A 54,510-nucleotide genomic window follows, 5' to 3' on the forward strand; every position below is an offset into this window, starting at 1 on the left:
CGGACGGCCGACGAAGCACACCCGCTGACGGCCGACGGCCGACGAAGCACACCCGCTGACGGCCGACGGCCGACGAAGCACACCCGCTGACGGCCGACGGCCGACGAAGCACACCCGCTGACGGCCGACGGCGGTCGACCAGGGCGACGGACGGCTCCGCCTACGGCGGCGGACACCGGCCCACCGCCGGCCCGGTGACCTGGGCCACGTGACCCACCGCACCCCAAGCCGCCCTCAAACCCTCTCCGGACGTGACCTTCGTCATTCCAGCCCCGACCCGTCCTGTCCAACTCCGGTACGGAACGCGGCATATGACAGTGGCCGGAGGTCGAGCGACGGGCCTCACACCATTCCGTTGCGGCGCCGACTACCGCTATGGTCCCGGTCGGTGGGGCGAGGTCCCTCGTGCCCGCCATGCCCTCGGGGGGAGGGAAGGAACCCAGGACAATGCCCGTGCCCGTACCGCGGCAGAGAGCGATCCCGGCCGCGGAGAGTGGTCAGGCGCAGCCCGTGTCCCACGGCGGCGGCCCCTCCGCAGCACAGGCCCCGCACAAGGAAGCCACGGTCGAGAAGGACAACCGCAACACCACCCACACCAACAGCGCCAATCTCACCCTGCTGCTGATCGAGGACGACCCCGGCGGTTCGCCGATCGTGCCCGAGCTGCTCGACTCGGCCGACAAGCCGATCCGCATCCGCACGGCCCGCAACCTCACCGAGGCCGAGCGGCTGCTCACCGACGACGTCCACTGCATCCTGCTGGACCTCGCGCTGCCGGCGCCCGGCCGGTCCGGTGCCGGTGGTGACGACGAGCTGGCCGTGCTCAAGCACGTGCTCGAGCTCGCGCCCCGGCACGCCGTCCTCGCGCTCACCGCGTCCGGCGACGCCGAGCGCGGCGCGGAGGCGGTGCGGGTCGGCGCCCAGGACTACCTGTTCCGCGACGAGCTGGACGGGCGGCTGCTGAGCCGCGCGATCCGGTACGCGGTGGAGCGCAAGCGGTCCGACACGGCCGAGCGGAGGCTCGCCGAGGGCAAGCTGCGCGCCCAGGAGAACGCCCGCCTGGAGCGCGGCCTGCTGCCGACCCCCCTCCTGGAGGGGTCCTCGCTGCGCTTCGCCGCCCGCTACCGCCCCGGCCGCTCGCGCGCGCTGCTCGGCGGCGACTTCTACGACACCGTCCGCACGCCCGACGGCACCGTGCACGCCATGATCGGCGACGTCTGCGGCCACGGCCCCGACGAGGCGGCGCTCGGCGTGGAGCTGCGCATCGCCTGGCGGGCGCTGACGCTGGCGGGGCTGTGCGGCGACGAACTGCTGAAAACCCTGCAGCAGGTGCTCGAGCACGAGCGCGCCGACGACGAGATCTTCGCGACGCTGTGCACGGTGGACATCGCGCCCGACGGGCGCCGCGCGGGCCTGTGCCTGGCCGGCCACCCGTCCCCGCTGCTCGCCCGCCCCGGCCGCCCGGCCCAGCTGCTGCCGTACGACAACAACGGCCCCGCCCTCGGCCTGCTGCCCGGCGCCCGCTGGCCCCGGATGCAGGTGGAGCTGGGCGCCGAGTGGAGTCTGATGCTCTACACCGACGGCCTGATCGAGGGCCGGGTCGGCGAGGCCGGCGAGCGGCTCGGCCAGGACGGCATGGTGGAGATGGTCCGCCGCCAGCTGGCCCAGGGCCTGCGCGGCGAGGAGCTGCTCCGTGCGGCGGTGAACGAGGTGCGCGAGCTCAACGGCGGCGAGCTTACCGACGACGTGGCGGTGGTCCTGCTGGACCGGGAGCCGTAGGCGTCCCGGCCCAGGTGGCGGCTGACCGTCCGCCCGTGACGACTGACCGTCCGCCCCTGACGGCTCACCATCCGCCCGTGCCGGCTCACCGTCCCGGTTGGCGGCTCACCGTCCCGGATGGTGGCTACCGCCCGCCGTTGTAAGGGCCGTACGGGCCGTCGCTGCTGCTTCCGCGGCGGCGGCCCCAGCCGCTGCCGCCCGACACCTGCTTGAGCGCGGGCCGTACGTCCACGATGTAGACGATGCTCGCGATCACGCCGATGACCGGCAGGAACGACAAGATCGAGAACAGGTAGCTCACCACGAGCGCGAGGCCGAGGACGATCAGCCAGAACACCTTGTTCTGCTTGTCGGCGGCGCGGAACGCGTCCTCGCGCCGGAACGCGGCATCGAACAGGCCGAACGCGGCCAGGGCCATGAGGAGGATCTTCAAGAGCCCCAGGAACCCCGCGAAGCCCAACATCAGCATGCTGCCCACCGCCCGTTCTCTCCGTCTCTTATGCGGCCACCGTACCCGTAGAACGGGCCGGGCACCCCAAGGGTGCCCGGCCCACGTGCCTGCCGTCCGCACGGGGCGGACGTACCGCTCCTACTTGGCGGGCGGCGTGGTCTTCTTGGCCGTGGTCGTGATCCGGCGCGGCGGAGCCTTCTTCACCGCCGTCTTCTTCGCCGTGGCGGGCTCGGCGTTGGCCTCGGCGGGCCTGTCCTCCTTGACCTCGACCGGCTCGGCCTTGGGCTCGACGGCGACGGCGAGCTCCTCGACCTCCTCGGCGATGTCCTCGATGCCCTCAGCGGCCTGGCCGCGCCAGGTCCGCACGGCCTGCTCGCCGTGCTCGGCGACCTTCTCGTAGGTCTCGCGGGCCTTCACGGCGTACTCGGCGGCGACACCGACGCTGCGCAGGGCGAGGTCCTGGGCGGTCTCGCCGAGCTTCTTCAGGTCGGTGTCGAGGGTGCTGCCGAACTTCTTCAGGTCGGAGTCGAGGGAGTTCAGAAACTCGGTGACCTTGGTCTGGATGGTCTCCTGCGTCTCCTTGACGCGGGCACCGGCCTCCTTGACGCGGGCACCGGCCTCCTTGGCGCGGGCGGCGGCCTCCTTGGCGCGGGCGGCGGCCTTCTCCTGGACGGCCTTCGGGTCGGTGTTGCGCACCGCGTCGATACGGGCCGGGGCCTCGGCGCGCAGCTGCTCCACCAGGGCGGGCACCTTCTTGGCCTGCTGCAGGGCCAGATCCGCGGTGCCTGCGGCGAAGTAGAGCGGCGTCGGGTCGCTGAGGGTCTTGCGCAGGTCGTCGGTGATGGCCATGGTGATGGTCCTCCCGGGTCGCTTTCGGCTGAGGGTTTTGGTTTTCCGCGGTCGGTCGGCGAGCTGCCCGGCCCCTGCGGGCGTGGGATCAACTGGCCGTCTGCCGCGGATCGGCGTCACTACCGCCGGACGTGCGGGTACGGCGTGGGGCGCGGCGGCCGCCGTTCGCCTCCGGAGAGGGGCGTATGCCGCTGTCGCCGTCGGCCGTGCGGGAGCCGCGGTCGGTGGTGTCGCCGGTGTCGCCGTCCTGAGCGCTCGCGGCGTCGGCCGCGTCTCCGCTGCGCTCACGGACCTGGACCGGTTCATGGGCCTCGTCGTCCGCCTGGCCGTCCGCCTTGGCGATCCCGAACCCGTTCTCCTTGCGGAAGGACTCGTAGATCTGGAGCAGCACCTGCTTCTGCCGCTCGTTCAGCGAGGGATCGGCAAGGATGACGGCGCGCGTCTCCACCTCGTCCCGGTCCCGCTCGGCATCGAGGATTCCGGCCCGCACGTACAGCGTCTCGGCGGAGATGCGCAGCGCCTTGGCGACCTGCTGCAGCACCTCCGCGCTCGGCTTGCGCAGCCCGCGCTCGATCTGGCTCAGATACGGATTGGACACCCCGGCGGCATCGGCGAGCTGCCGCAGCGACAGCTGCGCGTTGCGCCGCTGCTCGCGCAGGTACTCACCGAGATTGCCGACGTTGAGCGATGCCATGTCTCCACCTTGCACCACCCCCGCTAACAATTGCAAGCACCCCGCTTGCAAGAGTGCGCCGCGCCATCCCCGAGCGCCTGTGAGCCTGAGCACGATAGGTGTCGTATTTGCAGGACATCTGTCGCCAGTTACGCCTGCCCCCTGCCACAGGAGCGCTCTCGGGACCCTATCCACGCACCGCCGGACGCGACGATGCCCGGCCCGGCACCACCAGCCTTTTCGCCGAGCCGGGTGTGTTCAACGGCACGGTGATAGCCGCGCCTCATCAGCGGCACCGCCGCCAGCAAATCCTGAATCCTTTCTCCACGATCGGCAAGGCCGCCACGGCGAACGTGAACCCGCACATGACCCGTGACAGCTCACCACCCCCAAGACCCCGGCGGTACACGAGTGGCAGCGCCACCCACGCGTCCACCTGCCCTTCATCCCGTGCCCACCGCAGCGTCGCCGCACTGGAGCAGGACTCCAGCGTCTGAATAAGCAGCGGCACGCGGACCCGGAGCCCCTCACGTGACCCCAGGAGGACCGCCGACGAGATCCTCGACAACCTCCCGCATACTGCCCATAACCTTAGGAACCCACCGGTTCCCCCTCCCGTTCCAGCAAGCGGCGCTGGGAGATGAGGTAGCCGAGTTCGGCGCGGCTGCGGCTGCCCAGGACTTCGGCGACCTTTTTGATGTGCGTGGAGACCGTGCGGGAGCTCACACCCAGGCGGGCGGCGATCATTTCGTCGGTGTGGCCAGTGACGACCATGCGGAGCATGGCGGCACGGATCGAGTCGGTCATCAGGTTCGGGCGGTGCTGTTCGGAGACGATGGAAACCTGCTGGGCCCGTTCCCACATGTGCTCGAAGACCTTGACGAGGAAGGCGACGGCGCCGGGGTGCCGGATGGCGAGCGCGGCAGTGCTACGTTCCGGAATGCCGGAGTCGGTCGTGCGCATCACGCTCACCGTGCTGTTCGGGGTGCTCTTCTTCTGGTGGGGGCAGCACTTCCTGCTCAGCGAGCGGTTGCCATGGCGCGCGCTGTTGCCGGGCGCGGTCGCCACCATGCTGGGGCTGGTCGGCCTGCGCTGGTTCTCGTACCGGGTCTTCTCCCCGCTCATCGTGAACAACGCGATCACCTACGGCTCGGTCGGCACCGTGCTCGTCGTGCAGTCGTGGCTCATCGGCGTCGGCTTCGTCGTTTTCGGCGGGGCGCTGCTGGGCCGCCATGTCCACGATGCCCTGAAGCGCAGGGCGGGGAGGCGCGGGGCGGGGCTGCTCTGAAGCGCAGGGCGGGGAGGCGCGGGCGGTCCGCGCGGCCGGGCGGCTGACGGCGTTCTCCGCGGGCGGGCCGCCGTTCACCGCTGGGCGAGCCCCGCGCGGACGCGGCCGACCACCGCCGGCAGGAACAACGCGCTCGCCGTGGCCGCCGCCGCGGCCGACAGGGCGATGGTCCAGGCGAGGGGGCCGAGCGGCGTGCAGCCGAAGAACTGGCTGAGGCCGGGCGTCTGGACGACGGCGGCCAGGGTGGCCAGGGAGCCCAGCGACGAGAGGACGACCGCCTGGCTCCGGCCGCCGACCAGCAGCGTCTGCCCGAGCTGAGCCCCCACCAGTGCCACGAGGGCGACGGTGCGGGCGCGGGCCGCACGCCCCGTGAAGCGGGCGGCCAGCCACCCCAGCGTGGCGCCGAACGCGGTGGCCACCGCACGCGAGACGGTCTCCTCGGTGAGGGCCGTGCCGAGCGAGACCTCGGGCCCTTCGAGGAGCATGCGCCCGGCCGCCTCGGGGTGGGGCGGGCGGAGGGCGAGGGCCATGGCCGGGGCGAGGTCGGTGAAGAGGTTCACCAATAGGAGTTGACGAGCCGTCAGCGGAGAGGTGCCGGTCGCGGCGGCTCCGAGGAGGGTGAAGGCGATCTCGCCGAGGTTGCCGCCGACGAGAATGGCCAGGGCCTTCCGTACCGAGGCCCACATGGCGCGGCCCTCCACGAGTGCGGCGAGGACCGTCTCCAGCCGGTCGTCGGTCACGACGAGGTCGGCGGCGGCGCGCGCGGCCGGCGTGGCGCGCGTACCGAACGCGATGCCGACGTCGGCGAGCCGGATGGCGGGGGCGTCGTTGGCGCCGTCACCCGTCATCGCGACCGTCCGCCCCAGACGCTGGAAGGCCTGTACGACACGGACCTTGTGGACGGGGGTGCCGCGCGCGACGACACCGACCTCCGGCAGAAGCGCGTCGAGAGCACGGTCGTCGAGGCCGTCGAGTTCGGCTCCCGTCACGACCCGGCGTCCGTCCAGGACGTTGAGTTCGCGGGCCATGGCCTCGGCGGTCCCCGGATGGTCTCCGGTGATCATGACGATGTGCACTCCGGCGTCCGCCAGGCGGCGTACGGCGTCGGCGGCGGTGCCGCGCACCCGGTCGGCGAACGCGAGGAACCCGAGGAAGTCCAGTCCGGTGACGGCCTCGTCGGTGAGCCTGCCTGCTGCGGTCGTGTCGCGGAGTTCGGCGACCGCGAGGATCCGGTGGCCCTGGGCGGCCAGTTTCTCGCCGTCCGCCAGGATGCTCTGCCTGCCCGCCCGGTCCAGGGGACGGCCGCCGCGCGTGGCGCAGCGCTGGACGACCTCTTCGGGCGCTCCCTTCACCGACAGGATCCAGCTGTCCCCGCTGCGGGCGCGGACGGCGTGGAAGCCGCGGCTCGGTTCGAACGGCAGGCCGGAGACGCGCCGCCAGCCCGGTGCGCCCGTCGCCCGGCCCACGCCCGCCTCCTCCGCACCGGCGGCGACCGCCCCGTCGGTGGCGTGTTCGAGGCGCCGGCCGCCGTGCGGGCGCGGTGTGGCGCGCAGAGCGGCGGCGAGTACGGCCCGCTGCCGGTCCCCCAGCGAGTCGACGGGCCGGCTGTCGCCGTCCGCCGCGACGGCGACGAGCGAGATCCGCCCGTAGGTGAGGGTTCCGGTCTTGTCGAAGCACAGGACGTCGGTGCGGCCGGCCGCCTCGATGATCCGGGGGTCCCGCACCAGGGCCCCTCGTGCGGACAGCCGTCGTGCGGAAGCGAGTTGGGCCGCCGAGACCAGGAAGGGCAGGCCCTCCGGAACGCTGGCCACCGCCAGGCCCACACCGGCGCCGATCGTGTCCCGCGCGGGGCGCCCGCGCAGCATTCCGGCGGCCATCACCGCCACTGCGGATCCGAGCGCCACCGGCAGGGTGGTGCGCGTGATCTGCGCCAGCCGCCGTTCGACGCCGACCGCCGGTGCGGCGCCCCGTCCCCCGGCCGCGGCACGGCCCGCCTCGGTGGCGGTGCCCGTGGCGACGACCACGGCGCGGCCGCGTCCGGCGGCCACGGTCGTGCCCTCGTAGACCATGGACGAGCGGTCCGCCAGGTCGGAGGCGAGGACGGGCGTGACGTCCTTGGCGACGGGCAGCGACTCGCCGGTCAGTGCGGACTCGTCGGCCTCGAAGTGATGTGCCTCCAGCAGCCGGCAGTCGGCCGGTACGACATCGCCGGCGCCGAGGTTCACCACGTCGCCCACCGCGAGTTCCTCGGCGGGCATACCGGTCTCCGCGCCGTCCCGCAGCACCCTGGCCATGACCGCCGACTCGCGTCGCAGCCGGGCCACCGCCTGGTCGGTCGAGTGGCGTTGGAAGCCCCCGATGAGTCCCGAGAGCGCGGTGACCGCGATGATGACGCCGGAGTCGAGGACGGCGCCCACCGCCGCCGACATGGCCGCGCCGGCGGCGAGGACGGGGGTGAGCGGGTTGGCCATCTCCGCGAGGTAGGCCTTGGCCAGCGACGTGGTCGGGGCCCGGTCGACGGGTGTGGTGACACGGGCCCGCGCCTCCTCGGTCGTCAGGCCGCTCTCGGTGCCGCCGGTCCGGGCGAGCACGGTGGCCGGGTCCATCGCGTGCCAGGGGTGACGGGGTGCGGTCTGCGGCAGGGGGCGTTGCAGCAGCCGTACGGCGGACCAGATGCCGGTGGCGGTTCCGAGTACGGCCGCGGTGTTGACCGCTTCCATGCCGCGGGCCGCGGGGCGCCGGGTCCGTCCGGCCAGGACCACGGTCGTGCCGATGGCCGCCGCCGCCTGCGCGAGCCGGACTCCGCGCTGCGCCGCGTCACGTGCGGTGCGGCATGCCTCCACGACCACGACGGCCGCGGCCGGATCGGTGCCCGCGTACACGTCCGCGCCCCAGGGCGGGGAACCATCAGGGCCGGTGATGCCGACGCCGACGTCGGCGGCCTGGAGCGCGGCCCGGTTACGTGACACCAGCAGCACTCCGGTCCCGTCCCGTTGCAGGGCGCGCAGCGAGTCGAGCAACCGGTCGCCTCCGACCGTCACGCCGTCGGCCTCGCGCACGGCGGGGTCGGTGGTGTGCTCGCCGGCGGTGACCACGGTGAGTCCGGCGGTGTGCGCGGCCGGGACGAAGACGCTCGCGGCGTCGTGCATCTCGGGCGCCACGCTCACCACCGCCAGCAGGCAGTGGTCGCGTGCGAGTCCCAGGACCAGTCGGGCACCGCCCTGGTGCAGCAGCTCCCGGGCGTGTATGCCGGTACGTCCCCGCAGGGACAGGCGCTCGACGGGGCCCAGTGCCCACTCGCCGTCCCGGCACACCCGGTCCGGGGCGGAGCCGTCGAAGAGCCGGTGCGCCATCGCGGCTAGTTCCCCCGACGGTGCTCCCTCGTCGAGGGCGATGAGATCGGCGAGGAGATACGCCCCGGTGGCGAGGGTGTCCGTGTCGAGGAGCACGGTGCCGATCCGGTCCAGTTTGCGCAGCGCCTCGGGCTCCGCCACGACGGTGCCGCGGCGGGCAAGGCCCCGGCCCAGGATGCAGGCGAAGGCGTCGCGCGCCAGGAGCGGTGCCTTGGGGACGGCCGACAGCGCTCCGCCGGCCGCCCGCCCGGCACGCCGGGTCACGAGGAGCGATCCGGCGAAGGAGACGGCGGCCACGCCCAGCGCCCGGTCCGCGTAGCGCTCGACCGGGCCGTCCTTCAGGGGGACTTCGCGCGGAGTCGGCCGGGGCGTCGCGCCCTCGGCACGCGCCGCGTGCGAAGTCCCCGTCAGATCCGGTTCCGCCGCCGACCAGGCGGCGCACTCGGCGTGCGCCTCGACGACACGCAGGGCATGGCGGACGGTGTCCGCACCGATGCCGAAGAGTCCGCCGGAGCCGACCTGGCCCACGACCGTCAAAGCGGTCATGAGCATGTCCGTGTTCCGGGGGCCGATCGCGTTCTCGAACACGCGCCGGAGCCGGGGCTGGGTGTCGATGACGGGCGCGAGTGCCGCGAGGCCGGCCGGTACGGGGGTGCGGTGCGTCACGGCCGCCGCGGCGGCCGCGGGGGCGGCGGCCACCTGCAGGGCGACCGCCAGCGCCGCCCGCCCGATTCGGCCGCCGGACAGAGGGTGCTCCGGGAGCGGCCCCTCGATGCCGTACTTCTCCTCCACCTCCTCGACCGCGTCGGTCAGCGCCGTCACGGTCGCCTCGGCGTCGGGCGGCCCCTCGGTGGCGACGACGGCGTGCGCCAGGACGGTGTTCACCACGGCCCAGTCCACACCGGGCAGGGCGGCGAGCCGCTGCTGCACGTCCCCGGCCAGATTCGCCGCCTCGGCGTCAGAGAGACCGCCGTCGCGCAGGCCCCGTACGGCGACGTGGGCGCGGCCGTCGAAGGCCCGAACGCGTCTTTTGGCGGAGCCCTCCAGCGCACCCGCGGCGGACGACACGACGGCCCGCAGCAGCCCGCCTCCCGGCAACCGCACAACGCATCTCCCTCTCCGGCCACGGCATGTATCCGACCCCACGGGATCACGGGTAGCCACCGGCGACAACTTGAACCAAGTCGCCTTCACCGGGCACACCCGGCCAAAAGCGCGTCAGAATTGAAAGAGGAGCAAAACGCTCAAACTGCAAAAATCACCCGGACCAGTAGAAAGGAGGCGGCGGGATGGCCAGGACAGCAGGGGCCGCGCGGCAGACGGCCGCGCAGCGCCAGACACAGCAGGAAGAGGCCGAGGAAGCCCAGACCCATGAGGGCGCGGGCCTGAGCGTGCACATGCGCACGCTCCGCCCTTCCGTGCCGATTCCGTACCTCACCCTGGGAGACATGGCGGCCGACGCCCGAGCGGTGGCCTCACGGCTGCCCCGCAGGCCGGCAGGCAAGGACCTCGCCTTCTACGGCGGCCTCGGAGCGCTCGCCGTGGCCGGGGCCCTCGAATGGCCGGTCGCCCTGGCCGTCGGAGGAGCCACCTGGCTGCTGCGCAGCAAACGAAGGGAGCACAACGGAAGCGCGGGGGCGCCGGCGGAGACGGGCTCCCGCGCTGCTGACGTCGGGAAGAGCGCCTGACGGAACGACGAAACGGCGCCCGGCGGCGACAGCGCCGCCGGGCGTCTGTGCGTCGGGCGCCTGTGCGTCGGGCGTCTGTGCGTCGGGCGGCGCGCTGCGCCGAAGCACCCGTGGCGCCGACGTGGACGCCCATGGCGCGCACCCGCCACTGTAAGCATGGGCGCATCCCCCAGGGAGTCCCGCTGCACCGGTGGGGTGATGGGGACTCCATCTGGTCGAACGAAGTTGGGACTGAGGGGTGTCGGATGAACCCTGGGGACACCTCCCCGGGAGCACCCCAAGGACACCCCCAGCGTTGGCCGGGGAAGTCGACGGGGGAAGCGTCCCGCGGCGCCGGGCTCGTCGCCCCGCCCGGCTGGCCCTGGTCCGGTTGCCTTGGTCAGGGGCGGAAAACGTGAGCCGCTCGCGCCCCGGGCGTCTGTCCGTGCGTGTCACAGGGCGGCGGTCCGATGTGTGCCGCAGGACGACGGTTCGTGCGCGTCGTCGGGCGACGGCGGGCCTGCGCGTCAGGCAGCAGCCGGCGCCGCTGCCGAGGCCGCGCGCAGGGACCGCGAGACGGCGGCCCACAGCTCCCACGCGAGGCGGAGGATGACCGCCTCGGCGACCGCGACGCCGATCTTCGCTGCCACCGCTACAAGGAACTCGCTCATGGTCCGGTGTCTTTCTGTGCTCGGATGTACGGGTATCCGATGTCCGACTTTGCCCTTCTTCCTTCTACTATGGGTGCCACTTTGGCGTACTTCTGACGTCGCCCGGGTAAACGATTGGGGTGCCCGAGGCCGGCCGGGACCCGCTGGTGGCGGGCGGTTGCGGCACGCGAGATTCCGGCGGAGGGCGGTTGCGGCACGCGAGGTTCCGGCGGAGCCTCACGGCGCCGACAGGCCCCATGTTCGAGGGACAGGTGACTCCGACACAGGCCGCCGCCGGTACCCGCCCGGCGGCAGGGAGCCGAATCCGTCCGGCCCGGACAGGCCCGAGGAGATCACGGAAGGCGCAGATGCTCGGGGCCGTCGCCCGCCCCGCGGCCACGCCGATGGACGCCTACCGCGCGGGTGACGACTTCGTGATCCACTTCGACCTCCCCGGCATCGACCCCGAGTCCATCGACCTCGATGTGGAGCGGAACGTCCTCACCGTGCGCGCCGAGCGTCGCTCCCCCGCTCCCTCGGAGTCCGAGATGATCGTCGCGGAGCGCCCGACGGGCTCGTTCAGCCGCCAGCTGTTCCTCGGCGAGAGCCTCGACACCGAGCGGATCGAGGCGTCGTACGACGCCGGTGTCCTCACCGTCCGCATCCCGGTCGCCGAGCAGGCCAAGCCGCGCAAGATCCAGATCACCGGTGGCGGCGGCGCGCCGAAGGAGATCAGCAGCTGATCACTGGTGTCCCGACACACCAGACAGGGAGGGAAAGACAGTAGTCATGCGGTGGAGTGAACTCGTTGACGAGGTACGCGAGCGCGGGCAGTACACGACCACCAAGGAGGCCGAACGGGTCACCCGTATCGTGCTGTCCGCTCTCGGCGGCCACGTGAGCGGGCCGGAGCGGGTGGAACTGGCCCGCCGCCTGCCGCCGGAGGCGGCCAAGGTGCTGGTCGACCAGATCCCCGCCGTCGAGCCGCTCACCGCGTCCCAGTTCGTCGACAGCGTGGCGGCCCGGATCGAGGGTGCCACCCCGGCGACCGCCCGCTGGGACACGAGTTCGGTGCTGAGCGTGGTGGCGGACCTGGCCGGCGAGGAGCTCCTGGACAACATCCTCAGGATCCTGTCGATGCGCGCCCGGTGCGCCTCCTCCCACTCCTCCAACGTCTCCGCCGCCTCCTTCGCGAGCTCGGCACGGGCCGCCGTGAGGATTTCGTCGCGGCGGGCGGCGGGGACGGTGACGACGCCCTCCTCGTCGGCCACCACGATGTCGCCCGCGTCGACGTGGACGCCGCCGCAGCGCACCCGCTCGTTGAGCGGCTGCACCAGAGGAGGCGGTTGGTCAGCGCGACGACCTCCTGCGGCACCGGAACCCGGTCGTGAGCGGCACCACGACCGCGTCCGGCTTGCCCAGGTGCCCGAGCAGTTCGGACCACGACCGCGCAGCCCACGGCGTGGTCCCCTGCGCCAGGTGCCCGAGCAGCTCGGGCCACGACCGGGCGGCCCACGGGTGGTCCCCTGCGCCAGGTCGCCGAGCACCGTCAGCGAACCGAAGGACGCCCGCCGTGCGATCGCCCGGCACTCCATCGGCGACAGGTCCTGTGCCTCGTCGACGACCACGTGGCCGTAGCCCTCCGGGTGCTCGATCAGCCCGGCCATCTCGTCGAGGAGGACCAGGTCGGCGGCCGACCAGCGCGCGGACTTGTACGAGCGCGGCGGCTTCGCCCACAGCAGCGCCTTCTGCTCGTCGGCGTCGAGCAGCCCGTCCGCGGCCCGCGCCAGCACGTCCGGGTCAGTGAGGAGTGCGGCGACGACCTCCTCGGGCCCGCCCCCTAAGCCACACGGCGTCGACGTACGCACTGATCGCCCGCGCCCGCTCGATCTTCCGCACCCACGCGTTCGGGCGCGGCCCGGACCGCCGCTCCGCCTGCTGCTGCACCAGGCGGACGGCTCGCGCCCGCACCCGTTCGCGCCCGATGCCGTACGGCGGCTCCTCGGCGCGCACGTCCGCCACGATCCGCCCGAGTTCCCCCGCCTCGATGCGCCGGGGTACGAGCCGTCGGGGACGACGAGGGAGGCGGCGCGCTCGGCGGACACCCGTACAGCCCCCGGCGCAGCACCTCGGCCATGCGGGCGTCGTGCTTGACGCGGGCGGCCGGCTCGTCGTCCGTACCGGTCACCGGGTGGCGGGCGATCTCGTCGTCGACGGTCGACTGCCGCACCCCGGTCTCGCCGAGGGCGGGCAGCACCTCGGCGATGTAGGAGAGGAAGGTGCGGTTGGGGCCGAGGATCAGCAGACCGCCGCGCCGGAGGCGCTGGGGGTGGGTGTAGAGCAGGTAGGCGGCCCGGTGCAGGCCGACGGCGGTCTTGCCCGTGCCGGGGGCGCCCTGTACGCAGACCGAGACGTCGAGGCCCTCGCGGACGAGGTCGTCCTGCTCGGGCTGGATGGTCGCGGCGATGTCCCGCATGGGCCCGACGCGGGGCCGTTCGATCTCGCGGGCGACGATGTCGCTCGCCCGGGACTCGCCCCGGCCGAGGTGCTCGTCCTCCAGGCCGGTCAGGTCGGCGGAGTCGCCGCGGCTGCCCGGCGCCATCGGTACAGGACAAGGTCCTCCTTGGCCGGGAAGTAGCGGAAGAGCGTCGGCTTGGAGATCTCGGCCGCGGCGGCCACCTCGGCCACCGACACCGCGTCGAACCCCTTCTCCAGGAAGAGCCGGACGGCGACGTCCGACACCTCCCGGTACATCCGCCGCTTCTTGTGCTCGCGCAGCCCGATCTCACGCCCACCGGTCTCCCCCATGTCGGGCAGCCTACGCAGGTACGGGCGCCGGTCAGGGCGCGGTCTGCTGCCGCCACGGCGGGACCTTGGCGAGGGCCCACAGGTCGTCGAAGTGCTTGTTCCACGTGGAAACGGCTGCCTCAGCGGCAGCCGTGCCTTCCCGGGACCATACGTTGAGGTCCGTGTTGAACCCCTTGGGGTCGTAGAACTCCGGGCCCCTGTGCTGCAGGCGCATCCGCGCGGAGAGGTCGTACAGGCCGTGCAGGACCCGCTGCCGGTTGAAGATGCAGATCTTGTCGCGCGGGATGCCTGGGTAGAGGCGGTACTCGCACTCGACGGCCACCTTGCTGTTCGCCGTGAGCCGTCCCGCCAGCTCGGACAGGACGCTGTCGTACTCGCGGCAGCGCCCCTCCATGCGCTTGCGGAAGTCGGGGTCGTCCTCCGGGCCGTCGTCCTGGCCGACTCTGGAGGGCACGATCATCGGCTGGCCGAAGTCCGGCACGAGCATGCGGATGGAGACCCGCCGGGTCGGCCCCGGGTTGTCGAAGAGGTTCTCCAGACGGTGGTACAGAGCGTTGTAGAGCGTCTCGCCCGTGTAGCCGAGAAAACTGATCTCCACCTTGCGGGCCTGGAAAGCCTCGCTGACGAAACTTCCCAGCTGGCTGGAGTTCACCAGCACCCGAGCCGGCACCCGGACCGACGAGCTCAGCTCCTTGACCTGGTCGTACAGCACGTAGCCGACGAGGCTGAACAGCGCGCCGCCCAGGTAGGCCTTGCCCTCCAGGGCGTCTCCGACCGGCTTGACGAACTGGGCGGTCAGGCCGGTGGCGAAAACACCGAGGAGCAGGGCGCGGGTGACCAGGGGCTCGTAGCGCTCCTGAAAGCGCCGCAGTCGCGGCCCTATGCCGTCCTCGGCCGACACCCGGGTCCCCTCGGCCATGCGCGCCCCCTCCCCCGCCCCACGCCGGTCCTACCGACGCGCCGTCACATGCCCCGCGGCGCACCGGCTTTCTGGTCCAGCCATGGTCCCCCTATGCCAGAGCGCGGGCAAGATAGGGGTTCGCCGTCGAGCGGACGGGCAGGCCGAGGGAACCCGTGGCCACCGCAAGGGTCATCGCGTACGAGTCGACGGCCCGGCGGACATTGGGGGCGTCCAGGCTCGCGCCGGTCACCAGACGGTCGAGGTCCACGTACGCGGACCGGACCGTCTCGATCCACCGGTACACCCGCCAGTCCTGCCGCCAGTTGGCGGTGTACTCGGCGGGCAGGCGGTGCTCCCAGCGCCGGAACATGCGCTCGCGGATCTCCGGGCGGGTGGGGGTGAGGTGCATGTGCCGGACCAGGTCGTACAGCGGGTCGCCGATCAGCGCCATTTCCCAGTCGATGATGGTCAGGGCCAGTGCGTCGTTGCGGCGCACGAGGTTCCACGGGTTCAGGTCGCCGTGCAGCAGGGCCGGCTTGCGGGGGCTCACACGGTGCCGGGACAGGATCTGCCCGAGCCGGGGGGCGTCGGGCAGCCCGAGGAGCCGGGCCAGCTGCTGCGACTCCTTCGGCAGGTTCGCCACCAGGATCACGAGTTGGTCGCACAGCCAGGTGAAGAAGGCCTCCCCCCCTGCGACCGGGTCGAGCTCCCCGTAGTTCACGTCCGTCAGCGCGCAGAGCTGGTCGACGAGCCCGTCCGCCTCGTGCGGCAGCAGGCCGTGCACCGGGTGGTTGGGCGGGCGGTCGGTGTCATCAGGTCCGACGTACGTGTGGATGGCGTAGGGCTGCCCCCGGTGGCTGCGCCCCAGGGCGAGGGCCTTCGGCGCCGCCACCGGGACCCCCGATCGCTCGATGGCCGCCAGCACGGCGTGCTCACTGAGGAAACTCGGCTCACGGCGGCAGATGTTGGCCACCTTGCGCCGCACCACGACCGGGTAGTCGACCTCGGGCACCCGGACCACCGAATTGAGGTGCGCGGTGCCCTTGAACACGCGGCTGGCCGGTGCCATGCCCTCGGCGAGCAGGGCGTGCCTGACAGCGGAGGCGGGGAAGTCGGGCCGCTCCGGAAGGCGCTGGTCCCACGTCCACGAGATCGCCCTGGCGGCGCGGGCCGGGCCGCCGTGCCTGACCGCCGTGCGGGAGGCCTGCCAGCGGAAGAGGATCCGCTCGATCTCGGCCGTGTCCGGAACGTTTCGGAGCCGGAGCGGATGGGCGGCTGTCTCCAGTGCCCGGTGCACGGCGGCCGTCGCCTCGTCCAAGCTCTTCTGGTCGAGTGAGTCCTCCAGCGCCTTCGCTGCCCGCATCACGTCCGGGTAGACGGACTGCGCCTGCTCGAAGGCCACATAGTGGCGCAGATCCTTGGCCAGGCCGTTGACGGCCGCGGGGCGGATACGCTGCATGGCCTCCGCCCACGCTCCGATCACCTCGTCCCACTGGTACGAGGGGTACTGCATGCGCACGAGGTGCGTGGCGAGGTCGTGCAGGGGGTCGCCGTAGGTCGCCAGTTCCCAGTCGACGCAGATCAGGGGCGGATCACCGCCGTACGACATGATCAGGTTGTCGCGGTGGAGATCCGCGTGGAGCAGGCTGTACGGCCGCCGTGCCATGGCGGGGACCCGCTCGGCCAGCTGGACGAGGGCGTCCTCCGGGATGCCCAGCGCCGCGAACAGTCCACCGAAAGCACGCCAATTGGGCTGACGGATCTGCCGGTCCGCCAGTCGGGCCAGCGTCTGCAGGAAACCCTGGCTGTCCGTGTCGTTCGTGGGCCAGCCGACCGGCAGCGGCGGCAGCGCCCCCCTGCGCACCTGGGCCATCTGGGCGAGCAGCCCGGCCAGGGCCCTGATCAGCAGGGTGTCGACGGGTTTGCCGTTGGCGCAGACGCTGGAGAGCGGCACGCCTTCCACATAGCTGTGGATCGCGAAGCCGTCCCCGTCGAGGAGGCACTGGGGTGCGTGGGGCAGGACGCCCCTGACGGCGTCGAGGATCCGCGCCTCGTTGTCCCATGTCCTGATCACCACGGGCAGCGCCTCGGCGCGCCGGATCCGCACGGTCACAGAGGTGCCGGCCGCCCTGCTCAGCAGACTCGCCATGCGCTTCGTCAGGGGCAGCACGTAGTTCTGGTTGTGGTGCCCGCTGCTCGCCTCGCCCTGGGCGGCAAGCTGCACGAACTCCTGGACGTGGCGCAGGGCACGCTCCCCGAGAAAGGGACGAGGGGGAGGAGGTGCGCCCACGGCCGCTCCAGATACTCACGCAAGAATGAAGGTAGGCAAAACGTACGTCACGGACATACTGCGCACGACCAGAGCGCGGCGAGTCGGCGCAATGGGTGGTACGCCCTCGTCCGTGCGTCCGGTATGCGTCAGCACCTGCGAGGTCGGCTTGTGCACCACCTCTTGCGTGCTATACGTGCCCAACAGAGCTATTGCTCACGCGGTGCGGGCATGCTACAGCACAGTCCTGGGGCTTCTGAGCCACATCCCCGCTACTCGGACAGCAGGGTCCAGACGGACTCGAACCACGCCTGCATGGAGGCCACGAAGACGGAGCCCGGCGAGTTCTGGTCGGCGTCGCGCACGTGGTGCGTCAGGGTGGCGCCGAGCCCCAGCACGTCGAGCGCCCTGATCTCCTCGCCGGTCTCGAGCACCACCGGGCGCTCGATCACCTCGTAGGGTCCGAAGAGGACCTCCACACCGTTGATCACGTAGAGCTTGAAGGCCGGGGTCAGCGGAGCGTGACGGATCTGCACGTCGACGGAGGGCACCAGCTTCTCGGTCTGCAGCTCCCCCAGCACCCCGCGCAGCGAGTCCGTGTGTCGTTCCGTGATGGCGTGCAGGCGGTCGCGCAGGCGGGGGGCGTCCTTGTCGTCCCTCGCCCGCGGGTAGGGCAGCGGCAACGAGGTGGACGGCAGGAGCATGCGCAGGGCGATGCGCTCGGGCTGGATGAAGCCGCCCCTGATTCGCTCCGCCTGGAGCCGGATGTGCGCGTCCAGCGACTCGGACGTCAACGTGTAGACGTCGAGCGTCACTTCGGGCTGTTCGAACGCCTCGCTGATGAGCGGAGCCAACGTCACTCCCCGGCGCGACCTGGTGGCCTTGGCCATCGACGACTGTATGCGCTGGTTCTTGACCACCCGCGAGCCGCTGCCCTGCCGCGACTCGATCCAGCCCTCGTTGCTCAGCTCCCGCAGCACCCGCTGCACCGTGTCCCGGGAGACGCCGAACTCCTCCGCGAGGTCGCGCTGGGAGGGCAGGAAGGAGCGCAGCGGATACGTGCCGTCCGCCATCCGGGCCCGCAACTCCTCGGAGACCCGGCAAAACTCCCTGCCGCCGCCGTCGCCCGTCCGTTCTTCACCCACGAGTTGACGGTACCGCCGACAGTCCACCGGCCAACCCGGTTTCCGGCCGCGCGGCAGTCATATCGGCCTGCCGAGTTAAGGGATCAGCCAGGTTGGGGAAATCCATTCCAAGGCAACCGCAACCAGGCCAATTGGTTCGGTAGTTGGCTGCATCACCGGAACGAGAAGGTGGGGTGGGGGACGTTGTCCTGTTGCAACTGCTCCGGGTCCTGGGGGAGTTCCTCCTGACGCGCGAGGCGCAGGCAAGACTGGGCATGCTGGGTCTGGCTCTTCTGGTCACGGTCACGGTGGGCGTACGGGCCCGTCATGTCGGTCTCGCCGTCGGTACGGCCGTGGTGTTCACGCTGCTGATGACTCAGGCCTGACCCCGGAGGGTTTGCAGCACCGGCTCAAGCGACTCCACGATCACCGCGGCGCCGGCCTCTCGCAGGAGCTTGGCCTTCCGGGCGTTGCGCGCGTAACCGAGGAAGGACACCCCGGCGCGAAGCGAGGCTTCGTGGTCGGAGGGGGTGTCGCCGATCATCAGGGCGTCCGTGGGGGCCGCTCCCAAGGCGTTCAGGGCGCGGTTCAGGCAGTGCGGGTGCGGCTTGAGGTGGTGGAGGTCCTGGGTGCGGCCGTAGATGTGGGGGACGAAGCAGGAGAGGAGGGCTCGGCTCTTCAGGTACTTGCGCGCCACCCGCGGCGAGTTGTTGGTGGCGATGGCCAGGCGGGAGCCGAGCGCCGTCCAGGTGCGGATCAGCCGATCGGCGTACGGCGTGGGCCACGCGGAGGCGGCGGCCCGCAGCTCCTCCTGGGTGAGACGTTCCTCCAGCTCCGCGACCAGGTCGCTGCCGGGATGCCGGCGGTCCACGGCGCGCAGGACCATGTGCGGGTCCAGCGACTCCCGTTCGGCGTCCGTCAGCAGGCCGTGCAGGCCCCGGCTCTCCAGCCACTTCACCAGCTCGGTCGCCACCCGCTCCGACGAGTGCCCGGCGAACAGGCGGCAGATCGGTCCGTCGAAGTCCCAGAGCACGACACGCGCGCGCGTGATCAGGTTCCGCAGTTGATCGGTCTCTTTCCCGGGCTCTGCTGGCATCGGTTCAGTCTGCGTCGTATCAGAGGTCACTAGGAGAGTGTCAGGTCCGTGGTGATGGTTTCCCAGAGGGCGTCGAACCACTTCTGGGATTCGTCCACGAACGCCGCGTCCCGCCGGCCGGTCGCCTTCTCGAAGGAGAACAGCAGGGATTCGGTGCCCATGACGTCGTACATGTCCAGCGTCCCGCCGTCCGCGAGCTCCTCGCGGCGGGTGATCATGTAGTACGCGATCAGCGCCTCCGTGCCGTTGAGCAGGTAGAGCTTGACCGGCGGGGTGAAGGGCAGCGCGCGGAAGGTCACGTGCACGTCGATGCCGTGGGTGGCGCGCAGGGCGTTGAGGTTGTGCCGCAGGACGTGGCCCTGGGCGTTGCGCTGGGCGAGCCAGCGCTGGTGGACCGGGTCGTCGTCGCTGTGCCGGTCCACCGAGATCGGGAAGGCCAGGTTGATGTCCCGGGACGGCAGCAGGATCCGCACGTCGATCGACTCGGGGTGGATGCGCCCCTCGTGGATCAGGCGGACGGGTTCGCCGAGCGCCAGCATCAGGGTCTCGGCCGTCAGGCATGCGGCGTCGATCCGCACCTGCCGGGCGGAGAAGGCCTCCGCGAGCCGGGGCGCGAGCCCCACCATCGTCGGCTGGGGCTCGGTGGGGCCCGGGGCCGGAGCCGCGATCCTGGGCGGGCTGCCCTTGCTCACGTTGCTGAGCAGGCCGTCCTCCTGGAGTGCCCGCACGGCCTGGCGGACGGCGCCGCGCTCCACCCCGAACTCCTCGGCGAGTTCGGCCTGCGTGGGCAGGCGGTCGCCCGGCTTGAGCTCGCCGACGCGGATCCGTTCCCGCAGGGTGTCGGCGATCTCCTGGGGCGAACTCCTTCTGCTGCCGTTCACTGCCACGTTCTCCTGGGTCACGACCAAACGCTACAACTTTGATCCATCTAACGGGAGTTGTTTGAAACTTGTTTATGGGTACGAGCCAAGTGGGGACAACTACAACGGAGTTGGTTGCCAACTTTATTGAGTTGGCGGAAGTTTTGCCTCCTTACCCCCCACGCCCGTCCCGCCCAGGAAGCCCGAAGGGGGAACCGCCGTGCCTGTCATCGCTCTCCTCTCCGCCGTCTTCGTCGTCGGCTTCGAGCAGCTCGTCCAGTGGAAGTACGGCGCGATGGGGATCACCGGCCTGCTGCTGCTCACCATCGGCACCAAGGCCAAGAGCCCGGCCGTCAGCTCGATGGGGGCACTGGTGCTGGCGCTGCTGGTCGCCGGGCCCGCCCTGTGAGTCGTACGGCGCCCAGATCGGCCCCGGGTGGGAGACGTCAGCTCGTGAGCAGCAGCTCCGAACTGATCGTCTCCCACAGTGCGTTGAACCACAGATGCGACTGCTCGACGAACGTCGTGTCACGCAGTCCGGCGCCCTGCTCGAAGGCGAACAGCATCGACTGCGTGCCCTCCGCGTCGTACATCTCCAGGTGTTCGTGGTCGATCTCCTCCTCGCGCCGCCGCAGCGTGTAGTACGCGAAGAGCGCCTCCGTGCCGTTGAGCAGGTAGAGCTTGACCGGCGGGGTGAAGGGCAGCGCGCGGAAGGTCACGTGCACGTCGATGCCGTGGGTGGCCCGCAGGGCCAGCAGGTTGTGCTTGAGCACCTGGCCCTGGGCGTTGCGCTGGGCCAGCCAGCGCCGGCGCAGCCGGCCGGCGGCGGAGGCGTCCACCGGAGCCGGGAAGGCCAGGTCGATGTCCCGGCTGGGCAGCAGGACGCGGACGTCGACCTTGGCCGGTTTCAGTCGCCCGGCGTGGATCTGACGCAGCGGCTCGCCGATGGCGAGCGTGAGCGAGATTGCGGTCAGGCACAGGGCGTCGATCTCGACATGCGGGGCCGCGAAGGCGTCGGCGATGCGGGGCGCGAGGGCGGCCGTGGTAGGCAGCGGCGGGGCCGCGCGGCCGGTCAGCGCCCTGTCGGGGTCGGGCGCGACGGTCGCCGGGCTCCCTTTGGACATGTTGGTGAGCAGGTGCTCCGACTGCAGGATGCGCAGGGCCTGCCGTACTGCTCCGCGCTCGACGCCGAACTCGTCGGCCAGTTTGGCCTGTGTGGGCATGCGCTGGCCCGGCCGCAGCACACCGGTCCTGATCCGGTTCCGCAGTTCGTCGGCCACCTCGCGGTGTGACTTCTGTGGCCGTTGTGCCCTCTTCCGTCCAGGGACGGAGGCGTGTTCCGGGTCCACGGCCAAACACTACAACTTCTCGCCATCTCCGAACAGTTCACAGGAAGGTGGTTATGAGACGCTTCCAAGTGGAGATAAGGACAGTGAAGTTGGTGGCCAACTTGAGCAACATGGTCAAACTTCAAGAGTGTTGGCCACCAGGGTGACAGTTGGGAAACGCCGGAACCGGGCACCCTTCCGGAGGGGAGCCGGGAGCTCGGTCGGTCAGCGCCAACCGGAGCACAGCCACAACTCAACACCGCGGCACAGCCACAACTGAACAGTCGTCGCACAGCCACAACCGAACATCGTTTCGCACAGCCACAACTCAACAGCCACAGCTACGGATGCGTCCCCTGTCGTCGGCAGGAAGGAGCGCTCAGAACATGTCCGGGCACCAAGGCCGCCTGGACGTACGCAGCAGGGCGTCGGCCACTCGGGCGGCGCCCGCTCGTTCTTCCTGGACCCGGCCCAGCGCCGCAAGCCGCACCGCCGACTCGTCACCGAGCCACAGGGCCGCCAGCTCACCCACCTCCAAGGTCAGGTCCGCGCTCTGCGTCGTCGGCGTGCAGGACGCCCCGTCGGCCGCCGCCTCCAGCCGCAGGCGCCCGCCGGTCAGCCCGTCCCGGTCGACGATCTCGAGCACCAGCGAACCCGCCCCCTCGTACGTCCGCGCCTCCAGCGCCCGTACGACGTCCAGGATCCGCACCCACAGGAAGTCCGCCTGCGTGGTGATCCTGGCCGCCCGCGGGTCCGGCAGGAAGAGGGGGAGCAGGTCGTCGGGGGCCCGCCGGCCGCTCTTGACCTGCGTGATCCAGTCGATCGAGCACAGATGCCGCCACAGGGCGCGCTCGGCGGCCGGGGTCACCGCGATGAGGTCCTTCACCTTGGCCGTGTCGAGCGGCTGCTTCGCGTCCCCCCAGTGGTTGTCACACACGTAGGTGACCAGCCCCTCCACCGTGCCGTCCGCCCCGCGGTACACGGCGTGGAAGGGCTCGGTCCAGGCGACGCGGTCCACGCGCAGCGCACCGGTGCTGACCTGCCACCAGCGCTCGGTGCGGTTGACCGCGCCAGGCTGGATGCGCCGCAGCCGCTCGTGCAGTTCGGGGCCGATCTTGCGTACGTCCTCACTGTCCACGAGGTCGATCCGGCCGCCGTCCTCCGGGCCCGACCAGCGGGGGTCGAGGCCGGCGCGCGGCACGTCGACCGTCCACTTCGTCGTCCAGGTGGCGGGGCCGAAGCCGTAGCGGCCGTAGATGGGGTACTCGGCGGCGATCAGGGTGGCGACGACGTCGCCGCGTTCCTTCGCGGCCGCGAGTTCCTGGGCCATCATCCGGGTGAGCAGGCCACGGCGCCGGTGGGTGGCGGTGACGGTGACGTTGGTGATGGCGTCCGCGGGGACCGGGGTGCCGCCGACGGCCGTGAGCTCCTGGGGGAAGGAGCGGAAGGTCGCGACGCAGCGGTGGGCGTCGAAGGTGCCGAGGGTGCGGGACGGGACGATGTACGAGCGGCAGTCGGCGATCTCGCGGTCGGAGACGTCGGGGGTGCGCAGGAAGCCGGTGTTCAGGGCGCGGAGCCAGTCGGGGATCTCGGCCTCGGTGATCAGGCGTACGTCGATGTCGGAGCGGCGGCCAGTCATGGGTCGACGGTAGGTGGACGGGGCTCCGGGTGTCGCGGGGTTTTCGCGCCCCGCCGCCCACGCCCCGCCGCCCTCGTCGGCTCAGAAAGCCGCCCGTATCCGCCCCACCTCGCGGCCCCCGCCCAGCAGCGGTGCGTGCCCGATCCGATCCACCACCGGCGAGTCCACCCCCATCAGCGTCAGCGCGCGCGCCAGCACCGGACCCAGGGCCCGGCCGGCCCCGTCCTCGACCTTGAAGGCCAGGGCCCGGCCGTCCGGGAGGGCGACCGCCTGGACCGCCTCCGCGCCCATCTTGGACAGGGCGCCCGGGACCTCGCGCATCAGCCAGGTGTCGGGGCGACGGGTACCGGCGACGTACTCGGGGTGGGCGCGCATGGCGTCCGCGACCCGGCGCTCGGGGGTGCCGGGGTCGGCGAGGACGAAGGAGCGGTAGGCGCGGGCCAGGCCGGTCAGGCTGATCGCCATCAGCGGAGCTCCGCAGCCGTCCGTGCCGACCGCCGCGACCGGCTCGCCGGCCGACTCCTCCACAACCCTGTGGATGAGCTGCTGCAGCGGGTGGGCGGGGTCCAGGTACGACTCCAGCGGCCAGTCGCGCAGCGCGCACGCCGCCAGCATCGCCGTGTGCTTGCCGGAGCAGTTCATCACCACCCGGTCGCGGACCGCCCCGGCCGCCAGGTACGTCTCCTTCTCCTCCTGGTCCAGAGGCAGGTCCGGCGGGCACTGCAGCTGCGCCGGGGTCAGCCCGTGCTCGTCGAGCATCTTGTGGACCAGGTCGCGGTGGAAGGTCTCCCCCGAGTGGCTCGCGGCCGCGAGCGCCAGCCGCTCCCCGGCCAGGTCCAGGCCGGCCCGCAGCACGCCCGCCGCCTGCATGGGCTTGTTGGAGGAGCGCGGGAAGACGGGGGACGTCACGTCCCCGAGCGCCAGCTCCACCGACCCGTCCGCGCCCAGCAGGACCAGGCTGCCCCGGTGCCGCCCCTCGACGAACCCGGAGCGGACGACCTCGGCGAGGACGGGGGGTGCGGCGGGGGCGGACGGGGACGACGGGGCGGCGGACGCGGACGACAGGGCGGCGGACGCGGACGACAGGGCGGCTGACGCGGACATCGGCGGTGGCCTCCGGGGACAACAGGCGAAAACATGGGGAGACCTGCCCCGCGCGGGGCCTGGGATCTCCAGGGCCACCGCGTCACATGAGCAGGTCGTCCACTTGTGCTTCCCCTTCACGGTACCTGCGGGCGATTTCCGCGCTGCAGTCGTCGGCCGTGCGCTGCAGCTGCTGCCGACGCTGGGACACCTGCTGTTCGTACCGCACGAGCCGCCCCATCGCCGCGCCCAGCTCCAGGTCGGTGCGGGCGTCGAGGTCCGACAGCTCGACCTCGGCGAGCATCTCAGCGGCCAGTTGCCGGTACTCCTCGCTGTGCGGCGTGCCGAGTGTCACATGCCGGGCGGAGGAGCGGTGCCGGGCGGGCGCGTCCTTGAGGATCTCCGCGAGCCGCTCCACGACGGACACCTGCCCGGCCGAGGACGCCTCCTGCGTGTCCACGACAGACGTGGGACCGCGCCGGGCCAGCTCCGCGCGCAGGATGTCGATCCGCCCCTGCAGCAGCCGCCGTACGTAGCTGAGGTCGGCCTCGTCGCGCTGCGCCTGCCGGCGCAGGGTGCGCAGCTCGGGAAGGCTCAGCGCGGTCAGGTCGAGCTCCGGCGGATCCATGGGCAGCCACGGGCTGTCGGTGCGCTGCACGGGTGGCCGGTGGATCTCCGGACCTCCCGCACGGGTCAGCGAGACCGCCCCGGGCGGCTGCTCTGTACTCGATGTGCTCATGCGCCTCAACCGTCCCCTCGACCGGCGCGTACGGAAGCATCGTGCCACCCCAACTGGCCACTATGTGACCGAGTGCCCCCGATCGGCCCCAGATGGGGGGTTACGGATCAGAAAGAAGCACGATATGGACCGGCTGCGGCCCACCGCCGACCGCCCGGCATCATGGTCGGCATGCGTGCAGTGGTGCAGAGAGTGGACGGCGCGAGCGTCGTCGTGGACGGCGAGACGGTGGGGGCCATCGAGGGCGAGGGGCTGTGCGTCCTGGTCGGGGTCACCCACGAGGACACCAAGGAGAAGGCGGCGCAGCTCGCCCGCAAGCTCTGGTCGATCCGCATGCTGCACGACGAGAAGTCGTGCAGTGACACGGGCGCTCCGCTGCTGGTCATCAGCCAGTTCACGCTCTACGGCGACGCCCGCAAGGGCCGCCGCCCCACCTGGAACGCGGCTGCCCCCGGCGATGTCGCCGAGCCGCTGGTCGACGAGGTGGTCGCCCAGCTGCGCTCCCTGGGCGCGACGGTGGCGACGGGCCGGTTCGGCGCGCAGATGCGGGTGTCGCTGACGAACGACGGCCCGTTCACCGTCCTGCTGGAGATCTGAGCCCGCCGACGCCAGGGCCCCTCTGACAATTCGGGTCGGATCAGCCCGCGGCGTCTGGTGCCGTGCATCGCAAGGCGGAGGATCGCCCGCGTACTGGGCGTCCGCGGGCGTGCCCGACAACGCAGCGAGGTGCGGTGCCAGGTGTCGCGGGCCCGGCGGGAATTGTCGGACAGGTCCTAGCCGGCTAGGGCTCGACGACGACTTCCTGCGCCGCCGCCGTCTCCCCCGCCACCAGCCGCGCGTCCACGGGTACGTTCCGCTTGACCAGGGCGAGGGCGACCGGGCCGAGCTCGTGGTGGCGTACGGACGTGGTGACGAAGCCGACCCTGCGGCCGTCCGGGCCCTCGTCGGCGAGGCGGATCTCGGTGCCGTGGACCGGCAGGTGCACCTCGCTGCCGTCGAGGTGCAGGAAGACCAGGCGGCGCGGCGGCTTGCCCAGGTTCTGGACCCGGGCGACGGTCTCCTGCCCCCGGTAGCACCCCTTCTGGAGGTGGACCGCGGTGCCGATCCAGCCCAGCTCGTGGGGGATCGTGCGGTGGTCGGTCTCGAAGCCGAGCCGCGGGCGGTGCTGCTCGACGCGCAGCGCCTCGTAGGCGAGGATCCCGGCCGGCGGACCGGCCTTCTCCGCGTACGACTCCAGGTCCGCGCGGGGCAGGAACACATCACGGCCGTACGCGGTCTCCCGTACGACGACGCCCTCGGGCACCTCGGTGATCGAACCGGCGGGCAAGTGCACGACCGCGAAGTCTGCGGTGCGGTCGGCGACGTCGACCCGGTAGAAGAACTTCATCGACTCCAGGTACGCGATCAGCGCGTCCTGGGTGCCGGGCTCCACGTGGGCCCAGACCGTCTCGCCGTCGTCCACCAGGTAGAGCGCGTGCTCGATGTGGCCGTGCGCCGACAGGATCAGCGCCTCGGTGGCCTCGCCCGGGGGCAGCTCGCTGACGTGCTGGGTGAGCAGCAGGTGCAGCCAGCCGAGCCGGTCCTCACCGGTGACGGTGACGACACCGCGGTGGGAGAGGTCGACGAATCCGGTGCCGCCGGCGAGGGCGCGCTGCTCGCGGAACAGCTCGCCGTAGTGGGCGGCGACGCCTTCGTCCACGCCCTCGGCGGGGACGGCGCCGGGCAGGGACAGCAGGGGGCTCTTCATGGACCCAAGCCTACGTCTTGGTAGTTGAGTCCTTGAGTGAGCAGTCCTTGCACCGGCCGAAGATCGCGAAGTGCTTCATGTCCGTGTCGAACCCGAACTCCTCCCGCAGCTTGGCGGTGAACTCGGCGGCCACGTCGAGGTCGGCCTCGATGACGTTCGTGCAGTCGCGGCAGACGAGGTGGATGTGGTGGTGCCGGTCCGCCAGGTGGTACGTCGGCGCGCCGTGCCCGAGGTGGGCGTGGCTGACCAGCCCGAGCTCCTCCAGGAGCTCCAGGGTCCGGTACACGGTGGAAATGTTGACCCCCGACGCCGTCTTCCTCACCTCGCTGAGGATGTCGTCGGGGGTCGCGTGCTCCAGGGTGTCCACGGCTTCGAGCACGAGTTGCCGCTGCGGGGTCAGCCGGTAGCCGCGCTGCCGCAGGTCAGTCTTCCAGTCGGTGCTCACCACACTGAAAGTCTAGGACGAGTGCGACGGCGCGCTTACTTGAAGAAGGCGATCCCGTCATCCGGCAGGTCGTCCGGGAGGGCCTTGGCCCAGCGCTCGACCTCCTCCGGGGTGACGACCTTCTTCAGGTGGGCCGACATGTAGGGGCGCAGCTCGACCTCGGGGGTCTGCTTCTCGCCGACCCACATCAGGTCGCTCTTGACGTACCCGTACAGTCGCTTGCCGCCGGTGTAGGGGCGGGAGGCGGCGGTGCGCGCCACGGCGTCCGTGACCAGGTCGATCTGCGGCTTCTTGTCGGCCAGCTCGCCGTACCAGATCTCGACGACGCCGTCGTCGCGGGTCATCGTGACCTCGACCTTGCGGTCGGCGTCGATCCGCCAGAAGCCGTGCTCGGACTCCAGCGGCTTCACCTTGTTGCCGTCCTTGTCCAGCACCCAGGTGTGGGAGTCGTACTCCAGGAAGTCCCGCCCGTCGTGCGTGAAGGTGACCTCCTGGCCGAAGTTGCACTTCTCGGAGCCGGGGAAGTCGTGCACGCCCGCACCGGCCCAGTTGCCGAGCAGAAAGGCGAGGGGGACCAGGTCCTTGTGGAGGTCGGACGGGATCTCGATCATGAGCAGCTTTTCGTCGTGGCCGTCGGGGAGGTCGGGGTCAGCGCTGGCCCTGGTACAGCTTCTTCACGGTCAGTCCGGCGAAGGCGAGGACGCCGACGCAGACCAGGACCAGCAGGGTTTCGAAGAAGATCTCCACGGGGTGCTCCTCGGTTGAGCAGGGTGCGGTACGTACACAGGGCCGGGCCCAGCTTAGTCGGCGGGGGCCCGGCCCTCTTGGCGAGGTGCGCCCACAGGCTCAGTCGAGCAGCTGGGTCTGCAGGGTCATGGGCCGCGTCCGGGAAGTCGTCGTCGTAGACGGAGACGTCGGCGCCGCGCACCGTGCAGCCGGGGCTGTTGTACTGGGCGAGCGAGCCGGAGAACAGATCGTCCACGAGGGGGATCCGCGTGCGCGTGCCGTCCTTCGTGGTCCAGCCGCGGGCGGCGACGTGCCGCAGACCGTGGTCGGTCAGCTGCTGCCCGAAGCGCTCCTCCACGCGTACTCCGCGAGGAAGTCCCGCGTCGCCAGCCAGCCGTCCCTGCCGCGCAGCGCCCTGTCCCCCCGGGCGCCCGCGGGCGCGGGCAGCCTCGAACTCCGCTGCCGGTACTTCTTCAGATCTGTCCGGTACTTCCTCGGGTCTTTCCGGTACTTCCTCGGATGTTTCCGCTACTTCCAAGACGTCCTCCGACTACTTACTTTCAAGACGTCCCCCCACAGAACGGGAAGCGCGCCTTCCGGATGCGCGCTTCACAGGAGACCCATGGGTAACGTCCGGAGTGGTAAGGATGGTGATTACGATTCGGACATGGCAAAGAAGCTCGTGATCAAGGTGACGGCGGGGGCCGATGCCCCCGAGCGCTGCTCGCAGGCGTTCACGGTCGCGGCGGTGGCCGTGGCCAGCGGCGTCGACGTCTCCCTGTGGCTGACCGGCGAATCCTCCTGGTTCGCGCTGCCGGGCCGCGCCGCCGAGTTCGAGCTGCCGCACGCGGCCCCGCTGCCCGACCTGATCAACTCGATCCTCGCGGCCGGCCGCATCACCCTGTGCACCCAGTGCGCGGCCCGCCGCGAGATCACGGAGAAGGACGTCATCGAGGGCGTACGGATCGCGGGCGCGCAGGTCTTCGTGCAGGAGGCACTGGGCGACGAGACGCAGGCGCTCGTGTACTGAGACGCTCGTGCACCGAGACGGGTGAGCTGAGCCGGTGGTGTCTAGCGGCGCTTCTTGCCGTCCAGCTCGTCCCACCACTCGTCGGACTTCGGGTCGCCGGACGGGTCGTCCCACCAGCGGTCCTCGGGCCCGCGCCGGTTGGCGACCATGGCGGCGAGCGGCGGGATCACCATGGCCACCACGCACATGCCGACCGCGACCGGGACGGACCAGATGCGTACGACGCCCCAGGCCAGGATGAACAGCGCGAGGCAGATGCCCATCATGGCGAAGTACACGTGCCGTCGTCGTGCGTACATACCTCCAGCGTAGGTCCGCGCCGCCGGTCGCGGACATGCCGAAGGGCCGCGCCCCAGGTGTCCAACCCGGGGGGCGCGGCCCTTCAGCCGTTCTCAGCCGTACGCAGCCGTACTCAGCCGTTCACAGGACACCTCAGACGGCGATCGCGACCTCCGCAAGGCCGCCCTTCTGGGCGACGACCGTGCGGTCGGCGGTGGCGCCGGGGACGAGGGCGCGCACGGTCCACGTGCCCTCGGCCGCGTAGAACCGGAACTGGCCCGTGGCGGAGGTGGGGACCTCCGCGGTGAACTCGCCGGTCGAGTCCAGCAGGCGGACGTAGCCCGTCACCGGCTCGCCGTCGCGGGTCACCTGACCCTGGATCGTCGTCTCACCGGGCTTGATCGTCGAGGCGTCCGGGCCGCCGGCCTTCGCTCCACACATGTCGTAACTCCTGAAGAGGTCTTGAAAGGTCGGTCGGGATTCTTACTTGGCCGGGCCGAGCTCGATCGGCACGCCCACCAGGGAGCCGTACTCGGTCCAGGAGCCGTCGTAGTTCTTGACGTTCGGGACCTCGAGCAGTTCGTGCAGCACGAACCAGGTCAGCGCGGAGCGCTCACCGATGCGGCACAGGGCGATGGTGTCCTTGGACAGGTCGATCTGCTCCGCCTCGTAGAGGGCCTTGAGCTCCTCGTCCGACTTGAAGGTGCCGTCGTCGTTGGCGTTCTTGGACCACGGGATGTTGCGGGAGGTCGGCACGTGGCCGGGGCGCTGCGACTGCTCCTGCGGCAGGTGGGCCGGGGCGAGCAGCTTGCCGCTGAACTCGTCGGGCGACCGGACGTCGACGATGTTCCGCTTGCCGATCGAGGCCACGACCTCGTCACGGAAGGCACGGATCGAGGTGTCCTGCGGCTTGGCCTTGTACTGGGTCTTCGGGCGCTCGGGAACCTCGGTGCCGTCGACCAGCTCGCGAGCGTCCAGCTCCCACTTCTTGCGGCCGCCGTCGAGGAGCTTGACGTTCTCGTGGCCGTACAGCTTGAAGTACCAGTAGGCGTACGCGGCGAACCAGTTGTTGTTGCCGCCGTAGAGGACCACGGTGTGGTCGTTGGCGATGCCCTTCTCCGACAGGAGCTTCTCGAAGCCCTCCTGGTCGATGAAGTCACGGCGGACCGGGTCCTGGAGGTCCTTGGTCCAGTCGATCCGGATGGCGTTCTTGATGTGGTTCTTGTCGTAGGCGGACGTGTCCTCGTCCACCTCGACGATGGCGACGGTCGGGTCGTCCAGGTGCTGCTCGACCCAGTCGGCGTCAACCAGGACGTCGCTGCGGCTCATGCTCAATCTCCTCCGGGGCAGTTGCGGCGGGGCGTGCGAGTGAAAGGGGCGCAGGTACGCGGTTCAGCGCTGGCGTACGCGGCGCACGGGTGGCCCCGGGTCAGGTGCGGGGCCGGCGATACGGGAGAGCTCCCGCTCAGAAGGGGCGACAGAGCATGGCGGCGACGCGGCACAGGTCTACTGCCCGCCGCTTCGTGAGATCCGCCTGTCGCTTCATGGCGTCGATGGTAGGGACGGACAGCGGGGCGTGTCACCGTCGTGTCGCATAGTGAGACACGATCGTCCGGGATGCGGGAACGAAACGGCGCCCGGGCCGCCGCCGCACGGCTTCCGGGCGCCTGATCAGACCGTCACATCTGCGGTGCGGACGAGGGTGTCTCACCTGTCGGACATCCGTCCGATCCACCGCACGTCGTCCTACCCGGCGAGCTTGACATTCGAACCCTTCACGGTGATCTCGACGCCGTCCTTGGCGGCCTGCACCTTGTCCAGCTGGATGCCGCCCGGCAGCTGGTCGATCGCCTGCTGGAAGTCGGTGATCGCCCGGATCCGGCTCTCGGCGAGCTCGACACCGCCGAACTTGGGCAGGGTGTCGGCGTGCACCTTCACCGTGTTGTTCTGGACGGTGACCGAGCTGAGCACGTAGACCGGGTTGGGCAGCTTGGTGCCGAACACGGTGGCCTCGACCGCGACCTTGATCTTGCCGTTGCCGCCGTCGGACAGGCCGACCACGCGGGCGGTGACACCGGGGGCGACCTGGGTGGGCTCGGACTTGGCGGTCTTCAGCAGCTCGTCGTAGGCGATCGTCGCGCTGCCGGTGGCGGTGGACGCGGTCGCGGAGCTGTAGTCGCCGGAGAACTCGACGCCCTTCATGTCGGCCTTCAGGTCGTCGATACGGATCTTCTGGGAGCCCTTGCCGGACGCCGCATCGTAGTCCTTGATGCCGACCTCGACGTCGTCGAGCTCGCCGCTCGCCACCTGGGTGAGGAAGGGGAAACCCTTGATGGACACGTCCGGCGTGCTCGCCAGGTTCTCCGTCGTTTTCAGCTTGTCGGCCGCCTGGCCCTCGGCGAAGTGCACCGCGAGCCGGTCGGCGACCACGAACAGCACGCCCAGGATCACGACGACGATCAGAAGTATTCGCAGCGCGCGCATGTTTCCCCACCTAGGCGGTCCCCTTGACGACCGGGTGGCCGTCAGGCGCGAGCGTAACCCTCAGGGGAAGCCCGAGCGGGACATTGTTGATCATCTGTGACAGGCGGGCGGTGCCGCTCACCGCTACCCCAGCGCCCGCCCCAGCACCCACACCACCGGCGCGGCAGCCGACAGGGGCAGAGCGACCCCCGCCGTGAAGTGCACGAAGCGCGAGGGGTAGTCGTAGGCGGCCACCCGGTGGCCGATCAGCGCGCACACCGCGGCGCCCGCGCCGAGCAGCGCGCCCTTCGCGCCCAGCCCCGTCAGGCCGCCGACCGCGATGGCCGCGCCCGCCGCCGCGAGCAGCGAGACGACGACCGAGGCCACCGTCGGCAGCGGCAGTGCACGGGCCAGGATCGCGACGGCCACCGCCGCCGCGCCGATCGCCACCGCGTCCGCCCCGGCGGCCAGATATCCGGTCGCGACGATCGACAGCGCCGCCGAGGCGACGGTCGCCATCAGGCCGTACATCCGCTCGTCCGGGTCGGCGTGGGATCGCAGTTGCAGGACGAGGGAGAGCAGCACCCACACCCCGAGCGTGCCGAGGATCGCGGCCGGCGCGTGCTCGCGGCCCGCCGCCAGCACCGCCACGTCGGCCGCGAGCGCCCCCGCGAAGCCGAGAGCGATGCCCTGCCGCGCGGGCCACATGCCGTTCAGCCGGAACCAGCCCGCGGCCGTCACGGCCTGGAGGAGGACGAGCGGTACGAGCAGGGCGTACGAGCCGATCTCCGCGGTACCGGCCAGCAGCAGACCCAGCAGGGCCGTGAGCCCGGCCGGCTGCATCCCGGGGTCGATGATCGGCGAGCGCCCCTCGGCCCGGGCCCGCTGGGCGTCGGTGACGCGGGTGTTGCCGCCGATGGTGGCGGGACCGTAGGCGGGCTCCGCCTCGGGCGCCCCGGCAGGTGCCGAGGACGCCGGGTGCTGGGGCTGGGGCTGGTGCTGCGGCTGCGGTCCGCGGGGCGGCGGGGTATGGGCGGGCGCCACTGCGTAGCCCGCACCGCCCGGGACGCCGTGGGCCGCCGGCTCCTGGTACCCCTGCGGGGGCAGGTACGCCGTCTCCGCCGCGGCGGCCGGCTGCTGCGCGTGGGTCTGGGTCTCCCAGGTCTGCCCCTGCCACTGCTGCGTGTACTGCTGGGCCGCCTGCGGATCGTCGTACGCCGGCTGCTGCCCGGGCCAGGCCTGCGGCTGCGGCTGCTGCTGTGGCTGGGGATGTGCCTGTGAGTACTGCTGCGCCTGCGGATACTGCTGCGCGTACGGGGCGTACCCCTCGTACGGGGACTCATAAGGAGACCCCTCATACGGCCGGTCGGTCATCGCTCACCCTCCTGCGAACGGGGGGAGCACCTCGACCGTGCCGCCCTCGGTCAGCCGTACCGTCTCATGTCCGCGCGTCCCCACGGGGTCACCGTCGATGAGGAACGAGCATCGCCGCAGGACGCGGGCGAGTTCGCCGGGGTGTCGCTCGCGCACCGCGTCGAGCGCCTCGGCGAGCGTCGCCGCCTCGTACGGCTCCTCGGCGACCCCGGCCGCGGCCTTCGCCGCCGCCCAGTAGCGCACCGTGACCTTTGCCATCCCGTCCCTCGAGTCATTCGGTAATGAACACCGTCAGGCTAGCCCGCCCGGGTCATGACCCATTCCCCGATGCGGTGCAGCAGGTCGTCGTCGGCCGCGTTTTCGGCGTGGCCCATGCCGGGCTCCAGCCAGAGTTCGGCGTGGTCACCGGCGGCCGCGGCCAGCATCCGGGGGTGGTCGACGGGGAAGTAGCCGTCCCGGTCGCCGTGGACGATCAGCAGCGGCGTGGGAGCGATCCGCGGGACCGCCTCCACCGGGGACAGCGGAACCGGCTCCCTCCCCCACTGCCTGAAGGGCGTGGGCGGTGCCCCCACGCGGTGGTGGATCCGCGTCCGGAGTCCGTAGCGGCCCACCAGACGGCCCTCGGGGCGGGTCACCAGCCAGTGCAGCCGGCGCATGGGGGCCGTGCCCCGGTAGTACCAGCGGGCCGGCGCGCTGACGGAGACCACGGCGTCCGTCCGTGCTTCCGTGCGCCCCTCCTGCTCCGCGCCACCCCGGGGGCCGTAGAGGGCCGCGTGCCGCAGCACCACCGAGCCACCCATGGAGAAGCCGACGGTCGCCACGCGCGCGTGCCCGAACTCCCGCGCCCACGCCACCGCCGCCGCCAGGTCGAGCACCTCGCGGTCGCCGACGGTCGAGCGCCCGCCGGAGGCCCCGTGGCCGCGGAAGGAGAACGTCACCACGGCCCCGTACTGCGCGAACGCCTCCGCCACCCTGCGCACGTGCGGCTTGTCCAGGTCGCCCGTGAAGCCGTGCGCGATGACGAACACCAGGTCACCGGAGGGTGCCGCCGAGGCGTCGCCAGGGGCGTCGTATACGGTCGCACCGCCCTCGTAAACGACGTCGACGGACACCCCGTCCGCCGTGCGCAGAAACGTCCTGACATGTGTACGTGGAGACGTCTCAGACTCCGGGACGAGCGGCGAACGCGCCACATGACCTGCCGAACCCGAGCTCATGTCGGCTATTCTGCTGGGTAGAGGACTCGGGCAGCGAAGCCCCCGAGTCCTCTTGTGCTTTCGGAAGCGTTGTATACGACGCGGGAAACCGCAGGTGTACGGGGCCGTCGATCGCATAGTGGCTCCCCGGAGCCGCGCGGGTCCCAGGGGCGCGGGAGCCGCACGTACCGAGCAGTGCCGCATACGTCCTGGAAGGGACCGAGGAGGAACCAGACGTTATGGGCGAGCGAACCGTGCACGACCGTATGACGACCCAGGCAGGTGGGGCGCGATGAGTTCTCTGCTGCTCCTGACCAATGCCCTCCAGCCGTCGACGGAGGTGCTTCCCGCCCTCGGCCTGCTGCTGCACAACGTGCGCGTGGCTCCGGCGGAGGGACCCGCTCTCGTTGACACTCCCGGTGCCGACGTCATCCTCATCGACGGGCGGCGCGACCTGCCTCAGGTGCGCAGCCTGTGCCAACTGCTGCGTTCCACGGGCCCCGGCTGCCCGCTCGTCCTGGTCGTGACCGAGGGCGGCCTCGCGGCCGTCACCGCCGACTGGGGCATCGACGACGTCCTCCTCGACACCGCCGGTCCGGCCGAGGTCGAGGCGCGGCTGCGGCTGGCCATGGGCCGCCAGCAGATCGTCAACGACGACTCCCCGATGGAGATCCGCAACGGCGACCTGTCCGTGGACGAGGCGACCTACAGCGCCAAGCTCAAGGGCCGGGTGCTGGACCTCACCTTCAAGGAGTTCGAGCTCCTGAAGTACCTCGCCCAGCACCCGGGCCGCGTCTTCACGCGCGCCCAGCTGCTGCAGGAGGTCTGGGGCTACGACTACTTCGGCGGCACCCGGACCGTGGACGTCCACGTACGGCGGCTGCGCGCGAAGCTCGGCCCCGAGCACGAGTCGCTGATCGGAACCGTCCGGAACGTCGGTTATCGATTCGTTACTCCTGAGAAGGTGGATCGCGCCGCGGACGAGGCCAAGGCCAAGGCGGCCCGGCCAAAGCCGGATGATGCGGACACCGCAACCGCTCCGGTCACCGCGGAGGCCAGGGCGGAGGCATAGCGGCCGCTCGGGCAGGGCATTGCTTCCGCACAGCCAAGCTCTGATACGCCCTGCCCGGAGCGGATCCATCCGCGTAGACTCCGCGCGTGGCCAAGGTGACTCGGGATGACGTGGCGCGGCTGGCAGGGACCTCCACTGCCGTTGTCAGCTACGTCATCAACAACGGACCCCGGCCGGTCGCCCCGGCCACGCGCGAGCGTGTCCTCGCCGCGATCAAGGAGCTGGGGTACCGGCCCGACCGGGTCGCCCAGGCGATGGCCTCGCGGCGCACGGACCTCATAGGCCTGATCGTCCCGGACGCGCGCCAGCCCTTCTTCGGGGAGATGGCGCACGCGGTCGAGTGGGCCGCCGCCGAGCGCGGGAAGATGGTCCTCGTCGGCAACTCCGACTACGTCGCCGAGCGCGAGGTCCACTATCTGCGGGCCTTCCTCGGCATGCGCGTATCGGGCCTGATTCTGGTCAGCCACGCGCTCAACGACCTCGCCGCCGCCGAGATCGAGGCGTGGGACGCCCGCGTGGTGCTGCTGCACGAGCGGCCGGAGGCCATTGACGACGTCGCCGTCGTCACCGACGACCTGGGCGGCGCGCAGCTCGCCGTCCGCCATCTGCTGGAGCACGGCTACGAGTACGTCGCCTGTATGGGCGGCACGGCCGAGACGCCCGCGGTGGGCGACCCCGTCTCCGACCACGTCGAGGGCTGGCGGCGCGCGATGGCCGAGGCCGGGATCCCGACGGAGAGCCGGCTGTTCGAGGCGCCGTACAACCGCTACGACGCGTACCGGGTCGGGCTGGAGATCCTCTCCGGGCCGGACCGTCCGCCGGCGATCTTCTGCTCCACCGACGACCAGGCGATCGGGCTGCTGCGGGCCGCACGGGAGCTGCGGATCGATGTGCCCCGGGAGCTGGCGGTGGCCGGGTTCGACGACATCAAGGAGGCGGCGCTGGCGGATCCGCCGCTGACGACTGTGGCGTCGGACCGGTCGGCCATGGCTCGGGCCGCGGTCGATCTTGTGCTGGACGACGGGTTGCGGGTGGCCGGCTCACGGCGTGAGCGGCTGAAGGTGTTTCCGTCGCGGCTGGTTGTGCGCAAGTCCTGCGGGTGCGAGTAGCTCCGCCGGTAGCGCCGTGTTTCTGCGGGTCGGCTTGCGACAAGGTTCGTCCGGTGCCTGCTCTCACCTCCCTGCCCCAAACCCCGCGCTTCCCCGCTTTCCCAAGTCTCCGGCGTCTTTATATCGGGCATACGCGGTTCTGTCGGGCTTCTCAGCGGGGACTCAGGCGCCTCTCATGATCGCGGGGCACTCTCTATGTCATGACCGAGAGCATCCGCCGCAGCGGCGAGTACGACTACCCCCCGGGTGACGGACCCCAGTCCGCGTACGCCCAGCAGCACGCCTCCTCTCCCGTGAACCCCGAGTGGCCGCCCCCGCCGGCGTACGAGCCCGCGCAGCCGGTCACCGCCGAGCCGGGCACCACCGTGTGGCCGTCCCAGGCCGCGGCCCCCGCCTCCCCTGCGCCGGCCGCGTTCGCCGAGGGCGGCGGCCAGGGCGCGTACGGCGGTCACGGCGGCGGCACCGCTTTCCTGTCATCCGTCCCGGCCGAGCCCGCGCCGAAGAAGCGCGCCAGGGACCCGGTCGCCCTGCTCGCCGCCGTGGCGCTCGCCGCCGCTGCCGTGGGCGGCGGCACCGCCTACGTCTTCCAGGAGCTGACCGGCAAGGACGCGGTCGCCTCCAGCGGCACCGGCACCGCTGTGGTGCCGTCCAGCCAGCGGGGCAGCATCGCCGCGATCGCCAAGGTGGTCAGCCCGAGCGTCGTCGAGATCAACGCCACCCTCGGCAACGGCACGTCCACCGGCTCCGGCGTGATCATCACCAGCGACGGCGAGATCGTCACCAACAACCACGTCGTTGCGGGCGCCTCGTCGATCAAGGTGAGGACCAGCAAGGGCAAGACGTACACCGCGCAGGTCGTCGGCACCGACAGCTCCAAGGACCTCGCCCTGATCAAGCTGGAGGGCGCCTCCGGTCTGAAGGCGGCCGCCCTCGGCAACTCCGACGGGGTGCAGGTGGGCGACCAGGTCGTCGCGATCGGCTCCCCCGAGGGCCTGACGGGCACCGTCACCAGCGGCATCGTCTCCGCCGTGAACCGCGACGTGACCGTCCCGACCGACGAGAACCAGGGGCAGGGCCAGGGCGCCGGCCGGTGGCCGTTCCAGTTCGGCGGCCAGCAGTTCAACGGCGACACCGGCTCCTCCACCACCACGTACAAGGCGATCCAGACGGACGCGTCCCTCAACCCGGGCAACTCCGGCGGCGCGCTGATCGACGCGAACGGCAACATCGTCGGCATCAACTCCGCGATGTACTGGGCGACTTCGAGCTCTCAGTCGTCCGGCGCCGGCAGCGTGGGCCTCGGCTTCGCCATCCCGATCAACACCGTCAAGTCCGACCTGGCCAAGCTGCGCTCCGGCTCCCGGAGCTGAGCGGGCAAAACGGCCCGGGCGAGCGGCCCGGGCAAACGACAAGGAGTACGACATGATCAAGCACGTTCTGCACGAGGTGGCCGACGACGTGGCCGGCCCCGCCGACACCGCCCTGGCCGTGACAGAGGCGAAGGAACTCCACACCCCGGCAACGCGGGCGCCCGAGACGGCCGTCCCGGAACTGATGGGCCTGCGCACCTCCGCCGTACGCCACCACCGCCACAAGGTGCCGCTGAAGCGGCTGGCGGCAATGCGGGGATGAGCGGGCGGCGTGCTTCACCCGACAGCCCCGGAACATGCGAGGCTGAGAGCGTCCCACCCACGACCCACGCACCCTGAGGAACAGCGAGCGATGAGCCCCGCCGATGCTGACCGTGACCCCCAGCGCATCCTGATCGTCGACGACGAGCCCGCGGTGCGCGAGGCACTCCAGCGCAGCCTCGCCTTCGAGGGGTACGACACCGAGGTCGCCGTGGACGGCGCGGACGCGCTGGAGAAGGCGACCGCGTACAAGCCCGACCTGCTGGTCCTCGACATCCAGATGCCGCGCATGGACGGCCTCACCGCCGCCCGCCGGATCCGCGGCGCGGGCGACACCACGCCGATACTGATGCTGACGGCCCGCGACACAGTCGGCGACCGGGTCACCGGGCTCGACGCGGGCGCCGACGACTACCTGGTCAAGCCGTTCGAGCTGGACGAGCTGTTCGCCCGGATCCGCGCGCTGCTGCGGCGCCGCTCCTACGCGGCGGCCGTGGCGGGCGCGGCCGACGACAACGACGTCCTCACCTTCGCCGACCTGCGCATGGACCTCGCCACCCGCGAGGTCACGCGCGGCGGGAGGCCGGTGGAGCTGACCCGCACCGAGTTCACGCTGCTCGAGATGTTCATGGCCCACCCGCGCCAGGTGCTGACCCGCGAGCAGATCCTGAAGGCGGTGTGGGGCTTCGACTTCGAACCCTCGTCGAACTCCCTTGACGTGTACGTGATGTATCTGCGCCGCAAGACCGAGGCGGACGGCGAGCCGCGGCTCGTGCACACCGTGCGCGGGGTGGGGTACGTCCTGCGACAGGGCGGCGCCGAGTGAGGAAGGTGGTACGGCGAGTCCGCTCGCTGCCCATCCGCTCCCGGCTGGCGCTGCTGGTGGCGGCGGCGGTGGCCTTTGCGGTGGCGGCGGCTTCGGTGACGTGCTGGTTCATCGTGCAGGGAAAGCTGTACGACGAGATCGACCACCGGCTCGCGGGCACCAACTTCGCCAGGCAGCTGGACGCCGCCTCCGTGACGGCGCTCCGCGCTACCTGCCCCCAGGCGCCGGACCCCTCCGACAACGACATGCGGCAGACGTTCTTCTACCTGCAGCTCGTGACGGCGGAGGGCAGGGCCTGCGTGATCCCCCAGTCCGCGGGCGTCATCAAGGCCACGGCCACGGACAAGGATGCGGCCGCCGCCCCCGACCTCCGCATCCGCACCTTCCACAACACCACCGACAGAGAGGGCAACGACGTCCGCGTGGCGATCGTCGCCATCCCCGTGGAGCCCGGCCCCGGCGTCCAGGCCTACCCCGGTGTCGTACTCACCGTCGGCCTCTCCCTCAAGGACACCGAAAAGACCCTCAACGACCTGGCCCTGCTGCTCCTCCTCGTCTCCGGCATTGGAGTCGTCGGCGCCGGAGCCGCCGGTCTCGCCGTCGCCCGCGCCGGTCTCCGCCCCGTCGACAAGCTCACGGAAGCCGTCGAGCACGTGGCCCGCACCGAGGACCTGACCATCCGCATCCCTGTGGAGGACGACAGCGAGGACGAGATCGCGCGCCTGTCCCGCTCGTTCAACTCGATGACGTCGGCCCTGGCCAGCTCCCGCGACATGCAGCAGCAGCTCATCGCGGACGCCGGTCACGAGCTGCGTACGCCGCTGACGTCGTTGCGCACCAACATCGAACTCCTCACCCGCAGCGAGGAGACCGGCCGCCCGCTCCCGGAGGGGGACCGCAAGGCGCTGCTCGCGTCGGTGAAGGCGCAGATGACGGAACTGGCGTCGCTGATCGGCGACTTGCAGGAGCTGTCGCGTTCGGAGGGGCAACGGGGCGAGCGCGTCCAGGTGATCGCGTTCCACGACACCGTGGACGCGGCGCTGAGCCGGGCCCGGCTGCGCGGCCCGGAACTGACGATCACGGCGGACCTGGACCCCTGGTACGTACGGGCGGAGCCGTCGGCGCTGGAGCGCGCCATCGTCAACATCCTGGACAACGCAGTCAAGTTCAGCCCCGAGGGCGGCACGATCGAGGTCGTCCTCGACCGGGGCGGCCTGACCGTCCGCGACCACGGCCCCGGCATCCCCGCCAACGAACTCCCCCACGTCTTCGACCGCTTCTGGCGCTCCCCGAGCGCGCGGGCCCTGCCGGGCTCGGGCCTGGGCCTGTCCATCGTCGCCCGCACGATCCAGCAGGCCGGCGGCGAGGTGACCCTGGCCCCGGCCGAGGGCGGCGGCACGGTGGCGACGGTACGTCTGCCGGGTGCGCCGACGCCGCCGCCCGATGTGAGCGGCGCTTCCTGACGCTCAGCGGAAGCCGGCTCTCACGGGGCTTCAGGCGGGCCGCGCCACGGAGTCAGGCAGTCACCGACGCGCCCTCGAGCGCCTCGACGAACGCCGCCCACGCGGACGCGCCGACGACGAACGCCCGGCCGTCCGGGACCTTGCTGTCGCGGACGGGGACTATGCCGGGGTAGCCGTCGGCGACCTCGACGCAGTTGTTGTCTCCCCCGTCGCTGTAGCTCGACTTGCGCCAGGCGGCGGTGCTGAGGTCGGGGGTGTGTGTCATGATCTGTGCTCCTCCAGTACGTCCCTGATGAACGTCAGCGATTCCGACCGGGACAGCGCCAGATCCCGGAGCCGATCGTCGCATTCACGGTGTGGAGGTGCCCGTATGACGCCACAGCCCACGGCAGAGCACCCCGGTCCCCGGCACGCTGCGGCTGCTCCCCTTGACCACTCCCGAGGGCAAGCCCTGTTACCTGAGCACCGACAGCGCCCACAGCACGTTGTCGCTGCTCGCCGACGAGATCGAGGCCGCCCAGCTCCGCTGCGGCGAACAGGTGCCGGCCGGTGCCGGAGCCGTCCTGGCCGACGCCAAGGCGGGTGAGCACGCGGTGCGCTTCGCCCTCGTGCGGGCCGTGGAATCGCTCGCGGACGTGCTCCGTGTCGCGGTCAGCCGGGGCGAGCGCCTCTGAGCGCACGAGCCGCAGGCGCCGCCACGTGAGGTGAGAGGCCTGGCCTGGCCGATCGCCAGTTGGGGGCCCTCGTCTACGACCAGGATGCGGTCCGCGTCGGGGGCCGGGGTCGGGTCGTGGGTGATCAGGATGGTCGTGCGGCCGGTCGTCCGAGGTGATCGCGCCGTCGGCGGCCCGCTCGTCCTGGGAGAGGGGGTGTGCGGCTCAGGGCACGGGCGACGGCGCCCCCGTACCCTCGTACGCATGACCAGCGACGACACCGCACCGATCGCCCGCTCCATCGAGACCTGCTCCGCACTCTCCCCGGACCAGGCCGAAGCCGTGCTCGACCTCCTGGCGGAAGCCGCCCGCAACGACGGCCAGCAGGCGGTGTCCGAGCAGGGCCGGTTGCAACTGCGCGGCGGCGAGCGCGAGGGCGTGTCCCATCTGCTGCTGACCATGGGCGGCGAACTCGTCGGCTACGCGCAGCTGGAGGACACCGACCCGGTGGAGGCGCCCGCCGCCGAGCTGGTCGTCCACCCGGCGCACCGCGGGCGCGGGCACGGGCGGGCGCTCGGTTCGGCGCTGCTCGCCGCCTCCGGCAGGCGGCTGCGGGTGTGGGCGCACGGCGGGCACTCCGCCGCCCGGCACCTCGCGCAGGTCCTCGGGCTCACCCTCTTCCGTGAACTCCGCCAGATGCGGCGGCCGCTCACCGACTTCGACCTGCCCGAGCCGACGCTGCCCGAGGGGGTGACGGTACGGACCTTCGTCCCCGGCGAGGACGACGCCGCGTGGCTCGCCGTGAACGCGGAGGCGTTCGCGCACCATCCCGAGCAGGGCGCGCTCACCCAGCCGGACCTCGAGGACCGGAAGGCGGAGCCCTGGTTCGACCCGCGGGGCTTCTTCCTGGCCGAGCGCGAGGGCCGGCTGATCGGCTTCCACTGGACCAAGGTCCACGCGGAGGAGCGGCTCGGCGAGGTGTACGTCCTCGGCGTCCGCCCCGGCGCCCAGGGCGGCGGCCTCGGCAAGGCCCTGACGCTGATCGGCCTGCGGCATCTGGCGGCGCAGGGCCTGCCGACGGCGATGCTGTACGTCGACGCCGACAACAAGGCGGCGGTCTCCGTGTACGAGCGGCTGGGGTTCACCACGTACGAGACGGACCTGATGTACCGGACGGAGACGTGAGCGTCGCGCCGGCCTGAACGGCCTCGTCCTCGACTCCCCCGAAACTCCCCGAGCGCTACGAGCAGGGGGTGCCCCCGGACAGGCTGATCGATGCCGCCCGGAGCCGCAGGGGTTCCGGGGTGCACCTCGCCCACACGATCGCGACCAGGACCAGAATCGCCCTCCAACACCCTTGGGCCGCGGCCCAGTTCGGGTCGTCCGGCGTCGCAAGCAGGCTCCACCGGCTGCGGGCAGCAGCATCGCGGCAAGGGCCAGGGCGAGCAGCGTGACCGCCATGCCGGTGCCCGGACGGGGCTCGTCCCGGAAGCGCATCGCGGCCGCCGCAAGGGCCGGCGCGCCCCGGCGATCGCGGCCGCCTCCAGGGTGACCGCGCCGGCCGGGGGCCGTGCTCCCGCCGGTACGAGGAGCAGCACGGCCGTCCACCACGGCACCGCGACCCGGCGCGACGAGCGCCACCCGCAGCCCCGCCCGCACCGGCCGCCGCACCGGTACGGCGGCGGTGGTGTGCCGGGCGGGGTCGTCGAGCAGGAACGCCTGTGCGAGCCCGCCCACGAGCGCGGCCGGCCTCAGCAGCGTCGGGCCCTCGGCCGTGCTCGGGCGGGGCCCGGCAGCCGCGTCCTCCCGGCGATCAGCCCCAGCGCACCTGCTGCCCCGAGCACCCGCCACGGCAGGGAGCACCACACCGGCCGCAGCAGAGCGCCGACCACAGCCCGCGCGCCGCGCTCCGGCGCCGTACGCGGTGCCGGCTCCTTGCTCCGTGTACGCGCTGCCGGCTCCGTACGCGATGCCGACCCCCTACGCGGTGTACGCGCTGCCGGCTCCGTACGCGATGCCGACCCCCTACGCGATGCCGACCCCCTACGCGGTGTACGCGCTGCCGGCTCCGTAGTCCGTGTGCGATTCCGGCTCCTTGCGCCGTGCGCGCTGCCGGCTCCGTAGTCCGTGTACGCGATTCCGGCTCCTTGCGCCGTGCGCGCTGCCGGCTCCGTACGCCGTACCCTCACCCGCCTCACGATTCTCCACCGTCTCCTGCAGGACGGCCCGCAGCTCGGGGAGAGCCGGGTCAGGGCGCCCGCGAGGTCCCCGTGCTCCACCCCCGCGAGCACGCGCTCCTCCGCGGACGCACGGTGCTTCGACCAGGTCAGGCCCACTATCGCTGCCCGTCCCGGCCCTCGGCGTTCCCCGTCCCCGTCCGCGGCGCCGCCCCCGTCCCCGCACTCGGCGCCGCCCCCGTGAGCGCCCGCGGGCCGCCCCCCGCTATCCCGCACGTCATGTCTCCGTAACCATTGATTCAGACGGACTTGCGACGCTCGGCCAATGAAGCCCGCTGTGCCAGAGCCTTCGCCGCCCCCCGAGGGGGCCGCCGCCGTGCTCCCGCCCGCGCTTTCCGATGCACCCATTCGGCTCCATGCGCGGAAGAATGGGTTTATGAGCCAGCCAGAGACCCAGGCCCAGGTCCAGCACGCGCAGCCCTCCGTGGGCTCCATAGCCGCCCACCGGCCGCGCACCGTGGCGGCGGCGGGCTCCGATCTGGCACCCGACATCGATGCCGACCTCGACGCGTACGAGGAGTCGCAGGTTGACGGGGTACAGCTGCCGCAGGGTCGGTTCCTCGACCGGGAGCGCAGCTGGCTCGCGTTCAACGAGCGTGTCCTCGAACTCGCCGAGGACCCGAACACGCCCCTGCTCGAGCGGGCGAACTTCCTCGCGATCTTCGCCAGCAACCTGGACGAGTACTTCATGGTCCGGGTGGCCGGTCTGAAACGCCGTATCGCCACCGGGGTCGCCACCCGGTCCGCCTCAGGGCTGCAGCCGACCCAGGTACTGGAGATGATCTGGGCCCGCTCCCGCGAGCTGATGGCCCGGCACGCCGCCTGCTTCCACGAGGACGTCGCCCCCGCCCTCGCGAAGGAGGGCATCCACCTGGTCCGCTGGAGCGAGCTCACGGAGAAGGAGCAGGCCCGCCTGTTCACGCTCTTCCGGCAGCAGATCTTCCCGGTGCTGACCCCGCTGGCGGTCGACCCGGCGCACCCCTTCCCGTACATCTCCGGCCTGTCCCTGAACCTGGCCGTGGTCGTACGGAACCCGGTCACCGGCCACAGCCACTTCGCGCGCGTCAAGGTGCCGCCGCTGCTGTCCCGCTTCCTGGAGAGCTCCCCGGGGCGGTACGTCCCCCTCGAGGACGTCATCGCCGCGCACCTGGAGGAGCTGTTCCCGGGCATGGAGGTCCTGGAGCACCACACCTTCCGGGTCACCCGCAACGAGGACCTGGAGGTCGAGGAGGACGACGCCGAGAACCTGCTCCAGGCCCTGGAGAAGGAGCTCATGCGGCGCCGCTTCGGGCCGCCGGTGCGCCTGGAGGTCGAGGAGTCCATCGACCGCGAGGTCCTGGATCTGCTCATACGGGAGCTGAAGATCAGCGAGGCCGAGGTGTACCCGCTGCCGGGTCCCCTGGACCTCACCGGCCTCTTCCGCATCCACAGCCTCGACCGGCCGGAGCTGAAGTACCCGAAGTTCGTCGCCGGCACCCACCGCGACCTCGCCGAGGTCGAGTCGGCGTCCCCGCCGGACGTCTTCGCCGTGCTGCGCCGACGGGACGTGCTGCTGCACCACCCGTACGACTCGTTCTCGACCTCCGTCCAGGCCTTCCTGGAGCAGGCGGCCGCCGACCCGGACGTGCTCGCCATCAAGCAGACCCTGTACCGGACCTCCGGCGACTCTCCCATAGTCGACGCGCTCATCGACGCGGCCGAGTCCGGCAAGCAGGTCCTCGTCCTGGTCGAGATCAAGGCCCGCTTCGACGAGCACGCCAACATCAAGTGGGCGCGCAAGCTGGAGGAGGCCGGCTGCCACGTCGTGTACGGCCTCGTCGGCCTGAAGACCCATTGCAAGCTGTCGCTGGTGGTGCGCCAGGAGGGCGACACCCTGCGGCGCTACAGCCACGTCGGCACCGGCAACTACCACCCGAAGACGGCCCGCCTGTACGAGGACCTCGGCCTGCTGACCGCCGACCCGCAGGTCGGCGCGGACCTGTCCGACCTGTTCAACCGGCTCTCGGGCTATTCGCGCCGCGAGACCTACCGCCGGCTGCTGGTCGCCCCCAAGTCCCTGCGGGACGGCCTCATCTCGCGGATCAACAAAGAGGTCCAGAACCACCGTGCCGGGCGTCCCGCCATCATCCGCATCAAGGTCAACTCGATGGTCGACGAGGCGATCATCGACGCGCTCTACCGCGCGTCCCAGGCAGGAGTACCGGTTGACGTCTGGGTGCGCGGCATCTGCGCACTGCGGCCCGGCGTCACCGGGCTGTCCGAGAACATTCGCGTACGGTCCATCCTCGGCCGCTTCCTCGAACACTCCCGGGTCTTCGTCTTCGGCAACGGCGGCGAGCCCGAGGTGTGGATCGGCAGCGCCGACATGATGCACCGCAACCTCGACCGCCGTATCGAGACCCTGGTCCGGGTGGTCGACCCGACCCACCGGGCCTACCTCAACCGACTCCTCGAAACCGGCATGTCCGACAGCACCGCTTCCTGGCACCTCGGGCCGGACGGCGAGTGGACCCGGCACGCGACCGACGCGGACGGCCAACCCCTGCGCAACATCCAGGAGATGCTCATAGACGCCCGGAGGCGCCGGCGTGGCACAGCAACACCTTGACCCGACGGACGAGCCCACGGCCGGGCCCTCCTCCAAGCTCTCGGCTGCTCCCCCACTCTCGGCTTCGCTCGAGCGGGGGGACCCCCATGAGCAGGGAGGTGTCCCCACCGCCGACGCCCTCGCGGTCTATCTGCGGGCCCAGGCCACGGAGTTCCTCCGGGCGCTGCGCCTGCACCGGGAGACCGGCGGCACGGCGAGCGGCTCGGCGGAGTCCGTCGACGCGGCGCGCGCCCTGCGCCGCTCGGCCCGCCGCATCAGCGGCAGCCTGCACACCTTCCGCCCCCTGCTGGAGGAGACCTGGTCGGAGGAGATGCGGCCGGAACTGGCCTGGCTGTCGGGGACGTTGGCGCGTGAGCACGCCTACCAGGCCCGCCTGGACCGCCTGCTGCTGGCGCTGCACAGGCTGTCGGGCTCGTCAGCGCTGCCCGCCCAACCGGCGGGCGCGGCGAGCGCAGCCGGCGTAGCCGTGGCAGGCGGTGCCGACGCGGGATCGGGCAGTCGTGCCGCCGGGGCGGCACGGGTGGCCGCCGGGGGAACCCCCTTCTCGAAGAGCTCGGGGGAGGCACCCGGCAATGCCGGTCCCCCGACCCGCCCGGCCACACCGGACCGCGGCAACCTGACAGTGGGCGCGGCTAAAGCAGGCGCTCTGCTCGAACGCCAGCTGACGCTGGCCCGGACCCGAGCCCACTCCGCCGCCCTCCAGGCCCTCGGATCCAGCCGCTTCCACGCGGTCGCCGACAAGGTCGCCGTCCTGGCCAGCGAGGTCCCCCTGGCCCCCACCGCGGCCACCGCCGACCTCCGCCCGCTCGCCGCGGCAGCGGAGGAGCGACTGATGGACGCGGTCGCCGCGCTGCCCCTGGTCACCGCGGGCAGCCCGTACAACGCGGAGGCGCTGATCCACGGCCTGTCCCCGGACCCGTCCCCGCACCCGCAGGACGCGCCCTGGCACCAGGTCCGCCTGCTGCTGCGCCTGCACCGGTACGCCCGCGAGGTCCTTTACGGCGGCAACGCGCCCGTCGACGTAAGGCTGCTGGCAGCCGGCCAGGCCCTCAACCGGCACCGCGACGCCTCCGAGGCGGCGGCGGCCGCGGCCGCGGCGGCCCGTACGCCGCGCATCGCCCCGGCGACGGCGTACGCGCTCGGCGTGCTCCACGCCGACCAGCGGCACGAGGTGGAGGCGGCCAGGTTCGCCTTCCAGCAGTCGTGGCAGAAGCAGACGGTCAGGGCTCCCTGAGGAGGCGGTGAGCACCCGGTGACTGAGACGAAGGACACCACGGTCCAGGCGGCCGGCTGCCTCCTGTGGCGCCGCTCGCCCGTGGACGGCGCACTCGAACTCTGCCTCGTTCACAGGCCGAAATATGACGACTGGTCATGGCCCAAGGGCAAGCTCAAGCGCGGCGAGGACCCGCTCGCGGGCGCCCTGCGCGAGGTCGAGGAGGAGACGGGGTACACCGCCGTGCCCGGCGCCGAGCTGCGCACCCTCCACTACATGGCGAACGGCCGCCCCAAACAGGTCCGGTACTGGGCGGCCGAGGCCACCGGGGGCCACTTCACGCCGGGCGACGAGGTGGACCGCATCCTGTGGCTGTCGCCCGCGGCCGCCCGCAACCGCCTGACCCAGCCCCGCGACCGGGAGCTGGTCGACGACCTGCTGACGGCCCTGCGGCACGCCTGACGCCTGACCGGGCGGATCCCCGTCAGGCGTGTGGCGCGTGCCCCTGCGCGTCCGCGCGCGCCAGGCTGCGCGCCCGGCGGGCGGGGCCGCGCCAGCCGCAGGTGCAGCGGGCCGCGCAGAAGCGGCCCTGTTCGACCGTCGTCGTGCGGTGTTCCTGCTCTTCCCCGGCAGGGCCGAGCCCCTCGTGCTGCGCCACGCCGACAACGTTACCCACGCCGGGTGAATGGCTCGTGCCCGCACCCTGTGGCCCCGCACCGGCGCGTGACGGGGTCACCTACTCGTCGTTAACCGGAACGACAGGGGGCCCGTGACGGACGTAGCGGCTGGGGGTAGGCAGGCGATGGCGGAGCGGCAGCAGATGGGGGTCCCCCCTGCTCGAGCGAAGTCGAGGGCTCGGCGGAGGGCGGGCGGGACGGTCCTCGCGGCGGGGCTCATGGTCTGTGCGTGCGCCACGGGGTGCTCCGGCAGCGGCGCCGCCGCAGAGGACGCGCGCGCCGCTGCCGATCCGGTGCGGACCCTGCGCAACGCCGCCGACACGCTGCTGGACGCGGGCAGTTCCGAGGCCCGGACGTCGATGGAGATGGCCACCGGCGGCACGCGCGTGACGATCCGCGGCGAAGGCGTCTACGACTTCCGCAGACAACTCGGGCGGCTGACGGTGATCCTGCCGCAGGACCCGGCGGGGGCCGCCGAGCACCGGCCGATCACCGAACTCCTCACGCCGGGCGCCCTGTTCATGAAGAACCGGGGCGCGGGTGTGCCGGCCGACAAGTGGGTTCGGGTCGACACCGCCACACTCTCCGACGGCAACCTCGTCACCGGCGGCGCCACCGACCCGTTCGCCGCCGCGGAGGTGCTGCGCGGGACGCGCACGGCGACGTACGTGGGGAAGACCGAGGTGGCGGGGGTCGCGGTGCGGCACTACCGTGGCACCGCCGATCTCGACCTGGCGGCCAAGAGCGCCTCCGCGGCCGACGAGGCGGCACTGAAGGCGGCGGCGAAAGGGTTCGCCACGGCCGAGGTTCCGTTCGACGCCTACCTCGACGACCAGGGGCGCATCCGCAAGATCCGGCACCGGTTCAGCTTCGTCAACGGGCAGCACAGGGGCACCGTGGCGGTCTTCTCGACGACGCTGCTGTACGGCTTCGGGACCCCCGTGACCGTAGGGCTGCCGCGGTCACAGGACATCTACGCCGGGAAGATCGCCGAGAAATGAGCCGAGAAATGAGGCGCGAACTAGCCCGTCCGTGCCATGCGCGGCGTGTCGGCCGCTCCCTACCCTAGGGAGTCGGTAACGGCAGAGACGAGGTGATGCGCGTGGCTCCGGTCGGCGGTACGGCAGTTCAGGACCACGTGGCCCTCGCCGAGATCGAGCTGTGCGGAGAGCTGATCATCGCGGCCTCGGCGGCCGAGGAGCGGCTCAGTATGGAAAGCATCGACGAGGTGCTGAAGGTGGCCGAAGAGCGCGGGGACGCCTCCCGCGACTGAACCGGGCGCTCGACGGGCGGGCGGGCCGCCCTGCCGTCAGGTGCGCAGCAGCCGCCCGATCGCTTTTGTGGCCTCCTCCACCTTCGCGTCGATCTCGGAGCCGCCCTTGAGGGCCGCGTCGGCGACGCAGTGGCGCAGGTGTTCCTCCAGCAGCTGCAGGGCGAAGGACTGCAGGGCCTTGGTGGAGGCGGACACCTGGGTGAGTATGTCGATGCAGTAGACGTCCTCGTCGACCATCCGCTGCAGCCCCCGGATCTGCCCCTCGATCCGGCGCAGCCGCTTGAGATGCTCGTTCTTCTGCTTGTGGTATCCGTGGATGCCGCGGTCGTGGTCCGTCACCACGGCCCCAGTGCCCTCGGAGGGCGCCGCCGCGCCGGCCTCGGTGGTCGTCATCGCGGCCTCCATCTCAGGACGAGCTCATACCCCTAGAGGGTATATCGTAGCGAACTTTGCTGGGTATAGGGCCTGTGGCCAACGCCGAGCACGGAGGCCGGACCGGCCCCCGGTACATCCCCCGTGCGGAGCACTCTGCCCGATGGGCGACACTGGGGGACGGCCCCTTAGCCGTGGCCGGATGATGCGCTTAGCATCAGCCTGACCGAAACCGAAGCACCCCGAGGACCCCACGTGCGCTTTCGTCTGACCCCCAGGGAGACGAGCTTCTACGACATGTTCGCCGCATCCGCGGACAACATCGTCACCGGCTCGAAACTCCTGATGGAACTGCTCGGGGCGGACGCTTCCGCCCGGGCCGAGATCGCAGAGCGTATGCGGGCAGCGGAACACGCAGGTGACGACGCCACGCACGCGATCTTCCACCAGCTGAACTCCTCGTTCATCACGCCCTTCGACCGCGAGGACATCTACTCCCTCGCGTCGTCCCTCGATGACATCATGGACTTCATGGAGGAGGCCGTCGACCTGGTCGTCCTCTACAACGTCGAGGAACTGCCCAAGGGCGTCGAGCAGCAGATCGAGGTCCTGGCACGGGCGGCCGAGCTGACGGCCGAGGCGATGCCGCACCTGCGCACCATGGACAACCTCACCGAGTACTGGATCGAGGTGAACCGCCTGGAGAACCAGGCGGACCAGATCCACCGCAAGCTGCTGGCGCACCTGTTCAACGGCAAGTACGACGCGATCGAGGTCCTGAAGCTCAAGCAGATCGTGGACGTGCTGGAGGAGGCGGCGGACGCCTTCGAGCACGTGGCGAACACCGTGGAGACCATCGCGGTCAAGGAGTCCTGAGCCGTCCATGGACACCTTCGCTCTGATCGTGACCATCCTGGTCGCGCTCTTCTTCGCGTACACGAACGGCTTCCACGACTCCGCGAACGCGATCGCGACGTCGGTGTCGACGCGCGCGCTGACACCGCGGGCGGCGCTGGCGATGGCGGCGGTGATGAACCTCGCCGGTGCGTTCCTGGGCAGCGGGGTGGCGAAGACGGTCAGTGAGGGCCTGATTCAGACACCCCAGGGCGGCAAGGGGATGGGCATCCTCTTCGCCGCGCTGGCCGGTGCCATCTGCTGGAACCTGGTCACCTGGTACTTCGGCCTGCCGTCGTCCTCGTCGCACGCGCTGTTCGGCGGCCTGGTCGGCGCGGCACTGGCGGGCGGTACGGCGGTGTACTGGTCCGGGGTGCTGGACAAGATCGTCACTCCGATGTTCCTGTCGCCGGTGGTGGGCCTCATCGTCGGCTATCTGGTGATGACGGCGATCATGTGGATCTTCCGCCGGGCCAATCCGCACAAGGCGAAGCGGGGCTTCCGTATAGCGCAGACGGTGTCCGCGGCGGCCATGGCGCTCGGGCACGGCCTCCAGGACGCGCAGAAGACGATGGGCGTCGTGGTGATGGCCCTGGTCATCGGGGACGTCCAGAAGTACGGGGATCCGATCCCGGTGTGGGTGAAGATCATCTCCGCGTTGATGCTGTCGCTCGGGACGTACGCCGGCGGTTGGCGCATCATGCGCACGCTGGGCCGCAAGATCATCGAGCTCGATCCGCCGCAGGGGTTCGCCGCGGAGACGACCGGTGCGTCGATCATGTTCGTCACGGCGTTCCTGTTCAAGGCGCCGATCTCGACCACCCACGTGATCACCTCGGCGATCATGGGCGTCGGCGCGACGAAGCGCGTGAACGCCGTCCGCTGGGGCGTCGCCAAGAACATCGTCCTCGGCTGGTTCATCACGATGCCGGCGGCGGCGATCGTGGCGGCCTTCGCCTTCTGGCTGATCCACCTGGCCTTCCTGTAACTAACCCCCAGCCTTCCCGTGGCCCCCACCACACCTCCGGGGGCGCGTCGCCCGGGCGCCGTTCGAGATGCGGTCGTCGGAGGCGTGACAAGACTGGAGCTATGACTGCCAAAGCACTCCTCGAAGGCGGGCCGGAGGATCTCGCGGGCACCTTTGTGCCGATCGTTCCTCCGGGGCAAGAGCTCAAGATTCCGCACCGCGGGGGATACGAGCACTACAAGGTCACCTCGCGTCACGAGGACAGCAAGGAGGGACGGGCCACCGTCTACCGATGGTGGGAGCGGACCGAAGTCGCCGAGTGAGCAGAGCAGCGGGCCCGCCCCCGGGAGCAGGGGCGGGCCCTTTTTGCGTCCTCGCGGTGGCACCGCCATGCAGCACCGCGAGGGGTTCTCGGTGGGGGCGTCGGATCAGCCGAAGCGGCCCGAGATGTAGTCCTCCGTCGCCTGGACGGACGGGTTGGAGAAGATCCGCTCGGTGTCGTCGATCTCGACCAGACGCCCCGGCTGACCCACCGCCGCGAGATTGAAGAACGCCGTACGGTCGGAGACGCGCGCCGCCTGCTGCATGTTGTGCGTCACGATGACGATCGTGAAGCGTTCCTTCAGCTCACCGATCAGGTCCTCGATCGCGAGGGTGGAGATCGGGTCCAGGGCCGAGCACGGCTCGTCCATCAGCAGCACCTTCGGCTCCACCGCGATCGCACGGGCGATGCACAGGCGCTGCTGCTGACCGCCGGACAGGCCGGAGCCCGGTTTGTTCAGGCGGTCCTTCACCTCGTTCCAGAGGTTCGCGCCCCTGAGCGACTTCTCGACGACGTCGTTCAGCTCGCTCTTCTTGTAGTTGCCGTTCAGCCGCAGCCCCGCCGCCACGTTGTCGAAGATCGACATCGTGGGGAAGGGGTTGGGCCGCTGGAAGACCATGCCCACCTCACGCCGGACGGACACCGGGTCGACCCCGGTGCCGTAGAGGTCCTCGTCGTCCAGGAGCACCTTGCCCTCGACCCGGCCGCCCGGGGTGACCTCGTGCATGCGGTTGAGCGTGCGCAGGAACGTCGACTTGCCGCAGCCGGACGGGCCGATGAACGCCGTCACCGAGCGCGGCTCGATCGTCATCGAGATGTCCTCGATCGCCTTGTGGGTGCCGTAGTAGGCGGTGAGCCCGCTTACGTCGATTCGCTTGGCCATGACTACTTCTTCACTTCCAGTCTCAGTCGCTGATGGCCGCCTCAGCGACCGGTCTTCGGGGCCTTCCAGCGGGCGATGCCGCGAGCCACCAGGTTGAGGATCATCACGAAGGCGATGAGGGTGAGGGCCGCCGCCCAGGCACGGTCGTAGGCCGCGCCGGAGCCCGCGCTGTTCGCGTACTGCTGGTAGATGAACAGCGGCAGCGAGGCCTGCGGGTCCTTGAAGGGGTTGGTGTTGATGAAGTTGGTACCCCAGACCAGCAGCAGGACGGGAGCGGTCTCACCGGTGATGCGTGCGATGGCGAGCATCACGCCCGTGGCGATGCCGCCGATGGAGGTCGGCAGGACCACCTTGAGGATGGTGCGCCACTTCGGGACGCCCAGCGCGAGGGAGGCCTCGCGCAGCTCGTTCGGGACGAGCTTGAGCATCTCCTCGGTGGAGCGGACCACCACGGGCATCATCAGGATCGACAGGGCGAGCGAACCGGCGAAGCCGGAGTAGCCCATCTTGAGGATCAGGATCCAGAAGCTGAGGACGAAGAGGCCGGCGACGATCGACGGGATGCCCGTCATGACGTCGACGAAGAAGGTGACGGCCTTGGCGAGCCTGCCGCGCCCGTACTCGACCAGGTAGATCGCGGTGAGCACACCGATCGGCACGGCGATCAGGGTCGCAAGGCCGACCTGCTCCAGCGTGCCCAGGAGGGCGTGGTAGATGCCGCCGCCCGGTTCAGTGTCCGCGACGCCGGCCATGGAGTGGGTCAGGAAGTAGCCGTTGAAAACCTTCACACCGCGCTTGACGGTGGCCCAGATCAGGGAGGTCAGCGGGACGACGGCGATGAGGAAGCAGACCCAGACGAGGCTGGTCGCGATGCGGTCCTTGGCCTGCCTGCGGCCCTCGACGCGGGCCGCGATGACGTAGGTGCCGAGGACGGCGAGGATCGCGGCGATCAGGCCCCACTGCACCTTGCTGTGCAGGCCCGCGCCCAGGCCGATGCCCGCGGCGACGGCGACGGAGCCCGCGACGACCGCCAACGGGAACCACTTCGGGAGTCTGGCGCCGCGCAGCGAGCTGGGGCGCTTGTCGGTGACGGCTGGCGTGGTCATGCGTTGGCCCCCGAGTACTCCTTGCGGCGGTTGATGATCATGCGGGCCGCGCCGTTGACGAGCAGGGTGATCACGAACAGGACGAGACCGGAGGCGATCAGCGCGTCCTGTCCGAACTCGGTGGCCTCGTTGAACTTGCTCGCGATGTTCTGGGCGAAGGTGCCGCCGCCCGGATCGAGCAGGCTGGCCTGGATGTCGAAGGTCGGGGAGAGGACCGTGGCGACGGCCATCGTCTCCCCGAGGGCGCGGCCGAGACCGAGCATCGAGGCGGAGATCACGCCGGAGCGGCCGAAGGGCAGCACCGACATGCGGATGACCTCCCAGCGCGTGGCGCCGAGGGCCAGGGCCGCCTCCTCGTGCATCCGCGGGACCTGGCGGAAGACCTCGCGGCTCACGTTCGTGATGATCGGCAGGATCATGATCGCGAGCAGGATGCCGACGGTGAGCAGCGAGCGCGCGGCACCGCCCTGCCAGGAGAAGATGCCGGTCCAGCCGAGGTAGCCGTCCAGCCAGCCGTACAGGCCGTTCAGGTGCGGCACCAGGACGAGGGCGCCCCACAGGCCGTAGACGATGGACGGCACGGCGGCCAGCAGGTCGATCACGTACGCGATGAGGCCGCTGAGCCTGCGCGGGGCGTAGTGCGTGAGGAACAGCGCGATGCCGACCGCGATCGGAACGGCGATGGCCATGGCGACGATCGAGGAGACGATCGTGCCGAAGGCCAGCACGGCGATGCCGAAGACGGGCGGGAGGGTGCCGGTGTTCCACTCGAAGGTGGTGAGGAAGTTGCCGTGGTCCTTGCTGATGGCGAGGGAAGCACGGTAGGTGAGGAAGACCGCGATCGCGGCCATGATCACCAACAGCACGATGCCCGACCCACGGGAGAGACCGAGGAAGATCCGGTCTCCGGGCCGGGTGGCGCCACGGGCCGCGCGCTGCTGCTCGGCCGTGGGCTGGGGAGTGGGGGGAGGTGCGTCGGTATTCTGCGTCGATATGTCCATCGGGTTCTCCGGTCTGCGGGGCCGTACTGCGCGTACGGCTCCTGGCGGCGGTGCACCGGACGGTGCGGCCCGGCCCCGATCAGGAGGGGACCGGGCCGCACACTCAGGTCAGCTCAGGCCCGCGATGGTGGTGCGGACCTTGGAGATGATCTCGGCGGGGATCGGGGCGTAGGAGGCGCTGGCCAGCAGCTTCTGACCGTCCTCGGACGCCGTGTAGGTCAGGAAGGACTTGACGGCCGGCAGGGTGGCGGCCTTGTTGCCCTTGTCACAGACGATCTCGTAGGTGACCAGGGTGAGCGGGTAGGCGCCCTCCTCGGTCGGCTGGTAGTTCAGCTTCAGCGCCAGGTCCTTGCCGGTGCCGACGACCTTGGCGGTCGAGATGGCCT

General features: G+C 71.2%; 57 protein-coding genes and 5 pseudogenes (1 of these 62 only partly in view). 26 read left to right on the forward strand and 36 right to left on the reverse strand.

Translation table 11 applies throughout. The annotated features are described in order from the left end of the window. Positions 1-447 precede the first annotated feature (447 nt). The gene (locus ABZV31_RS31370) at positions 448-1,779 is read left to right on the forward strand and encodes a fused response regulator/phosphatase (protein ID WP_355900274.1); all 1,332 of its coding nucleotides are present in this window, start codon (positions 448-450) and stop codon (positions 1,777-1,779) included. A 124-nt stretch (positions 1,780-1,903) separates the two neighbouring features. Here the strand turns inward: ABZV31_RS31370 and ABZV31_RS31375 are convergent, their stop codons facing one another. The 4 genes from ABZV31_RS31375 to ABZV31_RS31390 form a co-directional block, all read right to left on the reverse strand. Next, positions 1,904-2,248: a DUF2516 family protein gene (locus tag ABZV31_RS31375; protein WP_355900340.1), complete on the reverse strand. Its 345-nt coding sequence runs from the start codon at positions 2,246-2,248 to the stop codon at positions 1,904-1,906. Between the two features lie 120 nt (positions 2,249-2,368). Next, positions 2,369-3,079 (reverse strand): hypothetical protein, encoded by a 711-nt coding sequence (locus ABZV31_RS31380; RefSeq protein WP_355900275.1) that lies wholly within the window; start codon positions 3,077-3,079, stop codon positions 2,369-2,371. Between the two features lie 88 nt (positions 3,080-3,167). Next, complete coding sequence (locus ABZV31_RS31385; RefSeq protein ID WP_355900276.1) at positions 3,168-3,773, reverse strand: helix-turn-helix transcriptional regulator; 606 nt, start codon at positions 3,771-3,773, stop codon at positions 3,168-3,170. A gap of 570 nt (positions 3,774-4,343) precedes the next feature. After that, entirely contained in the window at positions 4,344-4,823 is a 480-nt protein-coding gene (locus tag ABZV31_RS31390) for a helix-turn-helix transcriptional regulator (RefSeq protein WP_355900277.1), read from the reverse strand. Here ABZV31_RS31390 and ABZV31_RS31395 point away from each other — a divergent pair. After that, positions 4,711-5,040, forward strand: a pseudogene (locus tag ABZV31_RS31395) (ribonuclease BN); the annotation flags it as partial. The gene ABZV31_RS31390 and the pseudogene ABZV31_RS31395 sit on opposite strands and share 113 nt — an antisense overlap. Positions 5,041-5,114: 74 nt before the next feature. Here ABZV31_RS31395 and ABZV31_RS31400 read toward each other — a convergent pair. Further along, positions 5,115-9,497, reverse strand: coding sequence for a cation-translocating P-type ATPase (locus ABZV31_RS31400; protein WP_355900278.1), 4,383 nt, complete (start codon positions 9,495-9,497; stop codon positions 5,115-5,117). Positions 9,498-9,682: 185 nt separating this feature from the next. Here ABZV31_RS31400 and ABZV31_RS31405 point away from each other — a divergent pair, with 185 nt between their 5' ends. After that, on the forward strand, positions 9,683-10,081 hold the full coding sequence (locus ABZV31_RS31405; RefSeq protein ID WP_355900279.1) for a hypothetical protein: 399 nt from the start codon (positions 9,683-9,685) through the stop codon (positions 10,079-10,081). A 506-nt stretch (positions 10,082-10,587) separates the two neighbouring features. Here ABZV31_RS31405 and ABZV31_RS31410 read toward each other — a convergent pair. After that, complete coding sequence (locus ABZV31_RS31410; RefSeq protein ID WP_355900280.1) at positions 10,588-10,731, reverse strand: hypothetical protein; 144 nt, start codon at positions 10,729-10,731, stop codon at positions 10,588-10,590. A 347-nt stretch (positions 10,732-11,078) separates the two neighbouring features. Here ABZV31_RS31410 and ABZV31_RS31415 point away from each other — a divergent pair, with 347 nt between their 5' ends. Continuing rightward, a complete protein-coding gene (locus ABZV31_RS31415; RefSeq protein WP_355900281.1) occupies positions 11,079-11,453 on the forward strand; it encodes an Hsp20/alpha crystallin family protein in 375 nt (124 codons plus the stop codon). A 46-nt stretch (positions 11,454-11,499) separates the two neighbouring features. After that, positions 11,500-11,835: pseudogene (locus tag ABZV31_RS31420) on the forward strand (DUF2267 domain-containing protein); the annotation flags it as partial. Between the two features lie 211 nt (positions 11,836-12,046). On the opposite strand, the pseudogene ABZV31_RS31425 reads toward ABZV31_RS31420, so the two are convergent. From ABZV31_RS31425 to ABZV31_RS31445, 5 genes and pseudogenes are all read right to left on the reverse strand, one after another. Beyond that, positions 12,047-13,309 (reverse strand): annotated as a pseudogene (locus tag ABZV31_RS31425) (AAA family ATPase); the annotation flags it as partial. A gap of 2 nt (positions 13,310-13,311) precedes the next feature. After that, a pseudogene (locus ABZV31_RS31430) lies at positions 13,312-13,518 on the reverse strand (TetR family transcriptional regulator); the annotation flags it as partial. 31 nt (positions 13,519-13,549) lie between these two features. Further along, a complete protein-coding gene (locus ABZV31_RS31435; protein ID WP_355900282.1) occupies positions 13,550-14,437 on the reverse strand; it encodes a hypothetical protein in 888 nt (295 codons plus the stop codon). Between the two features lie 91 nt (positions 14,438-14,528). Beyond that, complete coding sequence (locus tag ABZV31_RS31440) at positions 14,529-16,709, reverse strand: aminoglycoside phosphotransferase family protein (protein ID WP_355900283.1); 2,181 nt, start codon at positions 16,707-16,709, stop codon at positions 14,529-14,531. Between the two features lie 251 nt (positions 16,710-16,960). Beyond that, entirely contained in the window at positions 16,961-17,833 is an 873-nt protein-coding gene (locus ABZV31_RS31445) for a winged helix-turn-helix domain-containing protein (protein WP_355900284.1), read from the reverse strand. 173 nt (positions 17,834-18,006) lie between these two features. Here ABZV31_RS31445 and ABZV31_RS31450 point away from each other — a divergent pair, with 173 nt between their 5' ends. Then, positions 18,007-18,198, forward strand: a complete 192-nt coding sequence (locus ABZV31_RS31450) for a hypothetical protein (protein WP_355900285.1) — start codon at positions 18,007-18,009, stop codon at positions 18,196-18,198. On the opposite strand, the gene ABZV31_RS31455 is transcribed toward ABZV31_RS31450, so the two are convergent. Together ABZV31_RS31455 and ABZV31_RS31460 are read right to left on the reverse strand one after the other, a co-directional pair. Then, positions 18,189-18,989: an HAD family hydrolase gene (locus ABZV31_RS31455; RefSeq protein WP_355900286.1), complete on the reverse strand. Its 801-nt coding sequence runs from the start codon at positions 18,987-18,989 to the stop codon at positions 18,189-18,191. The two genes, ABZV31_RS31450 and ABZV31_RS31455, sit on opposite strands and share 10 nt — an antisense overlap. Beyond that, positions 18,938-19,816: a winged helix-turn-helix domain-containing protein gene (locus ABZV31_RS31460; RefSeq protein ID WP_355900287.1), complete on the reverse strand. Its 879-nt coding sequence runs from the start codon at positions 19,814-19,816 to the stop codon at positions 18,938-18,940. Before ABZV31_RS31460 ends, ABZV31_RS31455 begins: the two co-directional genes overlap by 52 nt. A gap of 172 nt (positions 19,817-19,988) precedes the next feature. Between ABZV31_RS31460 and ABZV31_RS31465 the strand changes: the two genes are divergently transcribed. Next, positions 19,989-20,177, forward strand: coding sequence for a hypothetical protein (locus tag ABZV31_RS31465; RefSeq protein WP_355900288.1), 189 nt, complete (start codon positions 19,989-19,991; stop codon positions 20,175-20,177). 37 nt (positions 20,178-20,214) lie between these two features. Here the strand turns inward: ABZV31_RS31465 and ABZV31_RS31470 are convergent, their stop codons facing one another. From ABZV31_RS31470 to ABZV31_RS31485, 4 genes are all read right to left on the reverse strand, one after another. Beyond that, positions 20,215-21,123: a GntR family transcriptional regulator gene (locus ABZV31_RS31470; RefSeq protein WP_355900289.1), complete on the reverse strand. Its 909-nt coding sequence runs from the start codon at positions 21,121-21,123 to the stop codon at positions 20,215-20,217. Positions 21,124-21,475: 352 nt separating this feature from the next. Beyond that, positions 21,476-22,735 (reverse strand): GNAT family N-acetyltransferase, encoded by a 1,260-nt coding sequence (locus ABZV31_RS31475; RefSeq protein ID WP_355900290.1) that lies wholly within the window; start codon positions 22,733-22,735, stop codon positions 21,476-21,478. A gap of 81 nt (positions 22,736-22,816) precedes the next feature. Further along, positions 22,817-23,839 carry an asparaginase gene (locus ABZV31_RS31480; protein WP_355900291.1) on the reverse strand — a complete coding sequence of 341 codons (1,023 nt, stop codon included), beginning with the start codon at positions 23,837-23,839 and terminating at the stop codon, positions 22,817-22,819. An 82-nt stretch (positions 23,840-23,921) separates the two neighbouring features. Continuing rightward, positions 23,922-24,557 carry an aerial mycelium formation protein gene (locus ABZV31_RS31485; RefSeq protein ID WP_355900292.1) on the reverse strand — a complete coding sequence of 212 codons (636 nt, stop codon included), beginning with the start codon at positions 24,555-24,557 and terminating at the stop codon, positions 23,922-23,924. A 171-nt stretch (positions 24,558-24,728) separates the two neighbouring features. Between ABZV31_RS31485 and dtd the strand changes: the two genes are divergently transcribed. Next, positions 24,729-25,154, forward strand: coding sequence for a D-aminoacyl-tRNA deacylase (dtd, locus tag ABZV31_RS31490; protein ID WP_355900293.1), 426 nt, complete (start codon positions 24,729-24,731; stop codon positions 25,152-25,154). Between the two features lie 184 nt (positions 25,155-25,338). Here the strand turns inward: dtd and ABZV31_RS31495 are convergent, their stop codons facing one another. The 3 genes from ABZV31_RS31495 to ABZV31_RS31505 are packed head-to-tail and all read right to left on the reverse strand — an operon-like array spanning position 25,339 to position 27,360. Further along, positions 25,339-26,304 (reverse strand): folate-binding protein, encoded by a 966-nt coding sequence (locus ABZV31_RS31495; protein ID WP_355900294.1) that lies wholly within the window; start codon positions 26,302-26,304, stop codon positions 25,339-25,341. A 10-nt stretch (positions 26,305-26,314) separates the two neighbouring features. Beyond that, positions 26,315-26,752 carry a Fur family transcriptional regulator gene (locus ABZV31_RS31500; protein ID WP_355900295.1) on the reverse strand — a complete coding sequence of 146 codons (438 nt, stop codon included), beginning with the start codon at positions 26,750-26,752 and terminating at the stop codon, positions 26,315-26,317. Between the two features lie 32 nt (positions 26,753-26,784). Next, positions 26,785-27,360 carry an FABP family protein gene (locus tag ABZV31_RS31505; RefSeq protein ID WP_355900296.1) on the reverse strand — a complete coding sequence of 192 codons (576 nt, stop codon included), beginning with the start codon at positions 27,358-27,360 and terminating at the stop codon, positions 26,785-26,787. 782 nt (positions 27,361-28,142) lie between these two features. Between ABZV31_RS31505 and ABZV31_RS31510 the strand changes: the two genes are divergently transcribed. Next, complete coding sequence (locus ABZV31_RS31510; RefSeq protein ID WP_355900297.1) at positions 28,143-28,505, forward strand: DsrE family protein; 363 nt, start codon at positions 28,143-28,145, stop codon at positions 28,503-28,505. Positions 28,506-28,546: 41 nt separating this feature from the next. Here the strand turns inward: ABZV31_RS31510 and ABZV31_RS31515 are convergent, their stop codons facing one another. From ABZV31_RS31515 to ABZV31_RS31550, 8 genes are all read right to left on the reverse strand, one after another. Further along, a complete protein-coding gene (locus tag ABZV31_RS31515) occupies positions 28,547-28,804 on the reverse strand; it encodes a DUF3099 domain-containing protein (protein WP_355900298.1) in 258 nt (85 codons plus the stop codon). 133 nt (positions 28,805-28,937) lie between these two features. Further along, positions 28,938-29,225, reverse strand: a complete 288-nt coding sequence (locus tag ABZV31_RS31520; protein ID WP_028421436.1) for a DUF1416 domain-containing protein — start codon at positions 29,223-29,225, stop codon at positions 28,938-28,940. Positions 29,226-29,267: 42 nt separating this feature from the next. Beyond that, positions 29,268-30,113, reverse strand: coding sequence for a sulfurtransferase (locus tag ABZV31_RS31525; protein ID WP_355900299.1), 846 nt, complete (start codon positions 30,111-30,113; stop codon positions 29,268-29,270). A gap of 136 nt (positions 30,114-30,249) precedes the next feature. After that, positions 30,250-30,330, reverse strand: coding sequence for an Ms5788A family Cys-rich leader peptide (locus ABZV31_RS31530; RefSeq protein WP_350751515.1), 81 nt, complete (start codon positions 30,328-30,330; stop codon positions 30,250-30,252). A 200-nt stretch (positions 30,331-30,530) separates the two neighbouring features. Further along, a complete protein-coding gene (locus tag ABZV31_RS31535) occupies positions 30,531-31,268 on the reverse strand; it encodes a DUF2993 domain-containing protein (protein WP_355900300.1) in 738 nt (245 codons plus the stop codon). A 123-nt stretch (positions 31,269-31,391) separates the two neighbouring features. Then, complete coding sequence (locus ABZV31_RS31540; RefSeq protein WP_355900301.1) at positions 31,392-32,621, reverse strand: hypothetical protein; 1,230 nt, start codon at positions 32,619-32,621, stop codon at positions 31,392-31,394. A 3-nt stretch (positions 32,622-32,624) separates the two neighbouring features. Then, on the reverse strand, positions 32,625-32,879 hold the full coding sequence (locus ABZV31_RS31545; RefSeq protein WP_355900302.1) for a MoaD/ThiS family protein: 255 nt from the start codon (positions 32,877-32,879) through the stop codon (positions 32,625-32,627). Between the two features lie 38 nt (positions 32,880-32,917). Beyond that, positions 32,918-33,838 (reverse strand): alpha/beta fold hydrolase, encoded by a 921-nt coding sequence (locus ABZV31_RS31550; RefSeq protein WP_355900303.1) that lies wholly within the window; start codon positions 33,836-33,838, stop codon positions 32,918-32,920. A 271-nt stretch (positions 33,839-34,109) separates the two neighbouring features. On the opposite strand from ABZV31_RS31550, the gene ABZV31_RS31555 reads away from it, so the two are divergent. The 6 genes from ABZV31_RS31555 (at position 34,110) to ABZV31_RS31580 (ending at position 39,918) form a co-directional block, all read left to right on the forward strand. After that, positions 34,110-34,889, forward strand: a complete 780-nt coding sequence (locus ABZV31_RS31555) for a response regulator transcription factor (protein WP_355900304.1) — start codon at positions 34,110-34,112, stop codon at positions 34,887-34,889. 86 nt (positions 34,890-34,975) lie between these two features. Continuing rightward, on the forward strand, positions 34,976-35,998 hold the full coding sequence (locus ABZV31_RS31560) for a LacI family DNA-binding transcriptional regulator (RefSeq protein WP_355900305.1): 1,023 nt from the start codon (positions 34,976-34,978) through the stop codon (positions 35,996-35,998). A gap of 200 nt (positions 35,999-36,198) precedes the next feature. Beyond that, the gene (locus tag ABZV31_RS31565; protein ID WP_355900306.1) at positions 36,199-37,368 is read left to right on the forward strand and encodes a trypsin-like peptidase domain-containing protein; all 1,170 of its coding nucleotides are present in this window, start codon (positions 36,199-36,201) and stop codon (positions 37,366-37,368) included. Between the two features lie 52 nt (positions 37,369-37,420). Then, positions 37,421-37,630: a hypothetical protein gene (locus ABZV31_RS31570; protein ID WP_355900307.1), complete on the forward strand. Its 210-nt coding sequence runs from the start codon at positions 37,421-37,423 to the stop codon at positions 37,628-37,630. A 90-nt stretch (positions 37,631-37,720) separates the two neighbouring features. Then, a complete protein-coding gene (locus ABZV31_RS31575) occupies positions 37,721-38,455 on the forward strand; it encodes a response regulator transcription factor (RefSeq protein ID WP_355900308.1) in 735 nt (244 codons plus the stop codon). Beyond that, complete coding sequence (locus ABZV31_RS31580) at positions 38,452-39,918, forward strand: HAMP domain-containing sensor histidine kinase (RefSeq protein WP_355900309.1); 1,467 nt, start codon at positions 38,452-38,454, stop codon at positions 39,916-39,918. The genes ABZV31_RS31575 and ABZV31_RS31580 overlap by 4 nt, the downstream gene beginning before the upstream one ends. 52 nt (positions 39,919-39,970) lie before the next feature. Here ABZV31_RS31580 and ABZV31_RS31585 read toward each other — a convergent pair whose 3' ends face one another. Next, complete coding sequence (locus ABZV31_RS31585) at positions 39,971-40,183, reverse strand: DUF397 domain-containing protein (RefSeq protein WP_355900310.1); 213 nt, start codon at positions 40,181-40,183, stop codon at positions 39,971-39,973. Between the two features lie 163 nt (positions 40,184-40,346). Here ABZV31_RS31585 and ABZV31_RS31590 point away from each other — a divergent pair, with 163 nt between their 5' ends. From ABZV31_RS31590 to ABZV31_RS31600, 3 genes are all read left to right on the forward strand, one after another. Next, positions 40,347-40,592 carry a hypothetical protein gene (locus tag ABZV31_RS31590; RefSeq protein ID WP_355900311.1) on the forward strand — a complete coding sequence of 82 codons (246 nt, stop codon included), beginning with the start codon at positions 40,347-40,349 and terminating at the stop codon, positions 40,590-40,592. A gap of 243 nt (positions 40,593-40,835) precedes the next feature. Further along, complete coding sequence (gene mshD / locus ABZV31_RS31595; protein ID WP_355900312.1) at positions 40,836-41,756, forward strand: mycothiol synthase; 921 nt, start codon at positions 40,836-40,838, stop codon at positions 41,754-41,756. 757 nt (positions 41,757-42,513) lie between these two features. Beyond that, positions 42,514-42,645: a hypothetical protein gene (locus ABZV31_RS31600; RefSeq protein WP_355900313.1), complete on the forward strand. Its 132-nt coding sequence runs from the start codon at positions 42,514-42,516 to the stop codon at positions 42,643-42,645. Positions 42,646-42,776: 131 nt separating this feature from the next. Here ABZV31_RS31600 and ABZV31_RS31605 read toward each other — a convergent pair. Beyond that, a pseudogene (locus ABZV31_RS31605) lies at positions 42,777-42,889 on the reverse strand (RNA polymerase subunit sigma-24); the annotation flags it as partial. 184 nt (positions 42,890-43,073) lie between these two features. Between ABZV31_RS31605 and ABZV31_RS31610 the strand changes: the two are divergent. From ABZV31_RS31610 to ABZV31_RS31620, 3 genes are read left to right on the forward strand one after another with little or no spacing between them, the layout of a single operon-like run. Continuing rightward, the gene (locus ABZV31_RS31610) at positions 43,074-45,416 is read left to right on the forward strand and encodes an RNA degradosome polyphosphate kinase (protein ID WP_355900314.1); all 2,343 of its coding nucleotides are present in this window, start codon (positions 43,074-43,076) and stop codon (positions 45,414-45,416) included. Then, the gene (locus ABZV31_RS31615; protein ID WP_355900315.1) at positions 45,397-46,650 is read left to right on the forward strand and encodes a CHAD domain-containing protein; all 1,254 of its coding nucleotides are present in this window, start codon (positions 45,397-45,399) and stop codon (positions 46,648-46,650) included. The genes ABZV31_RS31610 and ABZV31_RS31615 overlap by 20 nt, the downstream gene beginning before the upstream one ends. 18 nt (positions 46,651-46,668) lie before the next feature. After that, the gene (locus ABZV31_RS31620; RefSeq protein WP_355900316.1) at positions 46,669-47,091 is read left to right on the forward strand and encodes an NUDIX hydrolase; all 423 of its coding nucleotides are present in this window, start codon (positions 46,669-46,671) and stop codon (positions 47,089-47,091) included. A 22-nt stretch (positions 47,092-47,113) separates the two neighbouring features. Here the strand turns inward: ABZV31_RS31620 and ABZV31_RS31625 are convergent, their stop codons facing one another. After that, complete coding sequence (locus ABZV31_RS31625) at positions 47,114-47,287, reverse strand: hypothetical protein (protein WP_355900317.1); 174 nt, start codon at positions 47,285-47,287, stop codon at positions 47,114-47,116. A gap of 237 nt (positions 47,288-47,524) precedes the next feature. Here ABZV31_RS31625 and ABZV31_RS31630 point away from each other — a divergent pair, with 237 nt between their 5' ends. Both ABZV31_RS31630 and ABZV31_RS31635 read left to right on the forward strand, forming a co-directional pair. Beyond that, the gene (locus ABZV31_RS31630; protein WP_355900318.1) at positions 47,525-48,307 is read left to right on the forward strand and encodes a hypothetical protein; all 783 of its coding nucleotides are present in this window, start codon (positions 47,525-47,527) and stop codon (positions 48,305-48,307) included. 101 nt (positions 48,308-48,408) lie between these two features. After that, positions 48,409-48,579: a hypothetical protein gene (locus ABZV31_RS31635; protein WP_355900341.1), complete on the forward strand. Its 171-nt coding sequence runs from the start codon at positions 48,409-48,411 to the stop codon at positions 48,577-48,579. A 36-nt stretch (positions 48,580-48,615) separates the two neighbouring features. Here ABZV31_RS31635 and ABZV31_RS31640 read toward each other — a convergent pair whose 3' ends face one another. After that, the gene (locus ABZV31_RS31640; RefSeq protein WP_355900319.1) at positions 48,616-48,972 is read right to left on the reverse strand and encodes a metal-sensitive transcriptional regulator; all 357 of its coding nucleotides are present in this window, start codon (positions 48,970-48,972) and stop codon (positions 48,616-48,618) included. A 234-nt stretch (positions 48,973-49,206) separates the two neighbouring features. Here ABZV31_RS31640 and ABZV31_RS31645 point away from each other — a divergent pair, with 234 nt between their 5' ends. The 3 genes from ABZV31_RS31645 to ABZV31_RS31655 all read left to right on the forward strand — a co-directional run bounded on the left by ABZV31_RS31645 (position 49,207) and on the right by ABZV31_RS31655 (position 51,135). Next, on the forward strand, positions 49,207-49,827 hold the full coding sequence (locus ABZV31_RS31645; RefSeq protein ID WP_026252685.1) for a DUF47 family protein: 621 nt from the start codon (positions 49,207-49,209) through the stop codon (positions 49,825-49,827). A gap of 7 nt (positions 49,828-49,834) precedes the next feature. Beyond that, a complete protein-coding gene (locus tag ABZV31_RS31650) occupies positions 49,835-50,833 on the forward strand; it encodes an inorganic phosphate transporter (protein ID WP_355900320.1) in 999 nt (332 codons plus the stop codon). Between the two features lie 101 nt (positions 50,834-50,934). Beyond that, positions 50,935-51,135 carry a DUF5988 family protein gene (locus ABZV31_RS31655; RefSeq protein ID WP_355900321.1) on the forward strand — a complete coding sequence of 67 codons (201 nt, stop codon included), beginning with the start codon at positions 50,935-50,937 and terminating at the stop codon, positions 51,133-51,135. 105 nt (positions 51,136-51,240) lie between these two features. Here the strand turns inward: ABZV31_RS31655 and pstB are convergent, their stop codons facing one another. The 4 genes from pstB to pstS all read right to left on the reverse strand — a co-directional run. Further along, complete coding sequence (pstB, locus tag ABZV31_RS31660) at positions 51,241-52,017, reverse strand: phosphate ABC transporter ATP-binding protein PstB (protein ID WP_355900322.1); 777 nt, start codon at positions 52,015-52,017, stop codon at positions 51,241-51,243. Between the two features lie 41 nt (positions 52,018-52,058). Continuing rightward, positions 52,059-53,123 carry a phosphate ABC transporter permease PstA gene (gene pstA / locus ABZV31_RS31665; RefSeq protein WP_355900323.1) on the reverse strand — a complete coding sequence of 355 codons (1,065 nt, stop codon included), beginning with the start codon at positions 53,121-53,123 and terminating at the stop codon, positions 52,059-52,061. Then, positions 53,120-54,124, reverse strand: a complete 1,005-nt coding sequence (gene pstC / locus ABZV31_RS31670; protein ID WP_355900324.1) for a phosphate ABC transporter permease subunit PstC — start codon at positions 54,122-54,124, stop codon at positions 53,120-53,122. Before pstC ends, pstA begins: the two co-directional genes overlap by 4 nt. Positions 54,125-54,232: 108 nt before the next feature. Further along, positions 54,233-54,510, reverse strand: partial view of a phosphate ABC transporter substrate-binding protein PstS gene (gene pstS, locus ABZV31_RS31675; RefSeq protein WP_355900325.1) — the 3' portion only. It continues 856 nt past the right edge of the window; the window shows 278 of its 1,134 coding nt (coding positions 857-1,134); its start codon lies beyond the right edge, outside the window; the stop codon is at positions 54,233-54,235.

It is taken from the genome of Streptomyces sp. NPDC005202, assembly GCF_040608235.1.
In the GTDB taxonomy this organism is placed as follows: domain Bacteria; phylum Actinomycetota; class Actinomycetes; order Streptomycetales; family Streptomycetaceae; genus Streptomyces.

Excerpts from the sequence above, each read along its gene's own strand:
- ABZV31_RS31370 (WP_355900274.1), top strand. The coding sequence starts at position 448 with ATGCCCGTGCCCGTACCGCGGCAGAGAGCGATCCCGGCCGCGGAGAGT.
- ABZV31_RS31375 (WP_355900340.1), bottom strand. The coding sequence starts at position 2,248 with ATGCTGATGTTGGGCTTCGCGGGGTTCCTGGGGCTCTTGAAGATCCTC.
- ABZV31_RS31380 (WP_355900275.1), bottom strand. The coding sequence starts at position 3,079 with ATGGCCATCACCGACGACCTGCGCAAGACCCTCAGCGACCCGACGCCG.
- ABZV31_RS31385 (WP_355900276.1), bottom strand. The coding sequence starts at position 3,773 with ATGGCATCGCTCAACGTCGGCAATCTCGGTGAGTACCTGCGCGAGCAG.
- ABZV31_RS31390 (WP_355900277.1), bottom strand. The coding sequence starts at position 4,823 with ATGGTGGCGACCGCGCCCGGCAACAGCGCGCGCCATGGCAACCGCTCG.
- ABZV31_RS31405 (WP_355900279.1), top strand. The coding sequence starts at position 9,683 with ATGGCCAGGACAGCAGGGGCCGCGCGGCAGACGGCCGCGCAGCGCCAG.
- ABZV31_RS31410 (WP_355900280.1), bottom strand. The coding sequence starts at position 10,731 with ATGAGCGAGTTCCTTGTAGCGGTGGCAGCGAAGATCGGCGTCGCGGTC.
- ABZV31_RS31415 (WP_355900281.1), top strand. The coding sequence starts at position 11,079 with ATGCTCGGGGCCGTCGCCCGCCCCGCGGCCACGCCGATGGACGCCTAC.
- ABZV31_RS31435 (WP_355900282.1), bottom strand. The coding sequence starts at position 14,437 with ATGGCCGAGGGGACCCGGGTGTCGGCCGAGGACGGCATAGGGCCGCGA.
- ABZV31_RS31475 (WP_355900290.1), bottom strand. The coding sequence starts at position 22,735 with ATGACTGGCCGCCGCTCCGACATCGACGTACGCCTGATCACCGAGGCC.
- ABZV31_RS31480 (WP_355900291.1), bottom strand. The coding sequence starts at position 23,839 with ATGTCCGCGTCAGCCGCCCTGTCGTCCGCGTCCGCCGCCCTGTCGTCC.
- ABZV31_RS31485 (WP_355900292.1), bottom strand. The coding sequence starts at position 24,557 with ATGAGCACATCGAGTACAGAGCAGCCGCCCGGGGCGGTCTCGCTGACC.
- dtd (WP_355900293.1), top strand. The coding sequence starts at position 24,729 with ATGCGTGCAGTGGTGCAGAGAGTGGACGGCGCGAGCGTCGTCGTGGAC.
- ABZV31_RS31495 (WP_355900294.1), bottom strand. The coding sequence starts at position 26,304 with ATGAAGAGCCCCCTGCTGTCCCTGCCCGGCGCCGTCCCCGCCGAGGGC.
- ABZV31_RS31505 (WP_355900296.1), bottom strand. The coding sequence starts at position 27,360 with ATGATCGAGATCCCGTCCGACCTCCACAAGGACCTGGTCCCCCTCGCC.
- ABZV31_RS31510 (WP_355900297.1), top strand. The coding sequence starts at position 28,143 with ATGGCAAAGAAGCTCGTGATCAAGGTGACGGCGGGGGCCGATGCCCCC.
- ABZV31_RS31515 (WP_355900298.1), bottom strand. The coding sequence starts at position 28,804 with ATGTACGCACGACGACGGCACGTGTACTTCGCCATGATGGGCATCTGC.
- ABZV31_RS31520 (WP_028421436.1), bottom strand. The coding sequence starts at position 29,225 with ATGTGTGGAGCGAAGGCCGGCGGCCCGGACGCCTCGACGATCAAGCCC.
- ABZV31_RS31525 (WP_355900299.1), bottom strand. The coding sequence starts at position 30,113 with ATGAGCCGCAGCGACGTCCTGGTTGACGCCGACTGGGTCGAGCAGCAC.
- ABZV31_RS31530 (WP_350751515.1), bottom strand. The coding sequence starts at position 30,330 with ATGAAGCGACAGGCGGATCTCACGAAGCGGCGGGCAGTAGACCTGTGC.
- ABZV31_RS31535 (WP_355900300.1), bottom strand. The coding sequence starts at position 31,268 with ATGCGCGCGCTGCGAATACTTCTGATCGTCGTCGTGATCCTGGGCGTG.
- ABZV31_RS31540 (WP_355900301.1), bottom strand. The coding sequence starts at position 32,621 with ATGACCGACCGGCCGTATGAGGGGTCTCCTTATGAGTCCCCGTACGAG.
- ABZV31_RS31545 (WP_355900302.1), bottom strand. The coding sequence starts at position 32,879 with ATGGCAAAGGTCACGGTGCGCTACTGGGCGGCGGCGAAGGCCGCGGCC.
- ABZV31_RS31550 (WP_355900303.1), bottom strand. The coding sequence starts at position 33,838 with ATGAGCTCGGGTTCGGCAGGTCATGTGGCGCGTTCGCCGCTCGTCCCG.
- ABZV31_RS31555 (WP_355900304.1), top strand. The coding sequence starts at position 34,110 with ATGAGTTCTCTGCTGCTCCTGACCAATGCCCTCCAGCCGTCGACGGAG.
- ABZV31_RS31565 (WP_355900306.1), top strand. The coding sequence starts at position 36,199 with ATGACCGAGAGCATCCGCCGCAGCGGCGAGTACGACTACCCCCCGGGT.
- ABZV31_RS31570 (WP_355900307.1), top strand. The coding sequence starts at position 37,421 with ATGATCAAGCACGTTCTGCACGAGGTGGCCGACGACGTGGCCGGCCCC.
- ABZV31_RS31575 (WP_355900308.1), top strand. The coding sequence starts at position 37,721 with ATGAGCCCCGCCGATGCTGACCGTGACCCCCAGCGCATCCTGATCGTC.
- ABZV31_RS31585 (WP_355900310.1), bottom strand. The coding sequence starts at position 40,183 with ATGACACACACCCCCGACCTCAGCACCGCCGCCTGGCGCAAGTCGAGC.
- mshD (WP_355900312.1), top strand. The coding sequence starts at position 40,836 with ATGACCAGCGACGACACCGCACCGATCGCCCGCTCCATCGAGACCTGC.
- ABZV31_RS31610 (WP_355900314.1), top strand. The coding sequence starts at position 43,074 with ATGAAGCCCGCTGTGCCAGAGCCTTCGCCGCCCCCCGAGGGGGCCGCC.
- ABZV31_RS31630 (WP_355900318.1), top strand. The coding sequence starts at position 47,525 with ATGGTCTGTGCGTGCGCCACGGGGTGCTCCGGCAGCGGCGCCGCCGCA.
- ABZV31_RS31640 (WP_355900319.1), bottom strand. The coding sequence starts at position 48,972 with ATGACGACCACCGAGGCCGGCGCGGCGGCGCCCTCCGAGGGCACTGGG.
- ABZV31_RS31650 (WP_355900320.1), top strand. The coding sequence starts at position 49,835 with ATGGACACCTTCGCTCTGATCGTGACCATCCTGGTCGCGCTCTTCTTC.
- ABZV31_RS31655 (WP_355900321.1), top strand. The coding sequence starts at position 50,935 with ATGACTGCCAAAGCACTCCTCGAAGGCGGGCCGGAGGATCTCGCGGGC.
- pstB (WP_355900322.1), bottom strand. The coding sequence starts at position 52,017 with ATGGCCAAGCGAATCGACGTAAGCGGGCTCACCGCCTACTACGGCACC.
- pstA (WP_355900323.1), bottom strand. The coding sequence starts at position 53,123 with ATGACCACGCCAGCCGTCACCGACAAGCGCCCCAGCTCGCTGCGCGGC.
- pstC (WP_355900324.1), bottom strand. The coding sequence starts at position 54,124 with ATGGACATATCGACGCAGAATACCGACGCACCTCCCCCCACTCCCCAG.